The organism is Bacillus sp. RIT 809 (genome assembly GCF_016892495.1).
In the GTDB taxonomy this organism is placed as follows: Bacteria; Bacillota; Bacilli; order Bacillales; family Bacillaceae_G; genus Bacillus_A; species Bacillus_A cereus_U.
Genome location: NZ_JAFEMR010000033.1, coordinates 1 through 41,273, shown reverse-complemented (window position 1 = coordinate 41,273; position 41,273 = coordinate 1). Strand labels below are relative to the sequence as shown.

Sequence of the window (41,273 nt, the reverse complement as noted above, 5' to 3'; positions counted from 1 at the left end):
AAGAGTCATTAAAACCGGAAACACCAAAGGTGACAGAAGAACCGAATGTGTTAGAGAAACCAGAGGTAACAGAAAAACCGGAGATCTTGGTAACACCAGAACAAGAAGAAAATAAAGAAGAAACAACAAAAGAAATAGAAGAGCCAGTAAAACCGGAAAAGCCAAAGGTGACAGAAGAACCGAATGTGTTAGAGAAACCAGAGGTAACAGACAAACCGGAGATCTTGGTAACACCAGAGGAAGAGCAAAATAAAGAAGAAACAACAAAAGAAATAGAAGAGCCAGTAAAACCGGAAACGCCAAAGGTGACAGAAGAACCGAATGTGTTCGAGAAACCAGAGGTAACAGAAAAACCGGAAGTATCAAACAAACAAAATGTACAGGATAAAGTAGAAGTACAAAACAAACAAGAAGCACAAAACAAACAAGATGTACAAAATAAACCTGAAGTACCATCTAGTAAAGAAAATAATAAGCAATCAAAATTACTTCCTCAAACAGGAGGAGCATCAACTGAATCTACTTCTATTATTGCGGGTATGTTTGCATTAATTTTGGGAGCGAGGTTGTTTAGACGCAAAAAAAATTAATGGTGAGAGTTAGTTCGGAAGAAAAATGTATGTGAAAAAGCGGAGACAATGGGTCTCCGCTTTTTATTATTTTTATACGCAGCTAAGTCGGATGCTACTTATTGATGAAAGGTTTAAATGAAATGATTATTGTTTTAATTTATACGTTTTAAAACCACATGCATTAATTTTTTGCGAAATCGGGTGATTAGCGTAATGACAATAATACCGAAGATAATTTTCCAAATGTGTTGTTCAAGTACTAGGAATATATCTTCTAAGTTTTCCCCTAACCAGTAACCACCGATTAAGAAGAAGGATACCCAAAATAGGGCGCCTGAATAAATTGTCATCGCAAAGCGGCGAAACGGTAAGTTGATAATTCCTGCAAAGTATCCTGTGAAGTGGCGAACGCCTGGAATGAAAATAGCAAAGAGCATTGAAGTGTACATGTTACTATTAGTTAAAGTCATAGCGGTATAAAAATATGTTGAAATCTTCTTCTTTTGGTCCAAAATTAACTGCTTTTTCTTGTATACGTTGGAAGTTTTGCTTGTCATAAAATCCATAGTTGCATTCATTATCTGTATATAAATATAAAGATGTAACATCTTCTTTTGTCATGTATTGGAATAAGTGATTTAATAAAGATTTCCCAACTCCAAGACCTCTAGATTCTTCGGATACGATGAATAATTGTATACAACCTTGAAAATGATCTTCTTTTCCTTGAATGAGTTCTTTATATGTTTTTTGAACTTTTATAAATGCTTTTAAAAACCCTCTATTCTCTTTATTAGTCATGAATAGTTTCAGCGTGTTAAAGGAAAAGCTAACAGTATTATGGAATCTCTTTAAACGGTTTTTATCTTTTTCGGAATCGCCTAAAATGACACCGATAATTTTATTATCTTTTTCAGCTACCTTACTAAAGGAACTTTCTAAAATGCAACTGTGTAGGTAGAAGTTTAATAGTGAATTTAAAAATTTTTTATCTGTAATGAATTTATTAAATCCAAATGCCTCACCAATTAAATGTTTTATAGGCTCATAGTCTTCCTTAACAAGACTTCTATATTTTACTGTGTTCATAATTGTATACTCCCTTTATTAATATAAATGACTTATTATAAATAGTAAGGTCTCCTCTAAGGGGAGAGTCAATGGTTGTGTGAGAAAAAATATGAGGGAAGAGATTCAAATGAAAAAAATATTTTCTATTGGAGAAGTTGCAAAAATAAAGGATATTACGATAAAAGCGTTAAGGTACTATCATAAGATGGGGATTCTTATTCCAAAGCATATTGATGAATCAACAGGATATAGATATTATTCTATAGATCAATTTATTCACATTGATATTATAAAAAGCTGTAGAGAATTGAACACCAGTATAGTAGAACTTCAAGAGATTTTTAAGGAATGTAATACGGGCAAGTTGCTGCAATTTTTACAATTAAAGAGAGCGGAAGCGGAAGAACATATAAAGAAAATGAACGAGGTAATTGAAACGATTGATGGGTTAAATGAGAAAGTAGGGAGTTCACAGGAAATATTAAAAAGTGATGAAGTGTGTATTCAGTTCTTTGAACTGCGGAATGTGATTGTAGCGCCATGCAAAGAAGTGGGGAGTTTACAGGAGTTACTGTATTATTCTAATTTAGAGAAAATCATTCAAGAGTATGAAGATAAGATGTCAATGGAGATGGGTATTCTATACAATGTCAATGAAAAGTGGGATGTAGAGCCAAAGTATGTTTTTAATAAGGTGCAAGATCATGTACATATGGAAGAGATGCCAAATATAAAAATATTACCGGGCGGGAAATATGTAACGTTAGCGTATAGTAAAGAAAATGAAGAGGAACGTCGAAATATTATAATCAAATATGTAAAAGAAAATAATATAGAAGTAGAGAGTTTTATTGAAGTAGAGTTAGTTAATGATTTTTTTAATACGGATTCTTATAGTTGTCAAATTCAAATTTTTATAGGGGATAGTGAGAATAAGAAGTTTTGATTCCATAATTTTATCCCGCTATTTGCCGGGCAGTAAAACTCCCACCTCAAAATTCGGCTGGAGCAAAGAAGTTAGGTGGAAGCCCTGCTGCCCGTAAACCCCCACTGATTATAGTTTCACTTTATGGATGGGACTGTCCCAAAAACGTAACTTTGAAATGGAGTTATGTTCTTATTGTGTAAAATTGCAACATAACTCTCATTATAGCGACTTAAATACAAAATACGACAATGATAGCCTACCTATTAATAAAAAGAAGGCCGTCCCAAAAAAATTGGGACGGCCTCATGAGTAGTAAGAAACGTATTATTTACGTGAGAAACCTTCTTCATCAAGGTATTCCGCAGCTTCTGGATAAGAGTTGAATGTACCGTCTAAGTTTACGCCAGCGTAAACGTTCCACATGTCATCCTCTGAGATAAGAGTAAGGATATGACCATCTTCGTTACGCCATTCTTCTTCGGCAGCAGGTTCCATTGGTGCTACAATTTCCTCTTGCTCCTGTGATAGACGTTCAATTACTTTTTCAATTAATGAACGCAGTTCTTCTTCTGAAAACTCACGGATGTTAATCATACCTTTATCATCTGTTTTATAACCTTTAATGAAGTTTGCATATACAAATCCGTTTCCATTTGGGTGTAAATGATATACAACGTTCTTTTTATCTAAACGACTTTCTTCAAAGTGAAAGTTTACGCGTTTTAATGATACGTTCTTTCTTTCTAATTCCGGGAAAGATTCAATAATTGATAATTTTTCTTCAAAAGTTAGCATAGTGCCTCCAAGTATATAGTAAAAGATTTAATTTGTTCATTATAGCATAGTCAAGTTTGTTTCCAAAGGTAGATTCGTCATATTGCTGTTTTTTAGTTTGATTTGGGAAGGCTATTTATCAATGTAGGCGTTTACTTCACGAGACTGTAAAGAGTTTTTTATAAATACGCTAACGAATGATTTGTTTTAGATGTACAATGGAACGTGGACTTTATACAAAGGTGGTTGTTTATATGTTTCAAAAAATAGCAAAGGAATGTTTAGCAGGGTTTACTGTTGCGATTGTTGCTTTGCCGCTAGCAATTGCATTTGGTATTGCCGCAACGGGAACGTCTGAGGGAGCATTGGTCGGATTGTATGGTGCGATTTTTGCAGGTTTGTTTGCGGCGTTATTTGGCGGTACACCGGGGCAAGTAACGGGTCCTACTGGGCCGATTACAGTTATTGCAACAGGCGTTATTGCAACTCATGGATTAGAAGCGAGTTTTATTGCATTTATGATGGCAGGGTTATTTCAAATCTTATTTGGTGTATGTAAGCTCGGCTCTTACGTTCGTTACATTCCATATCCCGTTGTTTCAGGATTTATGAACGGAATTGCACTGATTATTATTTTAGGTGAAATGAAGCACGTACAAAATAGCTTTCTACTTGTGTTATTAACGATCATTGTAATGATTGTTTCTGGAAAATGGATTAAGGCTATTCCATCAAGTTTAGTAGCATTAGTAGGTGTTACAGTAACGTTGCCGTTATTTTCTTCTATGCTACAAGGAATTACGGTAAACTTACCAGTTGTAGGAACTCTTTCTTTAAATAAGATGATTGAAAAGATTGGTGCAATTCCAGAGGCGATGCCATCGCTTCACGTACCGAATTTAGACGCAAATGGCATGTTAGCACTTGTATTACCAGCACTTAGTATTGCTTTACTAGGATCAATTGACTCATTATTAACGTCTGTCGTAATGGATAATGTGACGGGGACACGTCATAAAAGTAATAAAGAGTTAATCGGACAAGGTATTGGTAATGTTGCGAGTGGTTTGTTCGGCGGATTAGCAGGAGCAGGTGCAACTGTTAGATCCATCGTCAATATAAGAAGCGGGGGGAAGACGGCACTTTCAGCTTGTATGCATAGCGTCATCTTATTCATTTTCATTATGGGACTCGGTTCAGTCGTACAATATATTCCACTTGCTGTTTTATCAGGTATTTTAATTTTAACTGGCATCGGGATGTTTGATTGGGAAAGTATGAGGAAAGCACATGTAGCACCGAGAGGCGATGTGATTGTTATGTTCGTGACGATGGTTGTGACAGTGAAATTCGATTTAATGGTTGCTGTTGCGTTTGGCATTATTCTTTCCTTCATTATATACATGGTGAAATGTAAAGAACGTAAAGCTTCTATTATAAAAGAAAAAGAAGCGACGTATACGATTCAGGGACCACTTTCATTTCTATCAGTAGATCGTATTTTTGCTTCTTTACAAGATGTGAAGTCACCAGTTATTTTGCGTATGAAAGATGTACGCTATATGGATGTATCAGGAGCTATGGCGTTATTAAACTTTGTTGAGCAATCGAATAAAGTAGGAGCGGGTGTGACACTTGAACATGTACATCCGCATGTTGAAAAGACGATAGTAATGATGGCGAATGATGAGCAAAAAGAGAAATTACACTTTTTGAAAGCTGAAGCAATATAAAAAATAAGAACCTTTACATGAATTGCGTTGTAGATTGTGAGGTTCTCATTTTTTGTATATGTGTTTATTATGCACAAAAATCCTTATATCTAGATGTTTTAAGTCTGTTGACAATTGCTACACTAAGCAGTATAGTAACATCTTAGATTAGCAGTATGCTATCATACAATGGTATATGAATTTTAAGATTTCTTTGTATTTGAAAGGAATCGCTTTAAGTTGGAGGGAATATTTGATGTACAAACAGTTACCACACGGAGTGAAAATCGGGATTACACGTTCAATTGCTGCTTCTTTTGAGAAGTATATGAAGGATATTGAATGGAACGAAGAAAAGTTTGACATGCAACAATTTGTTGAACAGTGGCAACAATATTTATACACAAAATCAACTTGGATTAATAAAGTAGACGACGAGTTGAAAGGACATCCAGATTTCCATCAAGCATTAGCGATGAAAGTAAATGAAAAAATTAATGAGCTTATTAATGAAGATCCAACTGAAGAGCAATTAGAGTTGTTAAAAAAGCATGAAGTAAACAATATAGATAATTTTTGTAAATTAGAGGCAGAGTATTATATTGACCGTTTACAAAAGAATTAAATAACATTTTACATAAAAAAACAAGTCGTATATGTAAGAAAGTACGACTTGTTTTTATTTAGTTTTATTTCGGAATAAATGCTGTCCATGTTGATAAATCAATGTCTTGTTGAGCTACTACAGTTGTAGGGAAAGTAAATGTCCACGGTTTTGTTGAATTCGCTTTTATTTCAAAGTTCTTCAGATTGAAACTGCTTTTTGCGATAACATTTCCAGTCGCATCTGAGATATGTAGCGGCAACTGCTCCAGTGTTATATTTCGATTGTGACCATTACGCAGTAAAATCGTTGTATGTAAACCGTTGTTTTCCGCTAGACGAGCTTGTAATCCTAAGAAATTAAGCTCATTTTCTTTAGGTGGTGTAAGGCCTGCAACAAGCTCTTGCAATTTCTCCTTGGCAGAGTCTGCTAGTTGGGCTGCCCAAGCAGGATCTAAATCTAAAGTATGTTCTTTCTCAAATTCAAATGCTAATTGCCAACCTTCTGCAGACAATTTAGCTTCAGTCATTGTAGATTCTTCAAAGGTAAATGTCCATGGCATATTCACATTTGAAGGGATATCTTCTAAATTAGATAGATTAAATGTTTTACGCGCGCAAATTTCATCCTCTTTGTTTAATAGTAATAGAGTAATTGTTTCGAATGAAATAGGTTGCGATACACTATTACGAATGAACGTCGTAATATAATAAGTATTATCACGTCGTTCTGCCTCGATACCAGCTAATGAAATTTGATTTTCTTGTAAGCTAGGTAACGACTTATGTAAAAATTGATAAATATATTTTTGCTCTTGTGCAACCTCACCCCATGAAGGATGGAAGTAAAGTGTAGGTTTAACATTTTTGCTTTTTAGTGGAGCTGTTTCTCCGCCCAATAGTTGAGAACTAGAAACGACAGTGTCCTTTCCTTTTTTCTTTGCTCTTTTTAAAAATGATAACATGTAATTCACCTCATTATACATTTTGTGGAGTTTTTAAATATCGTGCAATATATAAAACCATTTCTTTTTCGAAATGACTGTATGTTTGTAAGAAAATTTCAAAGCCTTCCTTTTGATAAAGACGTGTAGGGTCTTCTTGTTGGTATTGTCTTAATCCAATACCTTCTTTCAAATGCTGCATTGCGCTTAAATGATTTGTCCAACTTGAATCAAGGAAATGTAACCCGATTTGGCGAAATGCTTGCTGAGCCTCTATGTTACTTGCTGTATTTTTAACACGCTCTACATAATCTGAAATAATATTTTTCAATAAGGCATGTAAATCTTCGATAGAATGGACGTTGTTAGCTGATAATGATGGAACTTCCTCATTTGGTAAAAGTTCTTTTAAATCTGCTGTTAAACTAGTATAATCCCATTCTTCTGGAAGCATACCTTCTATTAAATAGTCTTTCGCAACGGTATCTACTGCATGTTCAATCATTGGAATGATAATTTCTATCATATTTATTTCTTCGTTTAAAAGATTATTACGAAGTTTATAGATGACATTTCGTTGATCGTTAGTTACATCATCTAATTTTAAGTTGAATTCTCTTATTCCATAATGACCACCTTCACAAATTAATTGTGTACGGTTGACAAAGTCATGGATTTTTTGGCTTTGGATTAGACCGTTTTTATCAACTTTAAGTGATTTTTTTAATTTGTCTACTTTTTCGCCCGCGAAGCGTTGAATCATTTCATCTTCTAATGAAAGGAAAAACTGCGAACTTCCAGGGTCACCTTGTCGGCCGGCTCTTCCTTTTAATTGATTATCAACGCGACGAGATTCATGTCTTTCTGTACCAATTACATGTAATCCACCGAGCTCGTGAACACCTTTTTCTAATAAAATATCAGTGCCTCGTCCTGCCATATTAGTAGCAATTGTAATTTGTCCTTTTTTCCCTGCTAATGCAATTAAGTCAGCCTCTTGTTCAGCGCTTTTCGCATTCAATAGTTGATAGGATAAATTTGCTTCATCTAAATAACGAGCAACCGCTTCGGATTGGAGGATGGACATCGTACCAATTAAGATAGGGCGTTCCTTCTTATGTATGTTTATTACTTCTGCGCGGACAGCTGTATATTTAGCATTGGCTGTTAAATATACGACATCTGTTTTATCTTCGCGAAGTATAGGACGATTCGTTGGAATAGAGATAACTTCCATATTATATACGCGGTTAAATTCTTTTTCTTCTGTTTTAGCTGTACCAGTCATACCGGATAATGCTGGGTACATGCGGAAGAAGTTTTGAATTGTAATAGATGCTTGCGTTTGATTTTCATCTGTAATTTTTAAGCCTTCTTTAGCTTCAAGTGCTTGGTGTAAGCCGTCGCTTAACGAACGTCCATCCATAACACGTCCTGTAAAAATGTCAACGAGCATAATTTTTTCATCATAGACAATATAATCCACATCTAATTGGAAAGCGACATATGCACGTAATGCTTGAATCATATAATGATATAAAGTTTGATGCTCTAAATCATATAAGTTATCAATATCAAATAAATCTTCAATCTTCGTAATGCCATCTTCTGTGAAGTTACATGTTCTTGTCTCTGCATCGAAAGTGTAGTGCAGAGTATCTTGAAATGTTTTCATTACCTTTGCGCATAAGTAATGAAAATCGGAACTGCTTGATTTTTTTCCAGCGATAATGAGAGGGGTTTTTGCCTCATCAATTAAAACGCTGTCAACTTCATCTATAATTGCAAAGTGATATGGACGCTGCACTTGATGCGCTTGAGATGATGCCATATTATCACGAAGATAATCAAAACCAAACTCAGTACCGATTCCATATGTAATATCAGCTTCATAAGCGTGTTTCTTATCGCTAGATTGCATTTGAGCAAGGTTTAATCCAACCGTTAGACCAAGAAATTCATGAACTTGACCAATTAGTTCCTTATCTCGTTTGGCTAAATAATCATTTACTGTAATAACATGGACACCTTTTTTCTCAAGAGCACGTACGTAAGTAGGTAAAGAGGAAACGAGTGTTTTCCCTTCTCCAGTAGGCATTTCGGCAATATTTCCTTCTAATAATACAAGGCCGCCAATTAACTGTACATCGTAGTGACGAAGACCGATTACCCGTTTTGCAGCCTCTCGAACGACAGCAAATGCTTCTATTTTTATATCGTCAACTGTTTTTCCATTTTGTAACATAGTTTGAAAAGTAACAGTTTTTTGACGTAACTCATCATCTGATAATGTTTCCATTACAGATTCTAATTGATTAATATCATTCACAATTTGTTCGTAATTTTTAATCTTTCTTTTTTGTGAATCTCCCAATAACTTCTTGACCGAATTCAGCATTTTTGTAACACTCCTCTTACTGACAATAGATACATTATAGCATAGTTATACTAGAAAAAAGTAGAAATGGAAAGTGGTAGGGAGTTTGAGTAAAATCGTTTTTTGAGTAAGAATACTTGCGTTTTGTTATAAAAAAGAAAGTATTCAATATATAAGAAATTTGGTATGATGATTTAATGAGATAAAAGCAGTCTCTATATTTAGTAATAATATGTTTGAGAATATATGTATAAAAGAAAAGAGAAGGAACATGAATAAGAATTTTGTAAAAGGTGCAGCAATTTTAACAATTACAACTTTTTTGTCGAAATTGCTTGGAAGTTTCTTTCAAATTCCATTACAAAATATAGCAGGAGATGAAGTGCTTGGTATTTTTCGCCTCGTGTTTCCTGTATATATGATTGCTCTTACATTGTCAGTAGCTGGTGTACCATTGGCAATTTCAAAATTAATTGCAGAGTTGAAAGAAAAAAATAAGCATAAAGAAATTGCGAAATTATTTAAATCGGCATCAATTATAGGAATGGCTTTTGGTGCATTCGGATGTTTGGTGATTGTATTATTTTCTACTGAAATTGCAAATATGCTTGGTGGGGAAGAAACGAGAGGACCGTTACTGATTACGTCATTGGCTTTACTCGTAGCACCATATATGGCAGTTTATCGTGGTTATTTCCAAGGGTTTGGTGATATGAAACCGACGGGGATATCACAAGTCGTTGAGCAATTTGTACGAGTATTTTTTATGTTAATCATCGCTTATGTATTAGTATATTGGAATGAAAGTAGTGCTGTCATTACTAGTGGGGCAATGGTTGGATCGTTTCTAGGGGTAATAAGTTCCCTTATATATTTACGTAGGACGTATAATAAGAGTCCATACCGCTATAAGGAAGATTCATATTCGCTTAGAGATTTGAGAAAAGATGGAAAGAAAATATTACAAGTATCTATTCCGATTGCTATAGGAGCTTTATCCATGCCGCTTTTGAATTTAGTAGATTCGCTTACAGTGCCGCATATGCTGCAAGGGTCGTCGGCAGAAATTCAAGCGCAATTTGGTATATATAGTCGTGGTTTTGCATTCACACAATTAATTGTTGTTTTCGCAAGTGCAATTGTATTTCCGTTAATACCGTTATTAACGTCTGCGTTAGCAAAGAAAAATATGAGTTTGGCAAAAACAACAGTTCAAAATACAAATCTACTCATGCATGTGCTAACAGCCCCGTTAACGATATGGTTAATGGCATTAACAGTTCCATTAAATGTGGGATTGTTCACAGATGCAAAGGGAAGCGGTATGTTAGCTGTTATGATTGGTAGTTCGTATTTTACATCGGTTATGATATTATCGATAGGAGTTTTACAAGGGATTAATCGTTCTGCACAAGCCGCGTGGATTGTTGTCGGAGCGAGTTTTGTGAAAGTATTGTTAAACATAGAGTTAACAAGAAAGTTTGGCATAGATGGAGCGGCGTATAGTACATTGGTTATATATGTGTTAATCTGTATCGTAAATCATCTATACATTCGAAAATATCTTTCCTATTCTATGCACATAGGGAGATTTTTCACTGTAATAGGATTATCTTGTATTTTAGGATTAGGATTATATGAACTATCTACAATGATAAATGTTACATCTTCAAGAATTATTGCGTTATTATATAGTAGTGTAGCATTTGTTGTTGCAACAATTTTGTATGGGATATGTGCTTTGAAATTAAACTGGATATCAACAAAACAAATACCATTTTTGAAAAAATAAATATAGAACTATGAAATTTTAGAATTGGAATTCGGACGGGCGTATTGAGGGGATATTTGTTTATGTATCGCGTTTTTTAGGTAAGGAGTTGGTGCCAGTTATGATGGATGAAACAATTGGTTACCAAATGTTGGAGGAGATTAAGAGTGCGGTTAGTTTTATCAGGATATTATGGTTTTTATAACGTTGGAGACGAAGCTATTCTACAATCGATTATTGAATCGTTACATAAAGAGAATCCGAATATTGAACTCGTTGTGCTGTCAAATGACCCTGACTATACAAGGAAAATGTACGGAGTTGAAGCGGTAGATCGTTGGAGTATAAAATCGGTTTATAATGCAATTAGAAAAAGTGATGGGCTTATTAGTGGTGGAGGGAGCCTCCTCCAAGATAAAACGAGTGTGAAAAGTATTTTATACTATACGGGCATTATGTGGTTTGCTCGTATGTTAAAAAAACCATATTACATTTATTCACAAGGGATAGGGCCGATTACAAAAAGGCATAATCGATTATTAGTTAAATGGCATTTGTCGAAAGCTGCATATATATCAGTTCGAGATGAGGATTCATTTTTATACTTAAAGGAAATTGGCATGAAAAGGGATATTGAACTGGTTCCAGATCCAGTTTTAACATGGAAACAAAAAAAACAATCAGAGTGGTTACAAACACATTCTCTGCACGGGAAAATCATTGCAGTTAGTGTACGTCACTGGAATGCAAAAGAAGATTATATAAAAAAGTTAGCGGTTGCTTTAAAAAAGTTAAAGCAAGAAGGGTACCAAATTTTATTTGTCCCAATGCATGGTCCGTTTGATCAAAATGCTTCGCGTGAGGTAGTGGATTTAATGGGAGAAGAGACGTATATGCTTCCATATAAAATGGATATTGATGAGAAAATATCTATTTTATCAGAGTGCTCACTTTTAATTGGTATGCGTCTTCATGCTCTTATTTTTTCTGCTGTTGCGAAAACACCGATGGTTGGGATTTCATACGATCCAAAAATTGATTCATTTTTAAGACAGGTGAATCAACCTGTTATAGGAAGTGTTGATGGAGACTGGAGTGCCGAAGATTTATATAAAATTGCTAAAAAGCAAGTGACGCAGCATGAGGAAATACAGCAATCTTTGCAAAGAAGAGTAGATGAGCTTCAATTACAAGGCGAACAAGCAGTAAAGAAACTTATTCATCATATAGAAAAAAACACTCTACAGAAAAAGTAGAGTGTTTTTTTGTTAGTGTACTTCTTTACGTTGAAATCTTTTTTTCATATATTGCGTAATGAGATAGACGCCGTAACCTTGCATAATCATAAACGTAGGTATAATAAAGTAACGATAACGCGATTGTATCTCAATAAATATATGGACTCCCGCGTAACCTAAAATTAATAGGGAGAAGAATAGTAACGTTTTATTTTTTTGTTCTTTTATCGTTTTGATGGAGGCTATGCAAGCAAATATGCAAATGCTTATGTAAGATAATTTTTCTAACGTCCATAGTAATCTTGATAATTCGGGTTTTGCATATCCTTCTAGCCCCCAATAAATGGATGCGTCATAATCTCCCCACATAACTTTAAATTTATTCTTGAATAACAATAATAGCTGTCCTTTATCGGCAATTCTTTCTGTAATGAGTTGTTTTTCAATTTCGAAACGTTCCTCGCCAATTGGATATTGAAAAACAAGTTTATGGTCAGGGAAAGAAAATCCACCTGTTGTATCAGGATTGAATCCGACTACAAATTTCCAATAAGGGTCGCGACTAGATAATGGATATTGTGTAACCCCTGTAGTAATTAATGTATAGCTAAAGATAAAGTGCACGATATAATAAATGCCAAGCATACCAATTAACTTTGATACGACCATTTTTTTATTTATTTTTTGATCACCAATTACATGAGTGATAAGTAAGAAAAGAATGAGCGCTAGTAAAATAACAATACCAATCGGTCTCATAATATCGCCAAATGCAATAAGAATACTAACAAATATCCATGCATACGAATGCGAGATTCCTTTTTTTACGAGAAGATAAAAACCAGCGTAGAATAAAAATGTCGCGAGGTGCTGATTTGTTAAAACAGAAGTCATCATAATGTTAGGGATGTATGTTGCGAAAATAAGTGCTGCGACTCTACCGCTAAATTCGTTAAATAGATGCGAAGCTATGCGATATATAAAGTACGTAATGCCAGTGCAATACAGTATGTTTAGTAATTTAATCGCCAATACACCTTCGCCAAACAATTTTATAACACCAGCTTGATACATAGTAAACCCTAATTGATATACCCAAGTAGTGAAGTATGTTTTGTCCGCGAATGAGAAATTGTTATTTGCTGCATCAACTGCTCCGTTATACATTTGTGCGAAATCTTGTACGACATTTGTATGGATTGTTAACACCCATGCAAGGCGCAGTATGAATGCTAGTAAACAAAGAAATATGAGAAATTGTGTTTGAGTAAAGAACCGGTTCACGATAATGGAAATGAATACGATACCGATTAGAACAATCATGAGTGCAACTACAAGTAAAAAGGTGTTGTACTTCGGTTCAGTTATTAAATATTGCAATGAGAAAATAAGAGTCATTGCAAAAAATAATACTGTTAATATTTGCAGTGATTTAAATGCAAATGCATATAATCTAGGCATAGTTATCCTCCGTAGTATGTAATATCTTTGTAGTTATTTCTATATAAACAGAAATAACTACGCCATTATATCATAAAGGATTTCACGGTTGTAAAAGGAAAGAGGTACGAAAGAATAATATCTAATTTATATATTATTCTTATATAATAAAATACGTATTTTAAAAAGGCTTTATATTAATTTTTATTTATCATGTTTATATAATTAGTATATAATCGGTGTTGGAATGATAAATTCATAGATTACGAGGAGGATAACCGTGAAGAAATTTTCAAAAGGTATTACAGCAGTTGCGTTAACGGGGTCATTGCTTTTAGCTCCTATTTCAAGTTATGCGGCGAGCGATGATATTACAGGTCATCAATTTGAGCAGCATATGCGTTCTCTTATTAATAAAGGGATTATGTCAGGGTATGGAAATGATGTTTATTTACCAGATAAAGAGATAACGAGAGCAGAGTTTGCTACATTAATAGCAAAAGCGTTACAACTTCCACAAGCAGATTCGAATTTTAATGATGTGCCAAAATCATACGGCTTATATGACGGTGTAAGTAGAGCATTCGGAGCGGGAATTATTAAGGGGCGTAGTCCTGAGGCTTTTGCACCTGGTGATGTGATTACACGTGAAGAAATGGCTGTAATGGTAAAACAGGCGCTAGATTATAAAAAGGTTAAAGTAACTGTAAGTCCGCTTACATTTGCTGATACGAATCGTATTAACTATAAAGAACATGTACAAGTTATGGTAGCAACTCAAATTATTAAAGGCTATCCAGAAGATAATACCTTTAGACCACATTTATCAGCGACAAGAGGTATGGCTTCGGCGATGCTGAACTTAATGCTTGATAAAATTGGTAACAACGGTGGAGAAACGCCTGTAGAAACAAAGAATTATGTATTGTTAAATGATGCAGGGAAAATAGTAGAGCGTTACACTACATATAAAGAAGCTGTTACAGCTGCACAAAATAAAGGCATCAATGCAGTGAAATATGAAAATGAATACGTATGGATTAAAGACGGCTTTGCAACGGCGAAGAGAGTTACTGGAAATACAATTAATGTTTACGGTGATAATTTAAAAACAGTATATACATACCTTGAGTACGGAACGGAATTTAAAGTGTTAGAAGTTGGAGAAGATCGTGTGAAAGTACAACTCTCTGACTTAACAGGTTATGTGAAGAAAAATGAAGTTAATTTAATTCCAGAAAAAGAAATGCAAAAATCATATTATTATGCTGGTACTGATGGTTACTTATATCATAGGTATTATGAGTTTGAAAAGAACCCAAAATATGCAAGCTATAGATATGGCGCGGTACCTGCCTTCATGAAACCAGGACAACAACTGGAGAGTATAGATGGAAAGATATTTGGAAATGAAACGTTCTATCAATATTTTAATTACGTATCATTACGTACGAAAACAGAGTACACGGCAGAACAATTAGATAGTTATATAAAATCAGTTAGAGCAGATTCCCCATTAATCGGTTTAGGAAAGAAATTTAAAGAAGTAGAAAGCAAGTATAATGTAAATGCATTATTCCTATATTCATTAGCAGCTCATGAGAGTGAGTATGGGACAAGCAGGCTTGCAAGAGAGAAAAATAATTTATTTGGTTTAAAGGCAACGGATGACAGTCCATTTGGTAACGGTCAAACATTTAATTCAAAAGAAGATTGTATTGAACATGCTGCAAAAGTATACATGAATGAATGGTATTTAAATCCAGGACATTGGCGTTATAATGCAGCATATACAGGTGATAAAGCTGGTGGTTTAAATATGAACTATGCATCTGATGCAAACTGGGGTAAAAAAGTAGCAGGGCATATGTTCCGTTTTGATTCGTACTTAGGTAAAAAAGAGTACAACAAATATAAACTTGCACGTGTAACGAATAAGGTAGAAGTGAAAAAAGACCCTCGTACATCGAATGAACGACTGTATAACTTAACGGCAAATAAAGTCGTTACGATTACAGGCGAAGAAACGATAAATGGACAAGCATGGGTTAAAATTATTTCTGATGACCCTGCTGTAAATGAAGCTTATATTGCAAAAGAAAATGTAGAGTATGTAAAACACTAATAAAAAAGAGAAGACTGATCATCTAGATGCATTTTATAAAAATGACAAGGTGATCAGTCTTTTTGTGTGTCGAACATAATAAATGTTATTTAATAGCAAATTAATGAAAACAATCCCACTTTATAGAAAAAAATAACAAATAATTCGACAAAAAAACAAAAATAAAGCGCATCATGTCGAACGGTGTCGATAATTTTAAAGAGTTTAAATTGTCATTTCATTTATATTATGTGCTATAATGCTATTTATATATTAAATACAAGCGATGTATATACGTTTACATAGTAGAAAAGTTGATAAAAATATAATTCGACAAACATTTCGAATTTGTCGAATTATGCGATAAAAAATTCTTTTAAAAAAAAGAATTATGACGTATTATATACATGGTTTAACTTTTTGGAAAAAGATAGTATTTATTATGGCTGATAAATTACTAATCTCCAAAAAGTGTTTGTAGATTAATATATGAATTTAGTAAATCACTAGTTTTTCAAATACATATTTCTAAAGCTAGTATTATATTTCTCAAGGAGGAAAATAAATCAATGGCAAAAAATAAGTCTTTTAACAAATTAATGGCTGGTACAATGACAGCTGCAATGGTAGCGGGAGTAGTAGCACCAGTTGCTGCATCTGCATCTGAAAATGCATTCACGGATGTTCAAAGTGGTCAGTGGTATACAAAAGCAATCAACGAAATGGCTGCAAAAGGAATTATCGCAGGTCAAGGTGATGGCACATTCGGTTTAGGTCAAGATGTAACTCGTGCTCAAGTAGCTACTTTCATGGTAAAAGCGAAAGGTCTTGAAACTGGCACAACAAAAACTCCATTCACAGATGTAGCTGAAGACAACATGTATGCTAAATTCATCGCAGCTGCTGAAGCTAACAAAATCATGGCTGGTTTAGGCGAAGGCAAATTTGGTCCAAACGAAAAATTAACTCGTGCACAAATGGCACAGCTTCTTGTTAACGCATACGGTTTCAAAGCTGATGAAAACAATAAGGCAACTTTCAGTGACATCGACGGCTTATCTTGGGCAACTGCAAAATCTTCAATCGAAACTCTTGCAAGCTTAGGTCTTGTATCTGGTGAAGGTGAAGGCAAATTCAATCCAAACGGTGTTGTAACTCGTGAAGCAGCTGCTCAGTTCATTTACAATGCAATGAACTACAAACAACCAGAAGCAAAAGTTGTTTCTGCAACTCCAATCAATGCTAAACAAGTAGAAGTTAAGTTCGGTACTGAAGTTAACATTGATACAAAAGATTTAGCTAAAAAAGCTGAAGCTTTAAAATTATTCACTTTAGAAGGTGCACCTGCTACAGATATCACTGTTTCTAGCGATAACAAAACTGCTGTAGTAACTTTCGAAAAATTAAACGATGTTAAAGACGTTGTATTAGTTGTAAACCCAGTTGAAACGAAAGCTGATGCTAAAGTAAAAACTGGCAAATTTACACAAGTAATCACTTACAAAGATACAGCACGCCCAGAAGTTAAAGGTGTAGAATATGTAGATGTAAACACTGCTAAAGTTTTATTCTCTGAGCCAGTTAAAGACATCGGTAAAGTAACTGGAACACAAGGTGCAACTTTAAAATCATTTAACTCAGGCGACAACTTCGCAACTATCGATTTATCTGCAGTTAAAGAAAACACTGAAGCTGTAGTAACAATCGTTGGTGCTACTGACTTTGCTGGTAACTTAATTTCTCCAAACCCAGCAAAAGTAAAAGTGAAAAAACAAGCGATCGATAAAACTGCACCACAAGTAACAGGTGTAGAAGCTGTTTCTAACAACCAATTAAAAGTAACATTCTCTAAAGACTTTACAGCAACAGCATTAGAAGCTGGTATTACTGTAAATGGCGAGAAAGCAACAAAAGTTGAACTAGATAAAGACAACAGCAAAATTGCTTACGTAACAGCTAACTTAGTAGATGGAATTAATAATTTCGAAGTTAAAGCTGGTACAACTGATAGCGTTGGCGCTAAATTAGAGAAAGACTACAAAAAACAAGTAGTTGTTACTCTTAAAGAAGATAAAGTAGCTCCAGAACTAGTTAAGCATGAAGTTGTAACTGAAGATAAAAAACAAGTTCTTGTATTAACTTACAATGAAGATGTAGCATTAGATACTAAACAACTTCCAGTAGCAGGTACTTTAGTTAAGGATTATGTAACTACAACACCTGATATTAATGTTACAGCTGCAGTAGACAGCAAAAACAAAAAAGTTGTTAAAGTTGATTTATCAACACTAGCAACTGGAAAATGGACAGTTGATTTCGGTGCAGGACTTACTAAAGATGCTGCTGGTAATGCAACAAAAGCAAAATCACTTACTTTTGATGTAGGTACAGTTAAAGATGAAGTTAAAGAACTTACTTACAGTGTTGATGCTACTGCTAAAAACAATGAAGTAATCATTACATTTGCTGGTCAAGTTGACGGTGCTTCAGCTACAAATGCAGCAAACTATGCAATTGAAGGTGCAAAAGTAGAAAAAGCTGTATTAACTAACAACGAAGCTAAAACAGCTACAGTAAAACTTACATTAAAAGCTGATTCAGTAGAAGCTACTGGTAAATATGCTGTATCTGTAAACGGTGTTAAAGATATCACTAAATCTGTAGAAGCAAAAGCAGCTGAAGCAGCTAATTTATATGTTGAACTTACTGAAAATGTAGCTCCAACAGTAGAAAAAGCTGAGCTTGTAGATGGTCAGAAATTAGAATTAACTTTCAGCGAAGCTGTTAAAAATGTTGACGCAGCAGACTTCATCGTTCTTCTTGACGGTAAAAATGCTGCTGAGTTAGAAAACAAAATTACTGTAAATGCAACTGACGTGAAAGATTCTAAAGTTACATTCACGTTCAACCGTGCATTAGACAGCAAAGAACTTGCTAAAACACTTACAGTAAAACCTGGTAAAGACGGCGTTAAAGTTACTGACAACAATGGTAACAAACTTGCTGCTTTCGAAAGCATTACTGTTAAAAACATCATTAAGTAATATATGAGTTATAAAAAAGGCGTTTCAAAGGTAGCTGAATAGCTACTTTTGAACGCTTTTTATTTTTTCTATTTATAGGAAAAGAAAAGGTGCTCCAGAAGCCAGTGTAACTGACTCTTTGGAGCACCTTCTTTTTTCATTATTCAATTTCCAAATCAACAATCATATAAGCAAGTATCACAGCGAAGAAAATACTTACGGCTGGCGCTGTTAGTACGTGGCCAGACATAAAGCCAATGCCGAGCGAAAGGACGAGTGTGCTAGCTAGCAGCATATGTTTTGTGCTCAGTAGTTTCTTGAAGTTTGTGATAATACGAATGAATATTTTTATACCGAAATAAAGAATTGGTAGTAAGTACATAAGGAACCCGACGATCCCAAATGCGAAGAATAGGTCGTGGAAATCCATTTCGACTAACTTTACTTTCACTGTATAGTTACCAGCATAGCCCATTCCAAATAGTTTTTGAGATAGTGGTGCGTCTTTATAGTATTGTTTGTACACTTTTAAAAGTTTGTCACGGTCACTGTAAATTAGACTTTTCATTTCAGAGTCTGTTAGTTTGCCTTGCTTATGTTCTTCTTCTGTAATTACTTTTCCTTCTTTTTCTTCTTGTAGTGATTTTTTGTATTCATATATTTGTAAATGGATGGTCATATTTTTTGCGATAGGAGTATGTGGTGTAAGTACAAGTAACCCTCCTAATATGATAGCAGCAATAACTGTGTTTACAAGATATGTGAATCCTTTACCTTCTTTTTTTCGATGAATTAAATATTCAATGAATAAGAATAAAAGGGCGATACCAAGTGTTAGAACAATTGCACCATATCCTACTTTCGTTCCGATCATAATACTTGCATACATCGCAAGTATTGTTGGAATCCAGTAATAGATTTTCGAGAAAGAAGTTGTTTTATGGATCGAATATAACACAACGATTGGGAACATAATTGCAAAAATAGAACTTAAATCATTTCCAGCAAAGAACCAACCTCTTGAACCGATTTTTGCGTTTGGATAGCTTGGAAAATCTGTACTAGTTAACATGGCTACAATCATTGAGATACTTAAGATTAAAGTTGCATATAAGAAATAGGTAATGATTTTATGAAACGTATATTCTTTATTTTTTAATTCTTTAAAGGCGATGATATATCCAAACAGTAATACAAATGGATATACGCTTTTTAAAATAAATTTCACTTCTTCGCCAAATGAAATTGGAGATTTGACCATTAAATTATTAACAAGGCCGATGGCGAGTACAAGTCCAAGTAGGCATAAGTAGAGAATATACTTTTTTGCATCTTGTTGTTTATAATGAAGAAGTAGATACCCTAATGCAAGAAGCATAAAGGCGAAACGGACTACGATTCCGACAGTTGCGCTCATGTGTAATATGTAGATTGAAAAAGATGTTAATAAATCTAAAATTGGTTGAAATACAATGAATAGCAGCAGTACATGTGGGAAGGAGTTATTCGCCTGTTTCAACGTATTAACCATATATTCCTCCAGTTCTTCATTCTTTTATTATCAGCACCCGATTGAGGGGATACGAGCCTTTTTTTATCGTAAGGCGAATGAATTTCAATATTTGTTTTTATGTATCAAACTTAAGAATACACCATTTCATTGTAATGGTAAATAGATGAAAGGTGTGGATAAACCGACGTTAATTGCTATATTTTGTAACGGGATTGTATGTTTTATTCAGGACTATGTACAAATTACGGGATTATTAGACAGAAAATTAAGAAAAAAAGAAGGTTTTTTCACCTGCTTTCTATAATTATATAAGTATAATCTTTATGTGGAAAAGAGGGGTATATATAATGGAAGTAACAAGTAAAACAGAATCTGTTGTTGTGAAATATGAAGGGCGCGTAGCAACGGTTATGGTCAATCGTCCAGAGGTGTTAAATGCATTAGATGAGCCAACGTTAAAAGAGTTATTACAAAAGTTGAAAGAAGTGGCGGAAAGTTCTGTTCACGTTGTTGTGTTATGCGGAAGTGGCCGTGGTTTTTCGGCGGGTGGAGATATTAAATCCATGCTTTCAAGTAATGATGAAAGTAAGTTTGAAGGCATCATGAATACAATTTCTGAAATCGTTGTGACGTTATATACGATGCCAAAGCTTGTTATTAGTGCAATTCATGGGCCGACTGCTGGGCTTGGATTAAGTATTGCATTAACAGCTGATTATGTCATGGCAGATATATCATCAGTTGTTGCGATGAACTTTATTGGAATCGCCTTAATTCCAGATGGTGGTGGCCATTTCTTCCTTCAAAAGCGCGTCGGTGAAAATATGACGAAGAAGATCATTTGGGAAGGGAAGAAATTATCAGCGACAGAAGCGCTAGATATCGGTTTAATTGATGAAGTAATCGGTGAGGATTTTCAAACGGCTGTGAAGCAAAAAATTAATGAATGGTTACAAAAACCGATTAAGGCGATGATCCAAACGAAACAAATTTTATGTGAAGTGAATCGCTCTAATTTAGAACAAACGCTGCAGCTTGAAAAACGCGGTCAATATGCGATGAGACAAACAGCAGATCATAAAGAAGGTATTGCTGCTTTTTTAGAAAAGCGTCTACCATCATTTAAAGGGGAATAAAGTGAAACTTTAATCCGCGGGGGATTTGTTTATCCCACGCGGATTATTAGTCTTACTGCCCGTTAATTCGAGATAAAGGGAAGAAAGTGCTAACACATTTTAGTATAATTGTGTTAGCACTTTTTTTAGGAGTAATAAATGAAGAAAATTATCGGTGTTATCGTTATGATTTTACTTACATATTATGCTTTGCATAGTACACCATCTCTTGCGGTACGGACTGCATTATTCTTTGAGGGACATCCAACTGTTGCTTTCTCTGGTGAAGTGAAGAAAGAACGGGATGTGAAAAAGGAGGCGATTCCTGATGAGTATCAAACCTTATACGGCGATAAGAAAGAAGAACTAGAGCATTACTTCTTTCCATTAGTAAGGGCGCACGGATCAGGAATTGATATGTTAAGTGCTTGTGTGAAAAAAGAGTGGTTTTTCTATAAAGCAGAGCTCGGGTGTTATTAAAAATAGGAGGGTAAGTGATGGTAACTTATAACAAGTTAGTAAGAGATCGTGTCCCAGAGAAAATTTTAATGTCTGGAAAAACATATACAGCACAAAAATTAACAGGACAAGCTTACATACAAGCGTTAGCGAAAATTGGTACAGAAGAAATTCGTGAGTTTGCTTCGATGAAAGATCGTGAACATGCGTTAGATTCACTTGCAGATGCACTTGAAGTTATTGTTTCATTAGCTCGCGCAGAAGGTGCAACAATTGAAGATGTAGAGCGTATTCGTAAGCAGAAAGAAGAAGAGCGCGGTGGGTTTGTAAGAGGCATTTATTTATTAGATGTTTCAGAAGAATAGTTTGATAGGAAAAGCATAGCGCCCGTGAATTGCGCTATGTTTTTTTGTTAAAGTGAATTTTATTATAATTTAGAAAATTGAACTATATGAGTAGAGGTTTCCTAGTAAATTTTGTATACTGAATAGTAGAGAAAATGAGGAGGAAACGATAATGGCACATCATGCAAAAGAAACGATGGAATTGATTAAAGAGCTTGTCTCTATTCCGAGTCCATCTGGGAATACGACGAAAATTATTAATTTTATTGAAAACTATGTAAGTGAGTGGAATGTAGAGACGAAGCGTAATAATAAAGGCGCTCTTATTTTAACGGTTAAAGGGAAGAATGATGAGCAGCATCGTTTATTAACTGCACACGTTGATACGTTAGGTGCAATGGTGAAAGAAATTAAGCCTGATGGCCGTCTTAGTCTATCTATGATTGGTGGATTTCGTTGGAACTCTGTAGAAGGGGAATATTGCGAAATTGAAACGTCAAACGGTAAGAAGTATACAGGTACAATTTTAATGCATCAAACTTCTGTCCATGTGTACAAAGATGCAGGGGAAGCGAAGCGCGATGAGAAAAATATTGAAGTTCGTATTGATGAGCGTGTCTTTTCAGCAGATGAAGTACGTGAGTTAGGAATTGAAGTAGGAGACTTCGTTTCATTTGATCCACGCGTTCAAATTACAGAGAGTGGATACATAAAATCACGTCATTTAGACGATAAAGTAAGTGTAGCAATTCTATTAAAATTAATTAAAAGATTACAAGATGAAAAGGTAACATTACCATATACAACACATTTCTTAATTTCTAATAATGAAGAAATCGGGTACGGTGGTAACTCTAACATCCCAGAAGAAACTGTTGAATATTTAGCAGTTGATATGGGAGCGTTAGGTGATGGCCAAGCATCTGATGAATATACAGTATCTATTTGTGCGAAAGATTCTAGTGGCCCATACCATTATGCATTACGTAAACATTTAGTTGAACTTGCGAAAGTGAATAATGTTGAATATAAAGTAGATATTTATCCATACTACGGATCAGATGCATCAGCTGCGATTCGTGCTGGATTTGATGTGAAACATGCGCTAATTGGAGCGGGTATCGATTCTTCTCATGCATTTGAACGTACACATGAAAGCTCCATCGCTCATACAGAAGCATTAGTGTATGCATATGTAATGTCTAATTTAATTGAAGACTAATTTCATAGAAAATAGAGAGGGCTGATTGAAAATATTATTTTTAATCAGCTTTTTATTTGGGGGATAAGATGAAGAAACTATTGATGGGTAGTATCGTTGTAAGTTTAGCGTTAAGTGGATGTTCTAAAGAAAGCGTAGGGGAAAAAGAAGTGACGAAGGTAGAGGATACCCAGGAAAAGAAAAAAGAGAGTGGAAAAATCCAAGGATCACAAATAAATCCGCAAGTGCAAAGTCGTTATACTGTTTCCATGAATTCTACTGAGGATGAAACGTATACTTTGCATGTATTTGCGAATAACGAACAGCATGAAACGCAAAAAGAAGTTTGGGTCGGTGCACAAGAAGGGGATCAAATATATACAGGTGAATATCAGCTTGCCTTACAATCTACAAGTGCGACATTATATTTGCAAGAGGCACAAATTGGAGAGTTTACATTTAATACGTCTAGAAAAAATGGCTTTGTTAGTAAAGGTACACCAGATTTTTTTGTAGCGTTGCAGCGTGAATCTTCTAATTTATCTACAGCGAAAGTTTTCTATATTCATAAAGGGAAAGTACTCGAAGTGAGAATTGGCGAAGGGGACCTAGGTATTGCAGGAACTTGTTTTAAAGCTTTAGATAAGGGGAAATTTCTTGTTGGAAATTACGATAACGGAGAAGGAATGTGGTACTTTTCGACTTTCCAAACAAATCTCGATACGGGAGAAGCGAAACTAGTTAGTGAGAAAAAACTTCCTTTAGAAGAAGGAAGAAAATATGAAGAAGACAATTTTAAGTAATTGAATTATATCCCGATATAGTAAGGCGCCCACATCAAAATTCGAAAATACGTAAAAATTATGATGGATGTGGGCTAATAATTAGTGGGGATGGACGTCTATAATGAGTATCGTTTCATTGTATCTATATTTATTATTCCCTATATATTCATCTTTAATAATATGTATAGGAAACGTATTTACTATAGGGATAGAATGTTATAAACTATTGTAGGAGTTATTTACCAGTTAATATTTTTAATATTAGTTTGATTAAGAGAATTGTATAATGTGAGGTTTTGAGAGGAGATTTGTTTTTCATGAAGTACAAAGCAATCGCTGCAGGTATATTAGCAGCAAATTTATTGGTATATCCAATTAGTAGTTTAGCAGAAACGAAGAAGTTTTCAGATGTTCCAGATAACGCATGGTCAAAAGACGCAATTTACTATTTAGTAGAGAGAAATGTAATTAGTGGTATGACGGACAGTACTTTTGCACCACAGGGTCTTTTAACACGTGCTGAAGCAGCGACAATTGTAGCGAAAGCAATTGGATTAAACGTTAATCCAGCTGCGAAGCCATCTTTTAACGATTCAAAAAATCATTGGGCAGCTCAGTACATTGCAGCAATTGAAAAAGAAAATATTATTGCAGGACGAGGCGAAGGGGTATTTGATCCTGACGGAAAAGTAACGCGTGCTGAAATGGCTTCTATGCTTGTGAAGGCTTATAAATTAAAAGGTTTAGTACAAGCCCCAGTGACGAATAAGTTTACTGACTTAGAAAATCATTTCGGTAACGAAGCAGCAAATATTTTAGTAGCGTTAGAGATTTCTGCTGGTACAGGGAAGACAACTTGGAGTCCAGATCTTTCTATACCACGTGAACAAGCTGCACAAATGACGTATAAAGCGGACAAGCTAAGCAAAAATAATGATAATGTTAGTAAACCAGAAACAGAGAAGAAAATGTATATAGATCGCAAGTTTATTACATATCACCAACCATCTTTATCATCAGGAATCACTGACGTGCAACATGATCCACAAACGGTTGTAGTAAAAGAAGAGCGTGATGGATGGATTAAAATTGTAACGAGTAAAGGTGAGAAATGGACACCTTTAACAGAAAAAAAAGAAGCTATTAATGAAGGATTTACTGCGTATGCAGAAGCTACACATTCTTCTAAAGTGGTAGGGAAATATGGATCGCAAACAGTAACGGTTATTGAAGAAAAAGATAGCTGGATTCGTATCCGTACAAATAGTGGCTTCCAATGGGTAGATAAAAATCAATTAAACCCAGTAAAACAAGGTAATTTCTTAGAAGGAAAAGCAATTATTATTGATCCGGGGCATGGTGGAATTGACTCGGGGAATCCTGGTTATTATGAGAAAGAAAGTCAAACCGTATTAGATGTATCATTACGATTACAGAAAATATTTGAGAAAAAGACACCGTTTACTGTGTTATTCACTCGTACAGATGATACTCGTCCAGGAGTAGACTCAACAGATTCATTGAAAAAACGAGTAGAGTTTGCACAGAAAAATAATGGAGATATTTTTGTAAGTATCCATGCTAATGGTTCTAAATATAAAGATGGACAAGGTACAGAAACGTTCTATTATCAGTCAGCAACGACAAGAGCAACTAATCCAAATACAGAAGAAAGTCGTTTATTAGCAGAAAAAATTCAAAAACGTCTTGTAGCAGCACTTGGAACAAAAGACCGTGGTGTGAAACCAGGTGATTTATATGTAATTAGAGAAAATACGATGCCAGCTGTATTAGCAGAATTAGCATTTGTAGATAATGCAAGTGATGCAAATAAAATAGCTACACCGGAACAGAGACAACATGCAGCAGAAGCTATTTATCAAGGTATTTTAGATTACTACGAAGCAATGGGTAATGACGTATCTTCTTTCCGTTAATAAATAATAGAGATTGCCATAGGCAGTCTCTTTTTATTTATAAAACAAATTATAAAGGTTTCTCTTTATTTCGGGCATGTGATATCATTTAATTTTATATAAATAGTATTCGAGTAATTGTGATCATAACAATTTTAAACGATAAAGGATGATAATAGATTGAGTAATTATAGTAAAACACCTGCATGTATATATACGTATGCGTTTCGCGAAGAGGAGCGTGCTTTATGTTACTTGGAAATGCGCTCGTTCTTTGGGATGGAGTCTCACGTTAATATTTTAAAAAGTGAAGTCAAGATTGCTCCGAGTAGAAGTCCGTTTATTAAAGAGCGCGTCGAGGTTATGTATGAAGGGGACGACTTAGAAAGCATTTTAAAACAAGTGGAACAAATCGATTTAGCGGGAGCGACATTCAAAGTTATCTTCGTTAAAATCAATGATCTTGGTAAAGAAAATAAAATTGAATATGGGGACAGACGCCTTATTGAACGAGACCTTGGCATGCATATTGAAGGAGAAGCGGATGTTCGTAATCCAGAGCGTGTATTCGGGATTGTTCCTCTTGGAGGACGCTGGTACTTCGGACACTATGTAGAAAGTGATCCGGTTTGGTATCATCATATAAAAAAACCGCATAGCTATTCGACATCACTGAGCACACGTGTTGCTAGAGCTGTCGCAAATATCGCTGTGCCAAACCCAGATGGAGTGCGAGCTATTGACCCGTGCTGCGGCATTGGAACAGTAGTAGTAGAAGCACTTTCTATGGGGATTAACATCGTTGGTAGAGATATAAATCCACTTGTAGTTCTTGGAACGAGAAAAAACATCGCACATTTCGGGTTTGAAGGAACAGTAACAAATGGCCCGATTGAAGAACTTACTGAGAACTACGACGTCGCAATTATCGATATGCCGTACGACCTATTTACGCACGCAACACCAGAAGACCAGTTCTCCATTCTTTCAAGTGCGCGCCGCATTGCAAAAAAGGTAGTCGTTGTTACGATGGAAACAATGGACGACATGATCCATGAAGCAGGATTTGAAATTACAGATCGCTGTATCACAAGAAAAGGATCATTTTCTAGACAAATTCTTGTTTGTGAATAGGAAAGGTCACCCGTTTATTAAATTAATAAATTACAGGATAGTTAGTCCATTATGAGGCTGATTATCCTTTTTTATTTAACAACAAATACAAAAACTCCATTTTGAATAAAGATTGATCAAAATGGAGTTACCCTTTTTAGCTAAGTATGAGATTTTTATAAAAAAGTTTGATTATTTTACTGAGCCTTAATGAATAACATTTCAAGAATACCAATAAAAAGCATAATCAGTCATAACTGAAGAATCACCCAACTGATGTAACATAGCTGAAATATTCCCTCTATGATAGGTTCCATGATTCACAACGTGTAAGACCATTTCAGATATACTTGTTTCTCTTAATCCTGCCCATGGATTATCCAACATTATTCTCTTTTCCATATCTTCCTGTCTGTTCAAAAAGGTTTTAAACCGGGATGTTAAAGTGTGAAATTCCGTTTCTAAGTCTTCAATGGGCAGTTTCTCAATCTTTTCTTGAATTTGAAATGAAGATTGCATTGCTTCATTCATACTCTGACCCTCAAGGGTATGAAGCCATCCATATTCCACCAAATAGAGATGAGATAAAACCTTTGAAACAGAAGAAAAGACACTTTTCATTTCCTTTTGATATTTCTCAGGAGAAAGTGTCTTAAGATGATCAATAATCCGTTGATTTGCCCATACATGATAGTTATATAGATTTTCTACATGATTTGCCATACAATCGCCTCCTTATCATCACGTTTTTTAATGTTCTTTATCAGAATGAATTATTCCTTTAAATATCATTACTTATTTGATGAGATCTTCAACTAAATGGCCCAATTGTTGAACAAAGGTCAAAGCAATCTTCAACTAACCTGCCCCGTTAGTTGAAGTACATTTCTTCACAATGTTTATCGTTAGATTAACATAAATATCCAACAAGAAAACATCAAACCTCTAAGAAATCTATAGAGGTTTGATGTTTTTAATCAATCTTTTTTACAAAGCTACACTTGTGACAAAAAAGCTTATTTTTTCATTTTGGGGTAATTCTGAATTCTTAAGTTGATGGGCATGCCTGTGTGGGTGACCTTTTTTTGGTTTGTATCAATGTGTGATTAGTTGGTAGTTTAGATGGGTGATTTGCCGGGATTTGTTGAATAGACGATATATCTCGAGAGTAATTTTGTTAGTAAATTACTCTTCTTTCGTTGTCTCTTGTTGTGCGATTAATAAATTGCGTAATACGTGTGCGCGGTAACTTTCTAGTTTTCGTCCTTCATGATAGCGAACACCTAATTTTTTAAGCTCAGCGACGTACCAGCCCTTTGTTCCGTAATACATTGGATCACTTCCTTTTTTCTTTTGAACAGTATATGTGGCGAGGTAAGAGAATTTTCTTTTTTTATTCATGAAATTTGCGGAAATGAACATTGAATATTCAGACTTATTGTATTATGATTAACTTATTATCGGATGACAGTGATTAGCCTCCCTGCAAGCCCGAGTTTACTTTTGTTCAATTGAATAGCGGAGCTTCTTTCCACTTGAACTTCCTTAGCAGGAGGACGAGCCATACGGATAGAGACAGTAAAATCCAATGTAAATGTGTACATTGTTTTTCTGGCTCTTTTTATTTTTTAGTCAAAGTAGGAGGGGATTTTTAGAAAGCGTTGTCAATGGAGTATGGTGCACATTCACGCTAATGGAGGGGCTGGTGAATTGTTTGGCTAAAGAGAAAAAGGAGTTACAGAAGGATTTAAAAACTCGGCATATAACAATGATTTCGATCGGCGGGGTTATCGGTGGTGGTTTGTTTGTAGGAAGTGGAACGATTATTCAATCGACGGGTCCAGCAGCGATTTTGTCCTATATTATCGGCGCTTTAATGGTTGTGCTCGTGATGCGGATGTTAGGAGAGATGGCAGCGGAAAATCCTGATAGCGGTTCTTTTGCAACGTATGCGAATAAAGCAATTGGGCCGTGGGCAGGGTATACGATTGGGTGGTTATATTGGTTTAACTGGGTCATTATTATCGCAATTGAAGCGGTGCTTTTAGGCGTGATGATTAACAATTGGTTCCCGTCGGTTCCAGCATGGCTGGCGAGTTTATGTATGGTCCTTTTAATGACGATGACGAATGTATATTCAGTAAAACTCTACGGTGAGTTTGAATATTGGTTAGCGTTTATTAAAGTTATTGCGATTGTTGCGTTTTTAATTTTAGGAGTTTCGATGTTTTTTGGATTTGTTCCGGGAGTGGAGAGACCGAGTCTCGCTATGGTTACGGAAAATGGAGGCTTCTTCCCGAATGGAATTGTTCCTGTCTTACTGAGCGTTGTATTTATTTCTTTCTCTTTATCGGGAAGTGAAGTCGCCGCGATTGCAGCCGGGGAATCGGAAAATCCAGAGAAGAATGTTATACGAGCTATTAATAGTGTAGTATGGCGCCTTATGCTTTTCTTCGTAGGTTCGGTAACGATTTTAGTTATGTTTATTCCGTGGACGGATAAGGAGTTATTAAAACTTCCGTATGCAAGTTTATTTAATATGGCAGGGGTACCTGCAGCCGCAGAAATTATGAACGGTGTTGTATTTTTATCATTACTTTCCGTTATGAACTCAGGTATATATACGAGTTCGCGTATGTTATTTTCACTTGCTAAAAAAGGCGATGCTCCGGCTAGTTTCTCACGGTTAAATAGTAGAGGGACACCGGTTGTAGCGATTTATGCAAGTATCGTATTTGCATTTATTTGCGCGATGTTGAAATTTATATCTCCTGATAAACTGTTTGCGTTTTTAGCGAATAGTTCAGGAGGGGTAACGATGCTGATGTATATGTTCGTTGCCGTTTCACATGTCAGGTTAAGACGAGAGAGGGAAAGAGAAGGGGCTGGAAAGCTGAAAGTGAAAATGTGGTTATTCCCTTATCTCACATATGCAACGCTTTTAATGATTATTACGATATTTGTTTCACAAGCGTTTATAGCAGATATGCGTATGCAGTTTTACATGACATTATTAGCTATGATTCTAGTAATAATAAGTTATTTTTTAAGAGTTAGAAAGTTCGATAAGCAAAAGTTGAATGATTTTACGATTATAAAAGATTCAGAAGTTAGCATAGAAAAAGAATAAGAAAAGGGGTAATGTTCCATGTTGAAAGAGAAGAAAGATATTACAACTACAAAATCTAGCATATTACATGAAAGAAGAAAAAATGCGGTGCCAGAAGGGCCTTACAATATTACAGAGTTGTATGTGCAATCAGCAAAAGGAGCGATTATTACTGATGTAGATGGTAATGAGTTAATCGATTTTGCGGGCGGAATTGGTATGCAAAACGTCGGGCATTGTCATCCGAAAGTAGTAAAGGCGATTCAAGATCAAGTGGAATCTTCTATTCATAGTTGTTTTCACGTAGCGCCTTATGAAAGTTATATTACACTCGCGGAAAGACTGAATGAGTTAACACCAGGTGATTTTAAGAAAAAAACGATGTTTGCGAATAGTGGTGCAGAAGCAGTAGAAAATGCGGTGAAGATTGCGAGAAAAGCTACGGGAAGAAGCGCGATTGTTTCGTTTGAGCGTGCATATCACGGACGTACACTTTTGACGATGTCACTGACAAGTAAAGTGAAACCGTACAAGCATGGATTTGGGCCGTTTGTATCAGAAGTATACAAATTACCATATCCGTACTATTACCGCGCTGAAGAAGGACTGACACCAGAAGAAGTAGACGCGCAAATTTTAGCGTATTTCGAACGCTTTATGTTAGAGGAAGTAGCAAGTGATAATATCGCTGCGATTATTTTGGAACCGCTTCAAGGAGAAGGTGGATTTATCGTTCCGACGACTACGTTCATGCAAGGTGTTCGAAATATTTGTGATAAATATGGAATTATTATGATTGCGGATGAAATTCAAACTGGTTTCGCTCGTACGGGTAGCTTATTTGCAATGGATCATTTCGGCGTAGCTCCTGATTTAATGACATTTTCAAAATCAATCGCTGCTGGAATGCCGCTGAGCGCAATAACAGGAAGAGCGGATTTGATGGATGCACCTGGGCCAGGTCAATTAGGTGGTACTTTCTCAGGAAGTCCGGCTGCTTGCGCGGCTGCATTAGCTGTTTTAGATGTAATCGAAGAAGAGAATTTAGTAAATCGTGCTGTAGAAATTGGCGAGCGCATGATGGAAGTGTTTAATAGCTGGAAAGATAAATACGAACTAATTGGTGATGTCAGAGGCCTTGGTGCTATGACTGCAATCGAGCTTGTAAAAGATAAAGAGACGAAAGAGCCAGCAGCAGAAGAGGTTAAAGCGATTATGAAGGAAACACATAGTAAAGGGGTCATTACGATAAGCGCTGGTATTTATAGTAACGTACTTCGCTTCTTGCCGCCTCTCGTTATAACAGATGAACAGCTTGAAGAAGGGCTTACTATTTTAGAAGCTGCTATTGCGAAACTATCAAAATAAAAACGGTGGGGGCAGGGGAATGAGGTTTTTCAATTATATAAACGGTGAGTGGAGAGAACCTTCTACGAATGCATACGTGAAAAATTATAATCCGCATAACGGGGAAGTACTAGGTGAATTCCCGTTTAGTTCAGTAGAAGATACACGAGTAGCAATCGCATCAGCGAAAGAAGCGTTTCATAAATGGCAAAAGTTATCGTTTCAAGAAAGAGCAAGTTATTTATGGAAAGCGGCAGCTATTTTAAAAGAAAAGGTAAATGAAGTTGGCCTAGATGTAACAAGCGAAGAAGGAAAGACGATTGCGGAAGGAATAGGAGAGACGAAGCGGGCGATTAGCATTCTTGAATATTATGCAGGGGAAGCAAATCAGCCGATCGGAGAGCTCATCCCGTCTGCTAATGAAAGTACAATGCTTTACAGTAAACGTGTAGCAGTAGGGCCAGTTGGATTAATTACACCGTGGAACTTTCCAATTGCGATTCCAGCGTGGAAAATGGCGCCGGCACTTATTTACGGAAATACGATTGTCATGAAGCCGGCCGAAGTTACGCCAAAATCGGTGTACCATCTTGTAAATGCCTTTCATGAGGTAGGCATTCCAGCAGGCGTTATAAATTGTGTATTCGGAAAAGGCTCTGAAGTTGGAGCAGAATTAACGGGAAATCCGGATATAAAAGCGGTATCCTTTACTGGTTCTAATCACGTTGGAAACATCATTCAAAAAGCAGCGGTTGAAACTCAGAAAAAAGCACAATTAGAAATGGGCGGAAAAAATCCGTTAGTTGTATTAAAAGATGCCGATATTGAAAAGGCGGTAAGTATTGCGATAAAAGGTGCGTTTATGTCAACAGGGCAAAAATGTACTGCAACAAGTAGAGTAATAGTCGAAGAGGACATTTATGAAGCGTTCAAGGGTCGACTGTTGCAGCGCACGGAAGCTCTTACAGTTGGGAACCCGCTAGAACCGGATACATTTATGGGCCCATGTGTTTCCAAGGGTCAGCAGCAATCTATTTTATCGATGATTGAAGTAGGAAAAGGAGAGGCTTCTTTACTGTATGGAGGCAGCGTGCCAGGCGAATCTGAACTGGAGCGAGGGTGCTATGTTTTACCGACTATTTTTGAAAATGTCGATAAAGATGCACGCATTGCGAGAGAAGAGATTTTCGGCCCAGTTATATGTTTATTTAAAGTGAATAGTTATGAAGAAGCAGTTTCTTTAGCGAACGATACAGAATACGGACTCAGTGCATCGATTTGTACGAATAATTTAAGTTTATCGCAAAGGTTTATTGATGATATGGAAGTCGGAATGGTACACGTGAATTCAGAAACTGCAGGAGCAGAACCACAAGTTCCGTTTGGCGGAATGAAAAACTCTAGTGCTGGACCGCGTGAACAAGGAAAAGCGGCGAAAGAATTTTATACAAGAATAAAGACAGTATACGTAGATCAAGTATAAGCGATAAAAAACATAGTAACGGAGGATGAAATATGCGTAAAGGGACATTTTTTATGGCAGGACATTCGAGACTTCCGAAAGGGATGGCTGTTCGCAGTATGTACGAGACACTAACAATTACAATTGAGGCAGATCATAAATATCATGTCATTATTGAAGCGTCATGTACGCTTGCGACAGAGCATGGTAGAGACTTCGTCGCTCAAATGTTGAGAGGGCATAGTTTGCAAGATGGTATTGAAGAAATCGTTCAAGATATTATGGACCATTATCAAGGAAAAGCGCAAAATGCTATCGTTAGTGCGGTAAAGGATTTACATCGCCAATACGTAAGTTATTTAAATGATGAACAGCCTGGGCGTGAGTACGAGGAAACAACACCATAAAAACTGTCTAGTTTATCCCGCATTAACGCGCAGTAAGATCTCCACAGATCAACTGCCCGTAAATGCCCGATTGGTAAAACTAATGATCAGTGGGGATGAACTACGTCCCCACTGATCAAAGTTTCACTTTATATCGCCATAAACGAGAGCCAGTTGTATTTCCGTTAACGGGAATACAACTGGCTCTCGTTTATTGAGGAGGCAAGAACTATGAAAAAGTTAAATGAAGTTCAAACTGTGAAACAAGAGGAGAAAAAAAGAGGATGTGCGGAAAGTAAGAGGATTTGTAAAATGTGTAAAGTATGTCGAGAAAATAATAAAAAACGAATTGACAGTTAGAATATTTTGAATTATTATTTAATTAATAAGATCCATACGAGAAATTAGCCTTCTCTATATCCGATCTTGCTTTCCTGTTTTACAAATATTCTCATACAAACTGTCTATTATTATTGTACTTTAAGAGATTAAAGAACATTCGTAATTATGAGCCAGTTGTACGTTTCTACGATTTTATGTCGTGGATACGTATGACTGGCTTTTTCGATGTTAGGGCAGTAAGACCGAATCTCAGCATAAGAAGATAAGGATAACTGTCTGTAAAAAACGTCAATAAGTTCTTCATATTTAAATTAGGGAGGAATTGAAATGTCGATTATTACAGAACAAAGTACGAAGATGAAATTTGCAAAGAAATATGAGGGATATGAGATTGTTCCTCATCCAGAGCATAAGCGTTTATACCATATTGTGTTAAATCAGCAATTGCTTAAGCAGTTTTTTGAAGAGGTAAAAGAGCATTCAGAGCAGTCATTACAATACATTCCTTATTCTCGGTTTAATCTTGCTGATGGAATGAGAAAGATTTTTGGGCAATCATTTATGGATAACATTCGCGGCATTGTTCATGACCGTGAAACGGGCGGATTTACAATTGGGGTACAAGGTGAAACGGCAGATCCAGCAGACTACGTGAAATTTGCAACAGCGTTAACACATTTAATCGGGGAGCCAAACTTTGATGCAATGACGGGAACGTATTATGCTAGATTTAATGTGAAAGATACAGATAGTAGTGATTCTTACCTTCGTCAAGCGTACCGATTGTTTACACTTCATACAGACGGTACATTCGTTGATGAACCGACAGATTGGCTTCTTATGATGAAAATTGAAGAGCAAAATGCAGTAGGAGGGGAATCCCGTTTACTACATTTAGACGATTGGGAAGATCTTCAAAAATTTAGAAATCATTCGCTCGCATCTGTTAAAGTTACGTATAAAGCACCACCAAGTAAAAATGCGCAAGAAATCGTCTATCGTGAAACGTTTTTTGATGTGAATAACGCACCATGTATTTGTTTTATTGATCAGTTCGCTTATCCAGATAATATTGAACAAGCAAACTATCTGAAAGACTTATCATATTCTGTTGAAAACTCACCAGCAACACATGCATTGAAATTACCAATTGGTGACTTAGTTCTGTTAAACAATTTATTTTGGATGCACGGAAGAGCTGCATTTGAAAAAAATAAAGATTTATATAGAGAACTAATGCGTCAACGTGGTTGTTTTTCTAAATAATATGTACGGCGGGTCTCTCAAGGAGACCTGCCTTTTATACTATTAAGGGGGAAGTAGGATGTATGACTTTATAATTATTGGCGGAGGAATTGTTGGGCTTTCAACTGGAATGGCTTTAACGAAAAAATTCCCTCGTGCGAAAATCGCGATCATTGAAAAAGAAAAGGAACTTGCACATCATCAAACTGGACATAATAGCGGAGTAATTCACTCTGGAATTTACTATAAACCAGGGAGTTATAAAGCGAAGTTTGCTAAAGAAGGAAACGCAGCTATGGTTCAATTTTGTAAAGAAAATGACATCGCTTATGACATGTGCGGAAAAGTAATTGTCGCTACAGAAAAGGACGAACTTCCTCTTTTACATAACTTATATGAAAGAGGCTTACAAAACGATTTACATATTTCAAAAATAGATAAGGAAGAATTAGCTGAAATTGAACCTCATGTAAAAGGACTTGGGGCAATCCGTGTTCCTTCTTGCGGGATTGCTGATTATAGAGGAGTAAGTTATGCGTTTGCTCGCTTAATTCAGGAAAGCGGTGGGGAAGTACATTTTGGAACAACCGCAGAGCGTATTACTGAGAAGAAAGACGCTGTAACAATTGAGACAAATCAAGGTGTATTTAAAACGAAATTTCTCATTAACTGCGCTGGATTACATAGTGATCGCATTGCGAAAAAGACAGGAATATTAACGGATATGAAAATTGTTCCGTTTCGTGGTGAATATTACGAACTCGTCCCAGAAAAACGCCATCTCGTAAAACATTTAATTTATCCCGTTCCAAATCCAGAATTCCCATTTCTAGGTGTTCATTTTACAAGAATGATCAACGGAGACGTACATGCAGGACCGAACGCAGTATTAAGCTTCAAACGCGAAGGCTATACGAAAACAGACTTTGACATTAAAGACTTCATGGAAACAATGACATACGCAGGATTTTGGAAAATGGCGATGCCCAATATGAAAGAAGGCATAAAAGAAATGGTGCGCTCATTTAGTAAACAATCATTCCTAAAAAGCTTGCAGCACCTAATACCAGAACTTACAGAAAAAGATATCGTGCCAACCCATGCTGGCGTAAGGGCACAAGCCATTTTATCAAACGGAAATATGGTTGATGACTTCTGCATTATCCCTGGCATCAATTCTCTGCATATTTGCAACGCACCGTCTCCGGCGGCAACGGCTAGTATAAAGATTGGTGAGGAGATTGCTAAGCAAGTGCCGGATGTGGTGGCGGTGAGGGTTTGATGGGTCCCCCGAGGTTTCGGGGGATTTTTTTGTTGTGGTTAGGTGTGTGGGTTTGAAATAAAGTTACGATGTTGCTAAAAAAGATGCAAAAAACAAATAGAGCTACATCACTTTGTTAAGTTAAATTAAGTAGTCGCCCTTATAATAGAGAAGTCCGCGCTATTATAAGGACGAATTAGTGCATTCTTATTTCCTACCACTCAAAATCATTGCATTTCCTAATACTTTTTTGTTCAATAAGAGTTTTGGTAACTCCATTTCTTCAGCAAGCTTGTAGCTATTCAATTCAGATACACCATGTTTCTTTAAGACATTTAAGAGCTCTTTTTCATCTCCAAATATTTTTTCATCCATAAATAAATCTAAGAAAACAAACTCGCCACCAGGTTTTAATACTCTTAATGCCTCATTAATTACTTCAGTTTTATTTTCTCTATCTTTTACTTCATGAAATGTTAGACAGCTTACAATTATATCAAATTCATCATCAGTAAAAGGGAGTTCTGCAGCACTTGCTTTCAGAAAATCAATTCTATCAGAGACCCCTTCTATTTCAGCATTCTGTTGGCATTGGGATTTGGAATATTCCCAATTTCCGCCCCAATAATCAATTCCAGTTAGAAAGGACTTAGGAAAAGTCTTTGCCAGTTTAATAATCAGTGAACCACTACCGGTTCCTATATCTAGTATTTTTTCTTTTCCACCCCAATTCACCTTGGCAACAATTAAATCATGTATTTTTGACTGATAATTCCCACCAAATGCTGCAAATTGGTAAACTGAATAAGAAAGTATAAATGCTATATAAATAAAAGGTAACGCAAAAATACCTGACAGGACTCGCAGATATAAATTAACAGGTAATAATGTTACCAAGAGAAGAATGAGTGAAATAACCAAAAAAATAATTAGTTTGTAAATTCGTATCCAAGTTTGATATTTAGTTTTTGTTTTCAACATATCAGCCATCCTTAAATAACCTATCTTTTGTTTACTATAATTATATAGGAAATAAATAATCCCGTCCTATAGTTTAAGTACATGACTTCATAATCCCCATCTATTTTAATATTAATATCCAATTATTTTAGAAGAGACCCTCAACAATCTGGCCCGTTTGTTGCAAAAGAAAAGGAGGTGCCACAGCACCTCCCAAGAACGAATATGTGGCTTGAATTCCACAATGAATTTTACACACTATGAATAAATGACTTTTTTACTGGCTTATGAACATACACACACCGCTGATTATCGCTCTACTTCATAAGTAATTCCGTACTTCTTTAATTTCTTATATAAGTTAGCCCGGGACATTCCTAACTTTTTCGCAGTGATGCTTTTATTTCCGTATGTGTCTTCGAGAGCTTGTATAATTCTAGTTTTCTCTAAGTTTTTTTTCTCATCAGTGAGTGAGCGCTCTGTATGATAGACAGATTTTTGCGAAGGTAATAGTTGTAAAATATTCGCTTCACGTATTTCTTTCCCGTCATGAAGGACAATTAATCTTTCTATTATATTGCGTAGTTCGCGAATATTACCCGGCCAAAAATATGTATGTAGCCTGTTCATTGCTTCTTGATGAACGAATGGAGCGGGCTTGTTATATTTAAAAGAAAATTCCTTTAAGAAATGATGAGTTAAAAAGGAAATATCGTCCGTTCGTTCCCGTAATGGCGGGATGTGCGCCGTAAAAACATTTAATCTATAAAACAAATCAGATCGAAACGTTCCGCTGAGCACCATGTCTTCTAAAATACGATTCGTTGCAGCAATAATTCTTACGTTTATTTTTTTCGGCGTTTGCCCACCAATTCGGTAAATCTCTTTTTCTTGTAAAGCGCGAAGTAGTTTTACTTGCATATCAAGCGGGAGCTCGCCTACTTCATCTAAAAATAAAGTACCGCCATTTGCTAATTCTAACTTTCCTGCCTTTCCGCCCTTAGCGGCTCCAGTATATGCTCCGGATTCATAACCAAATAACTCACTTTCAAATAGGGCGGCAGGAATAGCGCCGCAATTAATCGGGATAAAAGATTGCTTACTTCTCAGGCTTGCTTCGTGAATAGCCTGGGCAAATAGCTCCTTCCCAACACCGCTTTCTCCTGTAATTAAAATCGTCGCATCGGTTTTCGCTACCTTTTTCATGTTGTGGATTATGTGCTGAAGTGTTGCGTTACTTCCTTTAATCGTGCTGAAGGGGTCATCTTGTTGATGCTGAATCATTTGCTTTAATTGCTGTAATTCTTCAGAAGTAGAGGATAATTTTTCATTTAACTTAATCGTTACGGTAATATCTCTTTCTACAGACATAGATCCAATTAATTCATTGCTTTCGTCATAAATAGGAGTCGTACTAATTAATACATGCTTATCTGGCCGAGGAAGATGATAAATATCTCGAACCGGTTGCCCGCTCTCAAGAACTTTCAAATTCATAATATCTTCCTTTGAAAAAAACTCTTGCACATTTTTGCCGATAATATCTTCTTTTCTTATGTCATACATTTTTTCTGCTGCCTCATTCCAGTACAACATAACGCCCTTCGTATTTACGATAGAAATCGCTTCTTCCACGTAAGAAAGGAGTGTATGCAACGTTGGAACTGCAAAGTTATCGAATTGTTTCATAGTGTATCCCCCAAAGTTTTTATAAAAAAGTAGACAGTGGTATACAGATTTGTTGCCAAAAGGATACACCTTTTTCTGAAAAATGTAAACAAATTAACGCTCTACACTTTGGCATGATATTTGCAATGGAAATGGTATAAAGATATGAAGGAGAGATAGAAATGAAGATTAGTAAAATATACACAACAATTGATGCTCACGTAGCTGGGGAACCACTTCGAATTATTACGGGCGGAGTGCCAGTGATAAAGGGAGAAACACAACTAGAAAGACGCGCGTACTGCATGGAACATTTGGATCATCTTCGTGAGATTCTTATGTATGAACCGAGAGGACATCACGGAATGTACGGTTGTATCATTACTCCGCCTGCAAGTGCTCATGCTGATTTTGGCGTTTTATTTATGCACAATGAAGGCTGGAGTACGATGTGCGGTCACGGCATTATTGCTGTTATTACAGTTGGAATTGAAACAGGTATGTTTGAAGTGACAGGTGAAAAACAAAAATTCATTATTGATAGCCCTGCTGGGGAAGTTATTGCGTACGCAAAATATAACGGAAGCGAAGTTGAGTCAGTATCATTCGAAAACGTTCCTTCGTTCGTATATAAAAAAGACGTTCCTATCAAAATAGATGACTATGAATTCCAAGTAGATATCGCGTTTGGCGGAGCATTTTATGCTGTTGTAGACTGTAAAGAATTTGGTTTGAAAGTCGATTTCAAAGACTTATCTGCAATTCAAACGTGGGGCGGAAAAATTAAACATTATATTGAAAGTCAAATGGAAGTAAAACATCCACTTGAAGAAGATTTAAAAGGAATATATGGTGTTATTTTCTCAGATGAACCGAAAGGAGAAGACGCTAGCTTACGAAATGTAACGATCTTCGCAGACGGGCAAGTAGACCGTTCCCCTTGTGGCACAGGAACTTCCGCAAGAATCGCAACCCTTTTTGAAAAAGATGCCTTACAAAAAGGAGAGATTTTCATCCACGAATGCATTACTGACGGCAAATTTGAGGGAGAAGTATTGTCGGTAACAGAAGTAGATAAATATGAAGCTGTCGTTCCGAAAGTAACGGGGAATGCATTTATTACAGGATTCCATCAGTTTGTTGTAGATCCGAGGGATGATTTGAATCGGGGGTTTTTGTTAGCTTAATGTTTTCTTAAGGGAGGGACCTTTGGATGAAGTGGTGGCGAAAACAAAATTTACCTGTGAAAATTTTGATAGGGGCATTAATCGGTATTGCTTTAGGTATAGCATTTGGACCGAAAGTAGCTGTTTTAAAGCCGATTGGGGATATATTTATTCGCTTATTACAAATGATTATCGTTCCTTTAACTTTTTTAAGTATCGTCTCAGGTATTGCGGGGCTTGAAAATCCGAAAATGTTAAGGGCGATTGGCGGCAGGATTTTTATTTACTATGCAGTCACAGCGGTATTAGCGACAAGCATTGGCGTAGTGATCGCTTTTATTATCAACCCTGGTAAAGGAGTAGAAGGTCTTCTTGCGAATGGGCAGAACTTTAAAGAAGAGAAGTTTAGTTTTGTAGATAATATCGTGCAATGGTTTCCTTCTAACGTCATTCAAGCAGCCTCAGAAACGAGTATGCTTCAAATTATTATCTTTGCTATTTTTGTCGGGGTGGCACTTATTCTTCTTGGGGATCAAGCGAAAGGAATTCGTAAATTAGTGCATGAAGGATCAGGAGTCATGATTAAAATTGCAGAGCTCGTTATCGGATTTGCCCCATACGGAATTATGGCGTTAATTGCTCATGTAGTTGGCACATTTGGAGCTGACATGCTTACTGCGGTCGTTAGCTATGTAGTAGCTGATTATTTATCATTGCTACTCATTGTGTTCATTATGTACCCAATTGTACTGAAAGTTTTCGGGAAGATAAGCCCAATTCATTTTTACAAACAAGTGAGTCCAGCTATGCTCGTAGCTGCTAGTACGACATCAAGTAGCGCAACGCTTCCAGTAACGATGGAAGTTGCGCAAAAAAGACTTCGTATACCTGAATCGGTAGCTGGTTTCACCATTCCACTTGGAGCTACTGTTAATATGAACGGACTATCAGCAGCGCTCGGTGTTTTAGCGGTCTTCGCATTAAATGTATATGGCATTCCGATTACATTTGGGCTTATTCTGCAAACTGTATTTTTAGGAATTGTCCTTGCAGCGGGCTGTGCTGGTGTAAAAGGTGCGGACGTTATTACCGCGACTATTTTACTTTCTACACTAGGGCTCCCGCTAACAATTATTCCGATCATTGCGGCGGTTTCTCCGCTCGTTGATATGGGCCACACAGTTGTAAATATTACGGGTGATTTAGTAGGGGCGCAGGTCGTGAATGAAAATATAGCACAAAGTGAGGAGAAGAATATAGGAAAGGGTAATTAACTGTTACGATTTATTTAACCAAGTATAACTAAAGTTAATTAAATATATCA

General features: G+C 36.0%; 34 protein-coding genes and 1 pseudogene. 24 read left to right on the top strand and 11 right to left on the bottom strand.

Annotated features, from left to right (window positions below; translation table 11 throughout):
- On the top strand, positions 1–590 hold a 590-nt coding region (locus tag JTF23_RS28010; RefSeq protein ID WP_252188048.1), incomplete at its 5' end, for an LPXTG cell wall anchor domain-containing protein.
- A gap of 134 nt (positions 591–724) precedes the next feature.
- On the opposite strand, the pseudogene JTF23_RS24930 reads toward JTF23_RS28010, so the two are convergent.
- Positions 725–1,000, bottom strand: a pseudogene (locus JTF23_RS24930) (DedA family protein); the annotation flags it as partial.
- Positions 1,001–1,028: 28 nt separating this feature from the next.
- Positions 1,029–1,661 carry a GNAT family N-acetyltransferase gene (locus JTF23_RS24925; RefSeq protein ID WP_204210019.1) on the bottom strand — a complete coding sequence of 211 codons (633 nt, stop codon included), beginning with the start codon at positions 1,659–1,661 and terminating at the stop codon, positions 1,029–1,031.
- Between the two features lie 79 nt (positions 1,662–1,740).
- On the opposite strand from JTF23_RS24925, the gene JTF23_RS24920 reads away from it, so the two are divergent.
- Positions 1,741–2,589, top strand: coding sequence for a MerR family transcriptional regulator (locus JTF23_RS24920; RefSeq protein WP_204210018.1), 849 nt, complete (start codon positions 1,741–1,743; stop codon positions 2,587–2,589).
- A gap of 306 nt (positions 2,590–2,895) precedes the next feature.
- On the opposite strand, the gene JTF23_RS24915 is transcribed toward JTF23_RS24920, so the two are convergent.
- A complete protein-coding gene (locus tag JTF23_RS24915) occupies positions 2,896–3,366 on the bottom strand; it encodes a hypothetical protein (protein WP_016103847.1) in 471 nt (156 codons plus the stop codon).
- Between the two features lie 233 nt (positions 3,367–3,599).
- On the opposite strand from JTF23_RS24915, the gene JTF23_RS24910 reads away from it, so the two are divergent.
- Both JTF23_RS24910 and JTF23_RS24905 read left to right on the top strand, forming a co-directional pair.
- Entirely contained in the window at positions 3,600–5,078 is a 1,479-nt protein-coding gene (locus JTF23_RS24910; RefSeq protein WP_204210017.1) for a SulP family inorganic anion transporter, read from the top strand.
- A 235-nt stretch (positions 5,079–5,313) separates the two neighbouring features.
- On the top strand, positions 5,314–5,682 hold the full coding sequence (locus tag JTF23_RS24905) for a hypothetical protein (RefSeq protein ID WP_204210016.1): 369 nt from the start codon (positions 5,314–5,316) through the stop codon (positions 5,680–5,682).
- Between the two features lie 64 nt (positions 5,683–5,746).
- On the opposite strand, the gene JTF23_RS24900 is transcribed toward JTF23_RS24905, so the two are convergent.
- Positions 5,747–6,625 (bottom strand): accessory Sec system S-layer assembly protein, encoded by an 879-nt coding sequence (locus tag JTF23_RS24900; protein WP_204210015.1) that lies wholly within the window; start codon positions 6,623–6,625, stop codon positions 5,747–5,749.
- Between the two features lie 13 nt (positions 6,626–6,638).
- The gene (secA2, locus tag JTF23_RS24895; RefSeq protein ID WP_204210014.1) at positions 6,639–9,002 is read right to left on the bottom strand and encodes an accessory Sec system translocase SecA2; all 2,364 of its coding nucleotides are present in this window, start codon (positions 9,000–9,002) and stop codon (positions 6,639–6,641) included.
- A 250-nt stretch (positions 9,003–9,252) separates the two neighbouring features.
- On the opposite strand from secA2, the gene JTF23_RS24890 reads away from it, so the two are divergent.
- Together JTF23_RS24890 and csaB are read left to right on the top strand one after the other, a co-directional pair.
- Entirely contained in the window at positions 9,253–10,773 is a 1,521-nt protein-coding gene (locus JTF23_RS24890) for a putative polysaccharide biosynthesis protein (RefSeq protein ID WP_204210013.1), read from the top strand.
- A 146-nt stretch (positions 10,774–10,919) separates the two neighbouring features.
- Positions 10,920–12,008: a polysaccharide pyruvyl transferase CsaB gene (gene csaB / locus JTF23_RS24885; protein ID WP_016103853.1), complete on the top strand. Its 1,089-nt coding sequence runs from the start codon at positions 10,920–10,922 to the stop codon at positions 12,006–12,008.
- Between the two features lie 12 nt (positions 12,009–12,020).
- On the opposite strand, the gene JTF23_RS24880 is transcribed toward csaB, so the two are convergent.
- Positions 12,021–13,451, bottom strand: a complete 1,431-nt coding sequence (locus JTF23_RS24880; protein ID WP_016103854.1) for a glycosyltransferase family 39 protein — start codon at positions 13,449–13,451, stop codon at positions 12,021–12,023.
- A gap of 259 nt (positions 13,452–13,710) precedes the next feature.
- Between JTF23_RS24880 and JTF23_RS24875 the strand changes: the two genes are divergently transcribed.
- Together JTF23_RS24875 and JTF23_RS24870 are read left to right on the top strand one after the other, a co-directional pair.
- Positions 13,711–15,555 (top strand): S-layer homology domain-containing protein, encoded by a 1,845-nt coding sequence (locus JTF23_RS24875; RefSeq protein ID WP_204210012.1) that lies wholly within the window; start codon positions 13,711–13,713, stop codon positions 15,553–15,555.
- A 548-nt stretch (positions 15,556–16,103) separates the two neighbouring features.
- Positions 16,104–18,578 carry an S-layer homology domain-containing protein gene (locus tag JTF23_RS24870; protein WP_204210011.1) on the top strand — a complete coding sequence of 825 codons (2,475 nt, stop codon included), beginning with the start codon at positions 16,104–16,106 and terminating at the stop codon, positions 18,576–18,578.
- Positions 18,579–18,717: 139 nt separating this feature from the next.
- On the opposite strand, the gene JTF23_RS24865 is transcribed toward JTF23_RS24870, so the two are convergent.
- The gene (locus JTF23_RS24865; protein WP_204210010.1) at positions 18,718–20,088 is read right to left on the bottom strand and encodes an O-antigen ligase family protein; all 1,371 of its coding nucleotides are present in this window, start codon (positions 20,086–20,088) and stop codon (positions 18,718–18,720) included.
- A gap of 329 nt (positions 20,089–20,417) precedes the next feature.
- On the opposite strand from JTF23_RS24865, the gene JTF23_RS24860 reads away from it, so the two are divergent.
- From JTF23_RS24860 to JTF23_RS24830, 7 genes are all read left to right on the top strand, one after another.
- On the top strand, positions 20,418–21,206 hold the full coding sequence (locus tag JTF23_RS24860) for an enoyl-CoA hydratase (RefSeq protein WP_204210009.1): 789 nt from the start codon (positions 20,418–20,420) through the stop codon (positions 21,204–21,206).
- A 138-nt stretch (positions 21,207–21,344) separates the two neighbouring features.
- On the top strand, positions 21,345–21,665 hold the full coding sequence (locus JTF23_RS24855) for a hypothetical protein (RefSeq protein ID WP_204210008.1): 321 nt from the start codon (positions 21,345–21,347) through the stop codon (positions 21,663–21,665).
- A 17-nt stretch (positions 21,666–21,682) separates the two neighbouring features.
- The gene (locus JTF23_RS24850) at positions 21,683–22,009 is read left to right on the top strand and encodes a nucleoside triphosphate pyrophosphohydrolase (protein ID WP_204210007.1); all 327 of its coding nucleotides are present in this window, start codon (positions 21,683–21,685) and stop codon (positions 22,007–22,009) included.
- Between the two features lie 151 nt (positions 22,010–22,160).
- Positions 22,161–23,210: a M42 family metallopeptidase gene (locus tag JTF23_RS24845; RefSeq protein ID WP_204210006.1), complete on the top strand. Its 1,050-nt coding sequence runs from the start codon at positions 22,161–22,163 to the stop codon at positions 23,208–23,210.
- Positions 23,211–23,278: 68 nt separating this feature from the next.
- The gene (locus tag JTF23_RS24840; RefSeq protein WP_204210005.1) at positions 23,279–23,992 is read left to right on the top strand and encodes a hypothetical protein; all 714 of its coding nucleotides are present in this window, start codon (positions 23,279–23,281) and stop codon (positions 23,990–23,992) included.
- A 299-nt stretch (positions 23,993–24,291) separates the two neighbouring features.
- Positions 24,292–25,911 (top strand): N-acetylmuramoyl-L-alanine amidase, encoded by a 1,620-nt coding sequence (locus tag JTF23_RS24835; RefSeq protein ID WP_204210004.1) that lies wholly within the window; start codon positions 24,292–24,294, stop codon positions 25,909–25,911.
- A 159-nt stretch (positions 25,912–26,070) separates the two neighbouring features.
- On the top strand, positions 26,071–27,024 hold the full coding sequence (locus JTF23_RS24830; protein WP_199715409.1) for a TRM11 family methyltransferase: 954 nt from the start codon (positions 26,071–26,073) through the stop codon (positions 27,022–27,024).
- Between the two features lie 201 nt (positions 27,025–27,225).
- On the opposite strand, the gene JTF23_RS24825 is transcribed toward JTF23_RS24830, so the two are convergent.
- A complete protein-coding gene (locus JTF23_RS24825; protein WP_001273686.1) occupies positions 27,226–27,726 on the bottom strand; it encodes a DinB family protein in 501 nt (166 codons plus the stop codon).
- Between the two features lie 462 nt (positions 27,727–28,188).
- The gene (locus JTF23_RS24820) at positions 28,189–28,404 is read right to left on the bottom strand and encodes a YflJ family protein (protein ID WP_033710642.1); all 216 of its coding nucleotides are present in this window, start codon (positions 28,402–28,404) and stop codon (positions 28,189–28,191) included.
- 304 nt (positions 28,405–28,708) lie between these two features.
- On the opposite strand from JTF23_RS24820, the gene JTF23_RS24815 reads away from it, so the two are divergent.
- From JTF23_RS24815 to lhgO, 7 genes are all read left to right on the top strand, one after another.
- Complete coding sequence (locus tag JTF23_RS24815; RefSeq protein WP_204210003.1) at positions 28,709–30,133, top strand: amino acid permease; 1,425 nt, start codon at positions 28,709–28,711, stop codon at positions 30,131–30,133.
- An 18-nt stretch (positions 30,134–30,151) separates the two neighbouring features.
- A complete protein-coding gene (gabT, locus tag JTF23_RS24810; protein ID WP_002114776.1) occupies positions 30,152–31,480 on the top strand; it encodes a 4-aminobutyrate--2-oxoglutarate transaminase in 1,329 nt (442 codons plus the stop codon).
- A gap of 19 nt (positions 31,481–31,499) precedes the next feature.
- On the top strand, positions 31,500–32,942 hold the full coding sequence (locus JTF23_RS24805; protein WP_016103868.1) for an aldehyde dehydrogenase family protein: 1,443 nt from the start codon (positions 31,500–31,502) through the stop codon (positions 32,940–32,942).
- A 32-nt stretch (positions 32,943–32,974) separates the two neighbouring features.
- Positions 32,975–33,328 (top strand): DUF3870 domain-containing protein, encoded by a 354-nt coding sequence (locus JTF23_RS24800; RefSeq protein WP_002114774.1) that lies wholly within the window; start codon positions 32,975–32,977, stop codon positions 33,326–33,328.
- A gap of 210 nt (positions 33,329–33,538) precedes the next feature.
- Entirely contained in the window at positions 33,539–33,667 is a 129-nt protein-coding gene (locus JTF23_RS28170; RefSeq protein ID WP_286674650.1) for a hypothetical protein, read from the top strand.
- Positions 33,668–33,976: 309 nt separating this feature from the next.
- A complete protein-coding gene (glaH, locus tag JTF23_RS24795; RefSeq protein WP_002114772.1) occupies positions 33,977–34,915 on the top strand; it encodes a glutarate dioxygenase GlaH in 939 nt (312 codons plus the stop codon).
- Between the two features lie 58 nt (positions 34,916–34,973).
- On the top strand, positions 34,974–36,176 hold the full coding sequence (gene lhgO / locus JTF23_RS24790) for an L-2-hydroxyglutarate oxidase (protein WP_002114771.1): 1,203 nt from the start codon (positions 34,974–34,976) through the stop codon (positions 36,174–36,176).
- A gap of 186 nt (positions 36,177–36,362) precedes the next feature.
- On the opposite strand, the gene JTF23_RS24785 is transcribed toward lhgO, so the two are convergent.
- The gene (locus tag JTF23_RS24785; RefSeq protein WP_204210002.1) at positions 36,363–37,136 is read right to left on the bottom strand and encodes a class I SAM-dependent methyltransferase; all 774 of its coding nucleotides are present in this window, start codon (positions 37,134–37,136) and stop codon (positions 36,363–36,365) included.
- A gap of 288 nt (positions 37,137–37,424) precedes the next feature.
- Positions 37,425–38,804 carry a sigma-54 interaction domain-containing protein gene (locus JTF23_RS24780; RefSeq protein WP_204210001.1) on the bottom strand — a complete coding sequence of 460 codons (1,380 nt, stop codon included), beginning with the start codon at positions 38,802–38,804 and terminating at the stop codon, positions 37,425–37,427.
- Between the two features lie 161 nt (positions 38,805–38,965).
- Between JTF23_RS24780 and JTF23_RS24775 the strand changes: the two genes are divergently transcribed.
- Complete coding sequence (locus JTF23_RS24775) at positions 38,966–39,970, top strand: proline racemase family protein (protein WP_204210000.1); 1,005 nt, start codon at positions 38,966–38,968, stop codon at positions 39,968–39,970.
- A 26-nt stretch (positions 39,971–39,996) separates the two neighbouring features.
- Positions 39,997–41,223, top strand: a complete 1,227-nt coding sequence (locus tag JTF23_RS24770; RefSeq protein ID WP_204209999.1) for a dicarboxylate/amino acid:cation symporter — start codon at positions 39,997–39,999, stop codon at positions 41,221–41,223.
- Positions 41,224–41,273 lie beyond the last annotated feature (50 nt).

Bases quoted from the DNA above. Each gene is read 5' to 3' on its own strand.
- JTF23_RS24840 (WP_204210005.1), top strand. From the start codon at position 23,279: ATGAAGAAACTATTGATGGGTAGTATCGTTGTAAGTTTAGCGTTAAGT.
- JTF23_RS24865 (WP_204210010.1), bottom strand. From the start codon at position 20,088: ATGGTTAATACGTTGAAACAGGCGAATAACTCCTTCCCACATGTACTG.
- glaH (WP_002114772.1), top strand. From the start codon at position 33,977: ATGTCGATTATTACAGAACAAAGTACGAAGATGAAATTTGCAAAGAAA.
- JTF23_RS24785 (WP_204210002.1), bottom strand. From the start codon at position 37,136: ATGTTGAAAACAAAAACTAAATATCAAACTTGGATACGAATTTACAAA.
- JTF23_RS24770 (WP_204209999.1), top strand. From the start codon at position 39,997: ATGAAGTGGTGGCGAAAACAAAATTTACCTGTGAAAATTTTGATAGGG.
- JTF23_RS24880 (WP_016103854.1), bottom strand. From the start codon at position 13,451: ATGCCTAGATTATATGCATTTGCATTTAAATCACTGCAAATATTAACA.
- JTF23_RS24835 (WP_204210004.1), top strand. From the start codon at position 24,292: ATGAAGTACAAAGCAATCGCTGCAGGTATATTAGCAGCAAATTTATTG.
- JTF23_RS24890 (WP_204210013.1), top strand. From the start codon at position 9,253: ATGAATAAGAATTTTGTAAAAGGTGCAGCAATTTTAACAATTACAACT.
- JTF23_RS24850 (WP_204210007.1), top strand. From the start codon at position 21,683: ATGGTAACTTATAACAAGTTAGTAAGAGATCGTGTCCCAGAGAAAATT.
- JTF23_RS24820 (WP_033710642.1), bottom strand. From the start codon at position 28,404: ATGAATAAAAAAAGAAAATTCTCTTACCTCGCCACATATACTGTTCAA.
- JTF23_RS24900 (WP_204210015.1), bottom strand. From the start codon at position 6,625: ATGTTATCATTTTTAAAAAGAGCAAAGAAAAAAGGAAAGGACACTGTC.
- gabT (WP_002114776.1), top strand. From the start codon at position 30,152: ATGTTGAAAGAGAAGAAAGATATTACAACTACAAAATCTAGCATATTA.
- JTF23_RS24860 (WP_204210009.1), top strand. From the start codon at position 20,418: ATGGAAGTAACAAGTAAAACAGAATCTGTTGTTGTGAAATATGAAGGG.
- lhgO (WP_002114771.1), top strand. From the start codon at position 34,974: ATGTATGACTTTATAATTATTGGCGGAGGAATTGTTGGGCTTTCAACT.
- JTF23_RS24825 (WP_001273686.1), bottom strand. From the start codon at position 27,726: ATGGCAAATCATGTAGAAAATCTATATAACTATCATGTATGGGCAAAT.
- JTF23_RS24855 (WP_204210008.1), top strand. From the start codon at position 21,345: ATGAAGAAAATTATCGGTGTTATCGTTATGATTTTACTTACATATTAT.
- JTF23_RS28170 (WP_286674650.1), top strand. From the start codon at position 33,539: ATGAAAAAGTTAAATGAAGTTCAAACTGTGAAACAAGAGGAGAAAAAA.
- JTF23_RS24805 (WP_016103868.1), top strand. From the start codon at position 31,500: ATGAGGTTTTTCAATTATATAAACGGTGAGTGGAGAGAACCTTCTACG.
- secA2 (WP_204210014.1), bottom strand. From the start codon at position 9,002: ATGCTGAATTCGGTCAAGAAGTTATTGGGAGATTCACAAAAAAGAAAG.
- JTF23_RS24915 (WP_016103847.1), bottom strand. From the start codon at position 3,366: ATGCTAACTTTTGAAGAAAAATTATCAATTATTGAATCTTTCCCGGAA.
- JTF23_RS24780 (WP_204210001.1), bottom strand. From the start codon at position 38,804: ATGAAACAATTCGATAACTTTGCAGTTCCAACGTTGCATACACTCCTT.
- JTF23_RS24925 (WP_204210019.1), bottom strand. From the start codon at position 1,661: ATGAACACAGTAAAATATAGAAGTCTTGTTAAGGAAGACTATGAGCCT.
- JTF23_RS24870 (WP_204210011.1), top strand. From the start codon at position 16,104: ATGGCAAAAAATAAGTCTTTTAACAAATTAATGGCTGGTACAATGACA.
- JTF23_RS24910 (WP_204210017.1), top strand. From the start codon at position 3,600: ATGTTTCAAAAAATAGCAAAGGAATGTTTAGCAGGGTTTACTGTTGCG.
- JTF23_RS24775 (WP_204210000.1), top strand. From the start codon at position 38,966: ATGAAGATTAGTAAAATATACACAACAATTGATGCTCACGTAGCTGGG.
- JTF23_RS24845 (WP_204210006.1), top strand. From the start codon at position 22,161: ATGGCACATCATGCAAAAGAAACGATGGAATTGATTAAAGAGCTTGTC.
- JTF23_RS24905 (WP_204210016.1), top strand. From the start codon at position 5,314: ATGTACAAACAGTTACCACACGGAGTGAAAATCGGGATTACACGTTCA.
- JTF23_RS24800 (WP_002114774.1), top strand. From the start codon at position 32,975: ATGCGTAAAGGGACATTTTTTATGGCAGGACATTCGAGACTTCCGAAA.